General features: G+C 42.4%; 51 protein-coding genes and 1 pseudogene (1 of these 52 running past the window's edge). 43 read left to right on the top strand and 9 right to left on the bottom strand.

The window, feature by feature from the left end; genetic code table 11:
* The 6 genes and pseudogenes from ECA1_RS13905 to ECA1_RS13880 form a co-directional block, all read left to right on the top strand.
* Positions 1–655, top strand: partial view of an SLC13 family permease gene (locus ECA1_RS13905; protein ID WP_060792799.1) — the end only. It extends 698 nt beyond the left edge of the window; only the last 655 of its 1,353 coding nucleotides appear in the window; its start codon lies beyond the left edge, outside the window; the stop codon is at positions 653–655.
* A gap of 62 nt (positions 656–717) precedes the next feature.
* Positions 718–2,847: pseudogene (locus tag ECA1_RS13900) on the top strand (hydantoinase/oxoprolinase family protein).
* Positions 2,844–3,578: a hypothetical protein gene (locus ECA1_RS13895; protein ID WP_060792798.1), complete on the top strand. Its 735-nt coding sequence runs from the start codon at positions 2,844–2,846 to the stop codon at positions 3,576–3,578. Before ECA1_RS13900 ends, ECA1_RS13895 begins: the two are co-directional and overlap by 4 nt.
* 148 nt (positions 3,579–3,726) lie before the next feature.
* A complete protein-coding gene (locus ECA1_RS13890; protein WP_060792797.1) occupies positions 3,727–4,836 on the top strand; it encodes a LacI family DNA-binding transcriptional regulator in 1,110 nt (369 codons plus the stop codon).
* 413 nt (positions 4,837–5,249) lie between these two features.
* Positions 5,250–6,092 carry a BglG family transcription antiterminator LicT gene (licT, locus tag ECA1_RS13885; RefSeq protein ID WP_005225819.1) on the top strand — a complete coding sequence of 281 codons (843 nt, stop codon included), beginning with the start codon at positions 5,250–5,252 and terminating at the stop codon, positions 6,090–6,092.
* A gap of 201 nt (positions 6,093–6,293) precedes the next feature.
* Positions 6,294–8,213, top strand: coding sequence for a beta-glucoside-specific PTS transporter subunit IIABC (locus ECA1_RS13880; RefSeq protein WP_060792796.1), 1,920 nt, complete (start codon positions 6,294–6,296; stop codon positions 8,211–8,213).
* 78 nt (positions 8,214–8,291) lie between these two features.
* On the opposite strand, the gene ECA1_RS13875 is transcribed toward ECA1_RS13880, so the two are convergent.
* Positions 8,292–9,212, bottom strand: a complete 921-nt coding sequence (locus ECA1_RS13875) for a MurR/RpiR family transcriptional regulator (protein ID WP_060792795.1) — start codon at positions 9,210–9,212, stop codon at positions 8,292–8,294.
* 260 nt (positions 9,213–9,472) lie between these two features.
* On the opposite strand from ECA1_RS13875, the gene ECA1_RS13870 reads away from it, so the two are divergent.
* Positions 9,473–10,864: a 6-phospho-beta-glucosidase gene (locus tag ECA1_RS13870; RefSeq protein WP_005225822.1), complete on the top strand. Its 1,392-nt coding sequence runs from the start codon at positions 9,473–9,475 to the stop codon at positions 10,862–10,864.
* A 20-nt stretch (positions 10,865–10,884) separates the two neighbouring features.
* Complete coding sequence (locus ECA1_RS13865; RefSeq protein WP_008378424.1) at positions 10,885–12,318, top strand: 6-phospho-beta-glucosidase; 1,434 nt, start codon at positions 10,885–10,887, stop codon at positions 12,316–12,318.
* 235 nt (positions 12,319–12,553) lie between these two features.
* Here the strand turns inward: ECA1_RS13865 and ECA1_RS13860 are convergent, their stop codons facing one another.
* Together ECA1_RS13860 and ECA1_RS13855 are read right to left on the bottom strand one after the other, a co-directional pair.
* A complete protein-coding gene (locus ECA1_RS13860) occupies positions 12,554–13,024 on the bottom strand; it encodes a glutathione peroxidase (protein ID WP_005225824.1) in 471 nt (156 codons plus the stop codon).
* Between the two features lie 152 nt (positions 13,025–13,176).
* Positions 13,177–14,562, bottom strand: a complete 1,386-nt coding sequence (locus tag ECA1_RS13855; RefSeq protein ID WP_060792794.1) for an MATE family efflux transporter — start codon at positions 14,560–14,562, stop codon at positions 13,177–13,179.
* 185 nt (positions 14,563–14,747) lie between these two features.
* Here ECA1_RS13855 and trxB point away from each other — a divergent pair, with 185 nt between their 5' ends.
* The 6 genes from trxB to thrB all read left to right on the top strand — a co-directional run bounded on the left by trxB (position 14,748) and on the right by thrB (position 21,390).
* On the top strand, positions 14,748–15,680 hold the full coding sequence (gene trxB, locus ECA1_RS13850; RefSeq protein WP_060792793.1) for a thioredoxin-disulfide reductase: 933 nt from the start codon (positions 14,748–14,750) through the stop codon (positions 15,678–15,680).
* 147 nt (positions 15,681–15,827) lie between these two features.
* On the top strand, positions 15,828–17,555 hold the full coding sequence (locus ECA1_RS13845) for a phospho-sugar mutase (protein ID WP_060792792.1): 1,728 nt from the start codon (positions 15,828–15,830) through the stop codon (positions 17,553–17,555).
* Positions 17,556–17,802: 247 nt separating this feature from the next.
* Positions 17,803–18,096: an ArsR/SmtB family transcription factor gene (locus tag ECA1_RS13840; RefSeq protein ID WP_005225828.1), complete on the top strand. Its 294-nt coding sequence runs from the start codon at positions 17,803–17,805 to the stop codon at positions 18,094–18,096.
* 116 nt (positions 18,097–18,212) lie between these two features.
* A complete protein-coding gene (locus tag ECA1_RS13835; protein WP_060792791.1) occupies positions 18,213–19,463 on the top strand; it encodes a homoserine dehydrogenase in 1,251 nt (416 codons plus the stop codon).
* Positions 19,464–19,465: 2 nt separating this feature from the next.
* Positions 19,466–20,524 (top strand): threonine synthase, encoded by a 1,059-nt coding sequence (gene thrC / locus ECA1_RS13830; RefSeq protein WP_060792790.1) that lies wholly within the window; start codon positions 19,466–19,468, stop codon positions 20,522–20,524.
* Complete coding sequence (thrB, locus tag ECA1_RS13825) at positions 20,521–21,390, top strand: homoserine kinase (protein ID WP_005225831.1); 870 nt, start codon at positions 20,521–20,523, stop codon at positions 21,388–21,390. The genes thrC and thrB overlap by 4 nt, the downstream gene beginning before the upstream one ends.
* An 81-nt stretch (positions 21,391–21,471) precedes the next feature.
* Here thrB and ECA1_RS13820 read toward each other — a convergent pair whose 3' ends face one another.
* Positions 21,472–22,359, bottom strand: a complete 888-nt coding sequence (locus ECA1_RS13820) for a pyruvate, water dikinase regulatory protein (protein WP_010748043.1) — start codon at positions 22,357–22,359, stop codon at positions 21,472–21,474.
* A gap of 95 nt (positions 22,360–22,454) precedes the next feature.
* Between ECA1_RS13820 and ECA1_RS13815 the strand changes: the two genes are divergently transcribed.
* The 9 genes from ECA1_RS13815 to recO all read left to right on the top strand — a co-directional run bounded on the left by ECA1_RS13815 (position 22,455) and on the right by recO (position 29,725).
* Positions 22,455–22,886 carry a Fur family transcriptional regulator gene (locus ECA1_RS13815; protein ID WP_060792789.1) on the top strand — a complete coding sequence of 144 codons (432 nt, stop codon included), beginning with the start codon at positions 22,455–22,457 and terminating at the stop codon, positions 22,884–22,886.
* 160 nt (positions 22,887–23,046) lie between these two features.
* Complete coding sequence (gene rpsU, locus ECA1_RS13810; RefSeq protein ID WP_002356740.1) at positions 23,047–23,223, top strand: 30S ribosomal protein S21; 177 nt, start codon at positions 23,047–23,049, stop codon at positions 23,221–23,223.
* A gap of 33 nt (positions 23,224–23,256) precedes the next feature.
* Entirely contained in the window at positions 23,257–23,706 is a 450-nt protein-coding gene (locus ECA1_RS13805; RefSeq protein WP_005225841.1) for a GatB/YqeY domain-containing protein, read from the top strand.
* 171 nt (positions 23,707–23,877) lie between these two features.
* Positions 23,878–24,852 (top strand): PhoH family protein, encoded by a 975-nt coding sequence (locus tag ECA1_RS13800; RefSeq protein WP_005225842.1) that lies wholly within the window; start codon positions 23,878–23,880, stop codon positions 24,850–24,852.
* A gap of 21 nt (positions 24,853–24,873) precedes the next feature.
* On the top strand, positions 24,874–27,075 hold the full coding sequence (locus ECA1_RS13795; RefSeq protein WP_005225843.1) for an HD family phosphohydrolase: 2,202 nt from the start codon (positions 24,874–24,876) through the stop codon (positions 27,073–27,075).
* Entirely contained in the window at positions 27,075–27,551 is a 477-nt protein-coding gene (ybeY, locus tag ECA1_RS13790; RefSeq protein ID WP_005225844.1) for an rRNA maturation RNase YbeY, read from the top strand. Before ECA1_RS13795 ends, ybeY begins: the two co-directional genes overlap by 1 nt.
* Complete coding sequence (locus ECA1_RS13785) at positions 27,535–27,924, top strand: diacylglycerol kinase family protein (RefSeq protein ID WP_016610244.1); 390 nt, start codon at positions 27,535–27,537, stop codon at positions 27,922–27,924. Before ybeY ends, ECA1_RS13785 begins: the two co-directional genes overlap by 17 nt.
* 34 nt (positions 27,925–27,958) lie before the next feature.
* Entirely contained in the window at positions 27,959–28,858 is a 900-nt protein-coding gene (gene era, locus ECA1_RS13780) for a GTPase Era (protein ID WP_005225846.1), read from the top strand.
* Positions 28,859–28,951: 93 nt separating this feature from the next.
* Positions 28,952–29,725 (top strand): DNA repair protein RecO, encoded by a 774-nt coding sequence (recO, locus tag ECA1_RS13775; RefSeq protein WP_005225847.1) that lies wholly within the window; start codon positions 28,952–28,954, stop codon positions 29,723–29,725.
* Here recO and ECA1_RS13770 read toward each other — a convergent pair.
* Entirely contained in the window at positions 29,719–30,525 is an 807-nt protein-coding gene (locus ECA1_RS13770) for an AraC family transcriptional regulator (RefSeq protein WP_005225848.1), read from the bottom strand. The two genes, recO and ECA1_RS13770, sit on opposite strands and share 7 nt — an antisense overlap.
* Before the next feature lie 121 nt (positions 30,526–30,646).
* Between ECA1_RS13770 and ECA1_RS13765 the strand changes: the two genes are divergently transcribed.
* The 5 genes from ECA1_RS13765 (at position 30,647) to glyS (ending at position 37,955) form a co-directional block, all read left to right on the top strand.
* Positions 30,647–32,659: a beta-galactosidase gene (locus tag ECA1_RS13765; protein WP_060792788.1), complete on the top strand. Its 2,013-nt coding sequence runs from the start codon at positions 30,647–30,649 to the stop codon at positions 32,657–32,659.
* The gene (locus ECA1_RS13760) at positions 32,659–34,416 is read left to right on the top strand and encodes a glycoside hydrolase family 35 protein (protein WP_060792787.1); all 1,758 of its coding nucleotides are present in this window, start codon (positions 32,659–32,661) and stop codon (positions 34,414–34,416) included. Before ECA1_RS13765 ends, ECA1_RS13760 begins: the two co-directional genes overlap by 1 nt.
* A gap of 298 nt (positions 34,417–34,714) precedes the next feature.
* Positions 34,715–34,954: a hypothetical protein gene (locus tag ECA1_RS13755; RefSeq protein ID WP_015509542.1), complete on the top strand. Its 240-nt coding sequence runs from the start codon at positions 34,715–34,717 to the stop codon at positions 34,952–34,954.
* 15 nt (positions 34,955–34,969) lie between these two features.
* Complete coding sequence (glyQ, locus tag ECA1_RS13750; RefSeq protein ID WP_005225852.1) at positions 34,970–35,881, top strand: glycine--tRNA ligase subunit alpha; 912 nt, start codon at positions 34,970–34,972, stop codon at positions 35,879–35,881.
* A gap of 1 nt (position 35,882) precedes the next feature.
* Positions 35,883–37,955 (top strand): glycine--tRNA ligase subunit beta, encoded by a 2,073-nt coding sequence (glyS, locus tag ECA1_RS13745; RefSeq protein ID WP_034868511.1) that lies wholly within the window; start codon positions 35,883–35,885, stop codon positions 37,953–37,955.
* 145 nt (positions 37,956–38,100) lie between these two features.
* On the opposite strand, the gene ECA1_RS13740 is transcribed toward glyS, so the two are convergent.
* Together ECA1_RS13740 and ECA1_RS13735 are read right to left on the bottom strand one after the other, a co-directional pair.
* Complete coding sequence (locus ECA1_RS13740) at positions 38,101–38,778, bottom strand: response regulator transcription factor (RefSeq protein ID WP_060792786.1); 678 nt, start codon at positions 38,776–38,778, stop codon at positions 38,101–38,103.
* Positions 38,779–38,796: 18 nt separating this feature from the next.
* On the bottom strand, positions 38,797–39,942 hold the full coding sequence (locus tag ECA1_RS13735) for a sensor histidine kinase (RefSeq protein WP_060792785.1): 1,146 nt from the start codon (positions 39,940–39,942) through the stop codon (positions 38,797–38,799).
* Positions 39,943–40,186: 244 nt separating this feature from the next.
* On the opposite strand from ECA1_RS13735, the gene ECA1_RS13730 reads away from it, so the two are divergent.
* Genes ECA1_RS13730 through ECA1_RS13715 form a run of 4 tightly spaced genes read left to right on the top strand, consistent with a single transcriptional unit; the run spans position 40,187 to position 43,850 of the window.
* Complete coding sequence (locus ECA1_RS13730; RefSeq protein ID WP_060792784.1) at positions 40,187–41,416, top strand: efflux RND transporter periplasmic adaptor subunit; 1,230 nt, start codon at positions 40,187–40,189, stop codon at positions 41,414–41,416.
* Positions 41,400–42,074 carry an ABC transporter ATP-binding protein gene (locus tag ECA1_RS13725; protein ID WP_060792783.1) on the top strand — a complete coding sequence of 225 codons (675 nt, stop codon included), beginning with the start codon at positions 41,400–41,402 and terminating at the stop codon, positions 42,072–42,074. Before ECA1_RS13730 ends, ECA1_RS13725 begins: the two co-directional genes overlap by 17 nt.
* Complete coding sequence (locus tag ECA1_RS13720; protein WP_060792782.1) at positions 42,071–43,276, top strand: ABC transporter permease; 1,206 nt, start codon at positions 42,071–42,073, stop codon at positions 43,274–43,276. Before ECA1_RS13725 ends, ECA1_RS13720 begins: the two co-directional genes overlap by 4 nt.
* Before the next feature lie 16 nt (positions 43,277–43,292).
* Positions 43,293–43,850 carry a hypothetical protein gene (locus ECA1_RS13715; RefSeq protein WP_236596055.1) on the top strand — a complete coding sequence of 186 codons (558 nt, stop codon included), beginning with the start codon at positions 43,293–43,295 and terminating at the stop codon, positions 43,848–43,850.
* 58 nt (positions 43,851–43,908) lie between these two features.
* Here the strand turns inward: ECA1_RS13715 and rlmD are convergent, their stop codons facing one another.
* Entirely contained in the window at positions 43,909–45,285 is a 1,377-nt protein-coding gene (rlmD, locus tag ECA1_RS13710; RefSeq protein ID WP_060792780.1) for a 23S rRNA (uracil(1939)-C(5))-methyltransferase RlmD, read from the bottom strand.
* 114 nt (positions 45,286–45,399) lie between these two features.
* Here rlmD and recX point away from each other — a divergent pair, with 114 nt between their 5' ends.
* From recX to ECA1_RS13690, 4 genes are all read left to right on the top strand, one after another.
* Entirely contained in the window at positions 45,400–46,194 is a 795-nt protein-coding gene (gene recX, locus ECA1_RS13705; RefSeq protein ID WP_060792779.1) for a recombination regulator RecX, read from the top strand.
* Positions 46,187–47,338, top strand: a complete 1,152-nt coding sequence (mutY, locus tag ECA1_RS13700; protein WP_016610228.1) for an A/G-specific adenine glycosylase — start codon at positions 46,187–46,189, stop codon at positions 47,336–47,338. Before recX ends, mutY begins: the two co-directional genes overlap by 8 nt.
* 93 nt (positions 47,339–47,431) lie before the next feature.
* The gene (gene ntdP / locus ECA1_RS13695; protein WP_005225863.1) at positions 47,432–47,965 is read left to right on the top strand and encodes a nucleoside tri-diphosphate phosphatase; all 534 of its coding nucleotides are present in this window, start codon (positions 47,432–47,434) and stop codon (positions 47,963–47,965) included.
* 160 nt (positions 47,966–48,125) lie between these two features.
* Positions 48,126–49,088, top strand: a complete 963-nt coding sequence (locus tag ECA1_RS13690) for an N-acetylmuramoyl-L-alanine amidase (protein WP_060792778.1) — start codon at positions 48,126–48,128, stop codon at positions 49,086–49,088.
* A gap of 67 nt (positions 49,089–49,155) precedes the next feature.
* Here ECA1_RS13690 and ECA1_RS13685 read toward each other — a convergent pair whose 3' ends face one another.
* Positions 49,156–49,590 (bottom strand): GNAT family N-acetyltransferase, encoded by a 435-nt coding sequence (locus tag ECA1_RS13685; protein WP_016610225.1) that lies wholly within the window; start codon positions 49,588–49,590, stop codon positions 49,156–49,158.
* 143 nt (positions 49,591–49,733) lie between these two features.
* On the opposite strand from ECA1_RS13685, the gene ECA1_RS13680 reads away from it, so the two are divergent.
* The 7 genes from ECA1_RS13680 (at position 49,734) to ECA1_RS13650 (ending at position 57,579) form a co-directional block, all read left to right on the top strand.
* Complete coding sequence (locus ECA1_RS13680; RefSeq protein WP_005225866.1) at positions 49,734–50,849, top strand: AI-2E family transporter; 1,116 nt, start codon at positions 49,734–49,736, stop codon at positions 50,847–50,849.
* A gap of 112 nt (positions 50,850–50,961) precedes the next feature.
* Positions 50,962–52,338, top strand: a complete 1,377-nt coding sequence (locus tag ECA1_RS13675) for a hemolysin family protein (protein ID WP_005225867.1) — start codon at positions 50,962–50,964, stop codon at positions 52,336–52,338.
* A 239-nt stretch (positions 52,339–52,577) separates the two neighbouring features.
* Positions 52,578–53,594, top strand: coding sequence for a lipoate--protein ligase (lplA, locus tag ECA1_RS13670; RefSeq protein WP_060792777.1), 1,017 nt, complete (start codon positions 52,578–52,580; stop codon positions 53,592–53,594).
* A gap of 11 nt (positions 53,595–53,605) precedes the next feature.
* The gene (locus ECA1_RS13665; protein WP_005225869.1) at positions 53,606–54,331 is read left to right on the top strand and encodes a methionine ABC transporter ATP-binding protein; all 726 of its coding nucleotides are present in this window, start codon (positions 53,606–53,608) and stop codon (positions 54,329–54,331) included.
* Positions 54,318–54,986: a metal ABC transporter permease EmtB gene (gene emtB, locus ECA1_RS13660; RefSeq protein WP_010748069.1), complete on the top strand. Its 669-nt coding sequence runs from the start codon at positions 54,318–54,320 to the stop codon at positions 54,984–54,986. Before ECA1_RS13665 ends, emtB begins: the two co-directional genes overlap by 14 nt.
* 5 nt (positions 54,987–54,991) lie before the next feature.
* A complete protein-coding gene (locus tag ECA1_RS13655; RefSeq protein ID WP_060792776.1) occupies positions 54,992–55,807 on the top strand; it encodes a MetQ/NlpA family ABC transporter substrate-binding protein in 816 nt (271 codons plus the stop codon).
* Between the two features lie 191 nt (positions 55,808–55,998).
* Complete coding sequence (locus ECA1_RS13650) at positions 55,999–57,579, top strand: peptide chain release factor 3 (RefSeq protein ID WP_060792775.1); 1,581 nt, start codon at positions 55,999–56,001, stop codon at positions 57,577–57,579.
* Positions 57,580–57,671: the final 92 nt, after the last annotated feature.

Raw genomic sequence — 57,671 nt, 5'->3', positions numbered from 1 at the left:
AGCGTGGGCTTCCACACCTGGTGCAACTTCAGGCGATGCTCCTTGGTATTCTTGGGTGGCTGTGATCGCACCAGTCTTACTCGTTGTGTTTGCTGAGTTTCCTATTATTCCTGCATTTATTCTGGCAGCTTTGTACGCCTTACTGACTTGCGGAAAATTAAAAGGTGGTTTCGTAAATATTTGCCGCATGTTAGCTAAACAATTTGCAGATGGTGCTGTCGATGTTGCGCCCCTGGTAGGTTTCTTATTAGTACTGGCTATGTTTAATTCAGCTGCAAGTCTCGCGGTTCCTTTCTTTGAACCAATCGTTGGCGGTCTAGTTCCTCATAGTACCGTGGCTCTTGCGATCTTATTTGCCATCTTAGCACCCCTTGGTTTCTTCCGTGGTCCTTTGAACTTAGTGGGATCAGGAGGCGCAGTAGCGGCAGTGATCTTAGCTGCCACAAATTGGGATCTGGCATTCATTTTTCCACTTTTCGCTGTGGTCACGATCGCTCCTCAGCATTTGGATATTACTCAGTCATGGGTAGCATGGGGGCTAGGACATTATAAAGTTGGTTCTAAAGATTTCATGAAGTTTTCGATACCAGCTGGGTGGCTTTCTAGTGCGATCCTGTGTATCATTGCGCTCATTTTGTTCGGATTGAATAACTAGTCGATGAAAAAACGTAGCTAATCAATAAATCATGCAACTATGGATGTAGGAGGAAAGTGGAAATGAGTGAATTAAGAAAAGTTAGAATGGGGATCGATGTAGGCGGTACCCATACAAAAGCTGTCGCTATCGATAATCTGACTCACGAGATCATAGGAAAATCCAGCGTGAAGACCACCCATGATCATGAACGAGGGGTAGCTGCTGGCGTTGTTGAGAGTTTTCAAAATTGTATGAAAGAAAATGATATTGACCCAAAAAGTGTGATTTTTGTTGCTCATTCAACCACCCAAGCCACGAACGCGTTGATTGAAGGGGATGTGGCTGACATTGGTGTTTTCGGTATGGCTCGTGGTGGTTTCGAAGGGTTTCTGGCAAAGCGTCAATTAAAAATTGCCGATATCGTGTTAGGGAATCAGCGATCCATTAAGATCATCAATGCCTTCTCAAAACTCAAAGGAATGAATAAAGTGAGTGTGGAAGAGATGATCGATGATTTAGTGAGGCAAGGATCAGAAGTGATCGTCGCTAGTATGGCTTTTGGAGTAGATAATAATGATGCTGAGAATCTAGTGATGGAAGTTTGTACAGAAAAAGGAATTCCCTGTACCGTTGCTTCGGATATCACGAAACTTTACTGATTGACCAGAAGAACACGAACGGCCACTATCAATGCAAGCATTTTACCTAAAATGTTATCTGTCGCAAATTCAACGGAAGTCTCTGTGAAGGAGTCGGGAGTAGATGTACCCTTAATGATCATGCGCGGCGATGGTGGGGTTATGGAAATTGCTGAGATGAAAAAGCGACCAGTTCTGACTATGCTCTCGGGTCCAGCAGCTTCAGTAATGGGTTCACTGATGTATTTACGAGCATCAAATGGTGTGTATTTTGAAGTAGGCGGCACAACCACCAATATCGGTGTCATAAAAAACGGACGGCCAGCGATCGACTATTCTGTCGTTGGCGGACATGAAACATACATTTCCAGTTTGGATGTTCGGATCACGGGTTGTGCAGGGGGTTCCATGATTCGAGCAACTGCTAATGGAGTGGTAGATGTAGGACCTCGATCTGCTCATATTGCCGGTCTGGACTACGCAGTCTACTCTGATCCAACCAATTGGACAGGAGGAGAGGTGGAATTCTTTAGTCCGAAAGAAGGAGATCCTGCGGATTATGTTGCGATCAAATTTGATAATGGTGAGCGGGTAACTATCACCAATTCGTGTGCAGCGAATGTGTTGGGCTTGATCAAACCGGAACATTTTTCTTATGGGAATATCGAAGCGGCTCGAAAAGCGATGGGCGTATTAGCGGATTATTGTGGCACGACGATCGAAGATATCGCGACACAAATCATGGAGCGTTCTTATGCAAAATTAGAGCCAGTCATTTTGGCTTTAGCAGAAAAATACAAATTAGAAAAAAGCCAAATTTCATTAGTAGGAGTGGGTGGCGGCGCTTCGTCATTAATTATCTACTTGTCAGAAAAAATGGGCGTAAAATATTCGATTCCGGAGAATGCTGAGGTGATTTCCTCAATTGGCGTCGCCCTAGCGATGGTGCGAGATGTTGTTGAACGGATCATTCCTTCCCCTTCGAAAGAAGACTTGCGATCAATCAAAACAGAGGCTATCAATAAAGCCATTGAGAGTGGGGCTACCCCAGAAAGTGTGGAAGTCTTTATCGAAATCGATCCTCAAACATCTAAAGTCACAGCCATTGCGACTGGTTCCACCGAAGTCAAGACGACGGATCTTTTAGCAGAGGCGACCGTCGAGGAAGCCCAAGAATTAGCAGCAAGCGATTTGGGGCTACCTACCAACGAAATTGATCTTTTAGAGAAAAGCTCGCATTTTTATGTGTTTGGAACCCGTGTTTCTTCAGGAGACAATCCGGCAATTCGAATTCTTGATAAAAAAGGCTTTATTAAAGTACAACGAGCTTCAGGGAAGGTCATCAAAACAACCGCGGAGAATTATGTGCAAGCAGTCGAGCAACTGTGGGATGACTTGGCGATCTATCAGACAGAAGTGATTTTGCGTCCAGATTTCTATATTTGTGCCGGACCACGGGTGATGGATTTTTCAGTAAACGATTTGGAGGCATTGATGTTGTTGATCGATATCGAAATGTCGACTTTAGATCCAAATGAAGAAGTGATGGTTCTGGCGGCAAATTCCCTATGATCAAGCAGAGGTTTTTCTTAAAACAGCAACATACGGTTGATCTGGTATTGTTAGAAACGTGGTATGAACAGCTCATGCCCATCAACGAATTCAGTTGGGGAGTATTTGAGTTTACCCGCGAGATGCTGCGTAATAAAGTGAGTGAAGAGGAAAAAAACGAAATCATTGAAGAAGCCATTTTATGTGGTAGAACATGGGCGCAAAAAATGCTCGACCAGTTTGATTTAAAAAAACAGGAAAAGGCAGATCGTGCCTGGTACTTGGCGAATAAGCTTGGTTTAACGATTACGGAAAGATCTGGAAAACCGACGAAGTTTCGTATGGTCTTTGCGCAGTTTATCATGGAGCGCTCCATTGAATTGATCACTGAACCCATTGCTGCTTACACCGAGCTGACTCGATCTTCGCAAATATTGCCTAAACCAGAAGTTATCCGAGGAGTCTTGATCGCTCATGAAATTTTTCACTATTTAGAAGAGCAACATGGGCCAACGATGTACCATATCACCAAAACGATTCCACTGTGGCGCTTTTTTTCCTACGAGCATCGTTCAACGGTTGGTTGTGCTTCGGAAATTGCGGCGATGGCCTTTGCAAAAGAACTGTGTGAGACAGACTTTGTGCCTCAAATGTTAGATATTTTGCTTTCTTATCCGTTGGAAGTCGACTTTTCAAAAAGTATATATGAAGTCGTGCAGCAAGAAATGCGCCACATTGAAGCAATGGGCTAGTTCTTTGAAAATCGCTCACTTACCGGCTTCTTTACGATCCGTCACTATTGAGATAGGACAGTCCATGTGGAACGAAATCGGTCCTTGTTCATTTTTCAAGGGTTCCATGATATAATTGACCAACAGCAAAAAGCAAGGCGTGGATTGAATGGCAAATGAGAAAATCACCATTAAGATGGTGTCAGAAAAAGCAAATGTTTCAAAAACCACCGTTTCTAGATATTTGAATGGCAAATATGAATTTATGTCAGCAGAGACAAAAAAGCGCATCGAAGAAGTGATCGAAGAGCTTGAATACCGTCCAAATGCGCTAGCACAGGGGTTGAAAAACAATAAAACGGGATTGATCGGCATCGTTGTCAGCAATATCATGATCCCGGAAGTAGCAGCTTTAGTTCGAGGCGTCAATGATTATTGTATACGAAAATCTTTTCAGGTGATTCTTGTTGAAACCGATCACAAAAATATTTCTCAGCAGGATCAAATTCAAGCGTTGATCGACCGTCAAGTGGAAGGGCTGATTCTGTCGTCGAATCAGGACGAAGCATTCGTGAAAAGCTTGACTGAGCAAAAGGTCAAGATCGTGCTGGCTGATTGCACGATCGAAGAAGTGATGATTGATACAGTCATCGTTGATAATGAAAAAGCGACGGCCGAGATGATTCAACGTATTTATTCAGAAGGCTTTGATCGAGTCGCTTACTTTACACCACCGCTCACAACGCCTAGTCGGAAGAAAAAGCTCGCTCTTTTTTTGGAAAGTTCTAAAATCGCAGTAAGAAATCCTGAACAATTAGCATTTGAGATCGAAGAAACACAAGCGGCATTTGACGCGTGTAAGGAATCACTAAACGAATTGTTGAAAAAAAATCAAGGCTATCGTTTAGCAATACTAGCTGAAAACAGTGAGTTGATGTTTGCGTTGATCCATGTGATCTATAGCTTGGGTTTACGGATTCCAGAAGATGTTGCGATCGGGGGCTATGATGATTTAGGCTGGAACAAACTTTATCATCATGAAATGTCTGTGATTGAAAAACCGTCGTATGAGATTGGTTCGCAAGCTGCTGAACTCTTAGTCAAGCGGATCTCAAAAGGGAAAATGCAGTATAAACCAAAGGTGATCGAAGTACAGCCAAAAATCAAAATGAATGGTTCGACACAAGTGAGTGACAATAGTTTTGATAAGATCGTTATCCGTATGAACCAAGAAAACCAGCCCTACATCAAAAAAAATTATCGTAAACAAGATGATTAGGTTTTTTTGAAAAACAAGAAACAAATGACACCATAGCCGGCTCCCCAAAGATTAGACTGATCAGTCAAGTCTTTGGGGAGCGTTTTTTTCGTTCGCTAAGGGTTTTGTCTTTATCTAAGATAAGAATGAATAAAAATTGATCGCTCGTGTATTTAAGAAACGATCAATAGATTCGTATTAGGTGTCAGTAAAAATAACGAACAACGATTGACAGCGCTTTCTACCTTTGCTATGATAAAGATAATAAAACTGGTTCTAATGGATAGTGATTGTTGATTTTTAACAAGCTAAACCTGATGAAGCTGCGGTATTTGCGCTGCTTTCATGAGGTTTTTTCTGTGTTGACTGTTGGCTCAGCAATAAAGACAAGCAATGAACCATATCCGCAATGATAAAGTAAGTGGGGGTAGGACATGAAAATCAGTAAAGTGTTAAACAATAATGTTGTGATCACTACCGATCAAAGTCAAAACGAGATTATTGTTATGGGGCGGGGGATTGCATTTAAGAAAAAAGTGGGAGATGAAATTTCTTCAGAAACGGTCGATAAAGTGTATCGCTTAGAAAATCAGACGATCTTATCTCAATTTCAAGAGCTGCTTGCTGACTTACCATTGGAATATCTTGAATTATCCAATGAGATCATTGAGTATGCTCGGCGAGAATTGTCATCCCCAATCAATGATTCCATTTACATCTCGTTGACGGATCACATGCACTGTGCCATTGAACGATCGAAAAAAGGAATGACAGTCAAAAATGTCTTATTGTGGGATATCAAGCGTTTTTTCCCCGATGAGTACCAAATAGGCTGCAAAACAGTAGAGAAAATCAAAGAACATTACGGGATTCAGCTGCCAGATGACGAAGCTGGCTTTATTGCTCTGCATCTCGTCAATGCGCAAACTGAGAATGGTGACCAAGGCAATATTGCTGAACTAACCCAAACGATGCAAGACATTATTAACATTGTTAAATATTTTTTCAAAACAACCTTTGATGAAGAGTCCGTTTATTTTTATCGCTTCACTACGCATTTGAAATTTTTTGTCTCAAGAATGCAAAACCATACTACTCATGTGGATGAAACCGATGAAGATCTTTTGGCTATGGTCAAAGTGAAGTATCGAAATGCGTATCAATGCGTACAAAAAATCGCTGAGCTATTAGAAAATCAGTATCAGTATCAAATGTCCAGTGACGAAAGTTTGTATTTAACGATTCATATTGCCAGACTTGTGCAAAAAAATCGTTGATTGAAAAAAAACAAGAAAGGAGAAGGATTTTTTGATTCATGAGAAGGTGTCGAAAAAGAAAAATTTCTTCGCAATGATTCTTATCAAACATCAGCTTCAAGGCATCTGACCATGTAGCAAGAAATCAAAAAAAGAAAACATTTTGGATAGTGACATTCAGTTGGCTAAACCTTCAATACAAAAAAATTGGAGGAATCAAAAATGGGAAAATATCGTGAATTAGCAGAAAAAATCGTAGCAAATGTTGGTGGGAAAGAGAACATCAATAGCTTGACGCATTGTATCACACGCCTGCGTTTTCAATTAAAGGATGAAGGCGTCGCAAATGATGAAGTCTTAAAGAACATGGATGGGGTCGTGACGGTCATGAAGAGTGGCGGTCAATACCAGGTGGTTATCGGAAACCATGTACCTGATGTCTATGCAGAAGTGATCGATGTAGCAGGAATCAGTGGTGATGCTGAAGAAACAGCTTCAGGTGGCAACTTGTTTGATCGTTTGATCGATATTTTGAGCGGCTGCTTCCAACCTTTCTTAGGGGCTTTGTGTGCGGCGGGGATGATCAAAGGACTAAACGCACTGTTGCTTTTTATTGGTACAACAGGCTTGATCGATTATACAACGACGACAGGTACCTACGTGATGTTCAATGCGATCGGCGATTCGATCTTCATGTTTATGCCAGTGATTTTAGGGTATACGTCAGCGAAAAAGTTTCGCTTAAATCCAATGGTGGGAATCGTGATCGGGTCAGCGCTTTGTTACCCAACGATTCAAGGATCTGCTTTGCAAGCCACATTTCTTGCAGGGGCTGGCGAGGGAGCTGCTGCACCGTATAGCTTGTTAGGCTTGCCTGCGTACGAAACGTTTTTAGGAATTCCGTGGGTTGGCGCAACGTATACTAGCAGTGTGGTGCCGGTCATCTTTATCATTGCCTTTGCTGCACAAGTTCAAAAACTTGCGAAAAAAATCATTCCTTCTGTTGTCCAAACGTTCTTAGTGCCGTTCTTGGTTCTCTTGATTGCATTGCCAATTGGGTTTTTGGTGATTGGACCTGTAATCAGTATGTTGACGGATCTTTTGAGCTCAGGATTTGAAGCGTTGATGGACTTCTCACCAGTTGCCTATGGCTTGTTGCTAGGTTTCTTCTGGCAAGTATTGGTTATTTTCGGTCTTCACTGGTCAGTTGTTCCGCTTCACATTATGCAAATCACGCAACTTGGTTATAGTCAGATTTTGGTAGCTACGTTTGGTGCCAGCTTTGCTCAAACAGCCGTAGTGATGGCGATGTACTTTAAACTGAAAGATAAAAAACTGAAAGCACTATGTCCACCAGCTATTATCTCAGGGCTTTTCGGTGTAACGGAGCCAGCGATTTATGGGATCACGTTACCGAAAAAAATGCCATTCTTCTACTCAATGATCGGTGGTGCGGTCGCAGGTGCCTTCTTGATGATCAATGGAACAACGAGTTACACCTCTGGTGGGTTAGGGGTCTTTGGCATTTTCAACTATATCACTCCAGAAGGCGACGCTAGTGGCATGTGGTTCTCTGTCTTCGGAATCTTGATCGCTGCAGCGATTGGCTTTGGTTTGACCATGGCTTTCTGGAAAGATGATGCAGTGGAAGAAGAAATCGCAGAAGGACAACCAGCGATGACTGTTCGAAAAGAAGTGATCACTTCTCCAGTAGAAGGAACGATCGCGCCACTAAGCAGTGCCAAAGATGAAGCCTTTGCTCAAGGAGTGCTAGGAAAAGGCATCCTGATCCATCCTTCAAAAGGCGAAGTTGTGGCTCCTTTTGATGGTACTGTGATGACATTGTTCCCAACCAAACATGCCATCGGGTTGATTTCTGAGAATGGTTTAGAACTTTTGATCCATATTGGTTTGGATACTGTTCAATTGAATGGTGAGTTCTTTGAAGCGCATGTGAAGCAAGGCGATAAAGTCACTCGTGGACAAAAATTGATCAGCTTTGATAAAGATGCATTGATCAAAGCAGGATTCAATATTGAGACCCCAGTGCTAGTGACCAACTCAGCGGATTATTTGGATATCATCGAGTCTGACAAACGAGAAGTTGGTTGTTCCGATGATTTGATCACGGCTTTAGTTTAGGAAATGTTTACCTGCAAAACTGCTATATAAGGATAAAAGCGATCGGTCGTGAAGGCGCGATCGCTTTTTGACAGTCATTTAATTGGGAAACAGTGAGTCCTTATAATGAAGGTTTTTATCATAGGTTGGTTCAGCGATTATCGTTGATGAAGTGGGGCGCTTATCATACGCCATCCCAATATCGATCAAATGCTGCAGATTTTTCTCATAATGTTCCGAAAAGGCGACTGCATACAACAAATCTAGCAAGTAGCAAACCGAGGTATTGATCGTAAAATTCGCAATCTTTGAATAAAGCCTTTCTCTTGTTGTGATATTTAAGACACAATCGCTTAATTTCGCTAACGCATTCTCGCCAATACTGGTCATCCCAATGATGGAGACCTGCCGTTCGGCGAGGATCTTACCGATTTCTTTAACCATTTTGTTTTCACCTGTGTAAGAAATCAAAATCGCGGTCGTATCGGAGGTACAGTTGGATGCCTCATAGGCACTTTCGCCGAAGGTATCGCAGACGTGGATACTTTTTCCTAAACGCCGCATCTTCAAAACAAAGTCTTGAGAAATCAAGGTGTTGGCATTGCTGGCGAAAATCCTGATATGGTTGGCATTGAGCAACGATTGTTTCGCTTTTTGTAATTCATCATGATGGATCAAGGAAAGCGTATCTTCAATCGTTGTTTGTTCAAGCTTTGCCAACTTTTTGGCGATGGTCATAATCCCGTCATGGGAAGAGAAGGGAAAGTTCGCATCCACATCGGTAAAATGGCTGCTCATATAAGTTTGCTCTTCCACAAAGGCCGTTTTTAAGTCGAGCCAACCATTGAAGCCTAATTTTTTGGCGATCCGAATAAAAGTAGAAGGATGAACATAGGTTTTTTCAGATAATTCCTTGATGGTTTGATCCGCCATTGCGGTCGGATTGGCTAATAAATAATCAATCAACGATCGTTCAGCGGGTGCTAGTTTGATTTGGCGCATTTTTTCTTGTAACAACATGGTATATATGCTCCTTTTTACATTTTTTTATGATTATTTGTAAATGGTTTTTACAGAAATTCGTTTTTATTCAGTACTTAGCGAATCGTTTACATCCTAATTATTCCTTATTTGATGCTCTTTGTAAATCTTTTTTACAAAACATCTGCAAGAAGAAGCGAGATTTGCAAACGCTTTTTCTAAATATGCTATTTACATTGAATCAAATGTTTTTATGAATGATAATAAGAATGTAAATAAAATAGCAAAGGAGCAATACAATGACAAAAGGAATTAAAATTGCAACCATTGGTGGCGGCAGCAGCTATACCCCGGAGTTAATGGAAGGCTTTATCAAACGCTATGAAGAATTGCCGATTCGTGAGATTTGGCTAGTAGATATCGAAGCAGGAAAAGAAAAATTAGCAATCGTTGGTGCGATGGCACAACGGATGTGGGATGCGTCACCCTACGATGTAAAAATCCACATGACATTGGATCGAGAAGAAGCGTTAAAAGATGCTGATTTCGTTACGACTCAATTCCGAGTAGGATTGCTGAATGCCCGTATCAAAGATGAACGAATTCCTGCCTATTACGGCATGATTGGTCAAGAAACCAACGGCCCTGGTGGTATGTTCAAAGCGTTTCGTACGGTTCCAATCATTCTTGAAATCGTTGAAGACATGAAACGCTTGTGTCCCGATGCCTGGTTGATCAACTTTGCGAATCCAAGCGGTATGGTGACTGAAGCAATCGTGCGTTACGGAAAATGGGACAAAGTCATCGGGTTGTGTAACGTGCCTGTCATGGCAACGATGGTTGAACCTGCGTTGCTTGGCAAAGAACCTGACGAATTGATTTACAAATTTGCAGGATTGAACCACTTTCACTGGCACAAAGTTACCGACTCACACGGCAATGACGTTACGATGGACATTATTGATAAAATGTATGAAGAAGACAATGGCTTACCGAAGAATATCTTTGATGTACCATTTTACAAAGAACAGCTGGAACAAATGAAGATGATTCCTTGCGGGTATCACCGTTATTACTATCGTCAAGAAGAAATGTTGAATCATGCGATCGAAGAGTACAAGACTGTCGGTACACGCGCACAGCAAGTGAAACAAACCGAAGCCGAATTGTTTGAGTTGTACAAAGATCCTGAATTGGATCATAAACCAGAACAGCTGCAAAAACGTGGTGGTGCTTACTACTCAGATGCAGCGTGTGAAACGATTGCTTCCATTTATGCTAATAAAAATACCCAAATTGTCGTTTCAACCAAAAATGAAGGCGCCGTTCCAGATCTTCCTGCCGATTGCGTAGTCGAAGTAACAGCTTACGTTGGCGGACAAGGGGCTAGAAATGTTGCCTTTGGTGAGTTACCGACAGCTGAAAAAGGTTGGTTACAGGTAATGAAAGCAATGGAATTATTAACGATCGAAGCAGCTGTGACGGGGGATTACAATATCGCATTACAAGCCTTCACCATCAACCCATTGGTTCCATCAGGTGATACGGCAAAACGTGTCATGGACGAACTGTTTATTGCCCACAAAGATCACTTGCCTAAATTTAAGGAAACGATCGCACGTCTTGAAAAAGAAGGCGTAGAAGTACAAGATGAAGTAGCCCGCGAACTTGATCGCGAACTAGTTAAATAAAGAGAAAGTAGGAAAGAAACATGGCATTTAGAAAAGACTTTTTATGGGGCGGCGCAACAGCTGCCAATCAATGTGAAGGAGGCTACCAAGAAGGCGGACGCGGCTTGGCAAACGTTGACGTGGTACCGATCGGCAAAGATCGTTTTCCAGTCATTACTGGTCAAATGAAAATGTTCGATTTTGATGACGAACATTTCTACCCAGCAAAAGAAGCGATCGATATGTATCATCGCTACAAAGAAGACATCGCGCTATTTGGCGAAATGGGCTTTAAAACCTACCGTTTGTCGATCGCTTGGAGTCGGATTTTCCCTAAAGGGGATGAAACAGAACCAAATGAAGACGGCTTGAAGTTCTATGAAGATCTTTTCAAAGAATGCCACAAATATGGGATCGAACCATTAGTAACGATCACTCACTTTGATTGCCCAATGCATTTAGTTGAAAAATACGGGGCATGGCGTTCTCGTGAATTGGTCGGATTCTATGAAAACTTGTGTAACGTGATTTTCAACCGTTACAAAGGATTAGTAAAATACTGGTTGACCTTCAACGAAATCAACATGATTCTCCATGCGCCATTTATGGGAGCAGGTCTTTACTTTGAAGAAGGCGATAACGTTGAGCAAGTGAAATACCAAGCGGCTCACCATGAGCTATTGGCCTCTGCGATCGCAACGAAAATCGCTCATGAAGTCGATCCTGAGAACAAAGTAGGCTGTATGTTAGCTGCTGGCGCATACTATCCATATACAAGCAAACCAGAAGATGTCTGGGAATCACGCAAAGCAGATCGCGAAAACTATTTCTTTATTGATGTTCAATCACGTGGGGAATATCCACAATATGCGCTGAAAGAAATGGAACGTAATGGGATCGAAATCAAAATGGAAGAAGGCGACCTTGAGCTGTTGAAAGCTCACACCGTAGACTTTATTTCCTTCTCTTACTATTCTTCCCGCGTATCAACCACGGACGCTGAATTATTAGAACAAACTGCTGGCAATATTTTTGCCTCTGTGAAAAACCCATACTTGGAAGCAAGTGAGTGGGGGTGGCAGATTGATCCACTTGGTTTGCGCATCACAATGAATGACATTTATGATCGCTACCAAAAACCATTGTTTATCGTTGAAAACGGCTTAGGAGCTGTGGATACACCAGATGCAGATGGCTATGTGGAAGATGACTACCGGATCCAATACTTGGCAGAGCATATTCAAGCAATGAAAGATGCGGTTGAACAAGATGGTGTCGACTTATTGGGTTACACGACTTGGGGTTGTATCGATTTAGTTTCAGCTGGAACAGGTGAAATGAAAAAACGCTATGGTTTCATTTATGTGGACCGTGACAATGAAGGAAACGGCACCTTGAAACGAACAAAGAAAAAATCATTTGATTGGTACAAACAAGTGATTGCTTCAAACGGTGAAGATTTATCGAATAACTAATTATAAGAAGCTGCAGTGGATCCCTTAGAGAAATCTAAGTAGATCGACTGCAGTTTTTTTAAAGTCTTTTTAAAAACTATTGAAACGAATGATTTGTATAAGTAGAAATGGCTGTTCAGAGATTATTGATAAACGACAATGAGAGTGCTGTAAAAGGCTTGCGTTGCAGCAATTACAAAAAAAGGCGACCTTAAGCATGACATGTTTTGTCCTTAAGGTCGCCTTTATTCATTTTTTAAAGAACTTTTTCAATCTCTGGAATCATTTTTTGAGGATTGGTTTGTGGAGCAAAACGCTCCACGACTTTACCTTGGCGGTCCACCAAGAATTTCGTGAAATTCCATTTAATGGCTTTGCCTAATGTACCTGGTGCTTCTGCTTCCAAATAGCGAAACAAGGGATCTGCGTCTTTGCCATTGATCACAGTTAACTTGTGCATCGGAAAATCAACACCATAGGTGGTTCGGCAAGCGGCTGCGGCTTCTTCGGCTGAGCCGACTTCTTGTTTGAACTGGTCAGAAGGAAACCCTAGAACGACCAACCCTTGGTCTTTATAGGTTTCATAAAGACTTTGTAATTCTTTGAACTGCGGGCTCAACCCGCACTTTGTAGCTGTATTGACGATCACCAGCGGTTGACCTTCGTAGTTTGCTAGCGAATAAGTTTCGCCGTTTTCTAATGTTGCTTGGTAGTCATAGATTGACATAGCAAACGCTCCTTTTAATGTAAATCATAGTCGATAGTTTCTGAGATAAGTATAGAGCAAAGTCTTCAAAAAAACCAAGCAAACTTCTTGGCGCATTTTATTTCTTATAAAAAACAAAAAATCCAGCGGCCGTTGGGACCACTGGACTCTTATTATGCTTCTGGTAAGACTTCAGGTTCTGCTTCTTGTGGATGAACGACAGATTTAGTTTTCCATACCCCAGAATGCCAGCGATAGATCATTAAGACACTGCGCAATGCTTCGTCAATGGCATAAGCGATCCAAACGCCGATCAAGCCAAATTTAAAGACGATGGCCAGTGAGTAGGAAAACGGTAAGCTGATGACCCATAGAACAATTAGGCTGCAGATCAATGGGAACTTCACGTCACCACTTGCATTTAATGAACCAACTAGGATCATATTGACTGCACGCGCTGTTTCTAAGACGATCTCTACTAAAAAGACACCTTTAGCAATCTCGATTACTTCGGTATTGGAAGTAAAGATCCCCATGATCGGTTCAATAAATAGATAGGTCAATAAGCAGATCGTTACCGAGGCGATGATCCCGATCACCATCGTGCGCACGCCTCGCTGATGCGCGCGATCGAATTCACCCGCACCGACATTGCGTCCAATCATGATTTGATTCCCTTGACTCAATGCGGAGGCGATCAAATAAACAAATTGGGTGATAGCTGTTACGTAAGATTTTGCAATCAAGACACTTGCACCTAGTTGAGCCACGATCATCGTCACTACGACTTGCGCTCCTTGATAGGAAAGAGACTCGCCAGAAGAAGGCAATCCGTAAGTCAAAATGTTTTTCATCACGCCCCAAGAGACATTCGAGAAACGGGCAGATAAAACAGAAAAATTCACATGTTTCTTCAGCAACATGGCGGCAATTAGTAAACCGATCGAATTACCAAAGACGCTAGAAAATGCCAATCCAGTCACACCGAAATTCGGTAAACCAAAGGGGCTGTATAAGACAACGTAATTGCCAATGACGGCTAGGATACTAGCAAACATCGGTACCAATAACGCAGGTTTTGTGAAACTGTGGCTACGCATGACAGCAATTATGACCGCCGTGATCGATGAAAGGAACAGACTTCCGCCATATACTTGTAAGTATCCATGACCTAAAGCAACTAATTCAGCATCTAAGCCCATGAATCGCAAAAGGTAGGTTGAGCCGAAAAGGAACATCAAGCTGATCAAAATCCCGATGAACAATGACCCAAAAAGAGCGGTATTGATGACTTTCGGTATCTGGTCGCGTTTTTTCGCACCAATCAATTGTGCGATAATGATCTGAGTACCCACGGTGATGAAACCGTAAATAAAGACCGTTAAATTCAATAGTTGATTGGCAGCACTGACGGCCGCTACTGCTGGCTCGGAATAATGAGAAATCATCCAAACGTTGACATTCCCAATAACGACCCGCAAAAATAGCTCAACAAAAATCGGCCAGCTGAGAAAAATCAGTTCACGGTCTGATTTTCCTAAAAGTTTTTTCTTATTCAATTGTAAGGACTCCTTATTTTCTATATAATAGACGTATCGTGAAAATTTTACAAAAATTGAAAAGAAAGTCAATGTAATTTTCAAAAGTAAAAGCAGGAATATCTTATTATTTTTTGTAAGCAGATGAGTTGAAAGAATTTGCTTTTGAAAGTAAAGTATGGGTAGTCCAAATTGGAGGGAAATATATGTATGATGTAATTATCATCGGCGCAGGCCCTGCGGGGATGACAGCAGCGCTTTATGCGTCAAGATCGAATTTATCAGTACTAATGATTGAACGAGGAGCACCTGGCGGACAAATGAACAATACGGCTGAGGTTGAAAACTATCCTGGCTTCGAATCAATCTTAGGCCCTGAATTAGCATTTAAAATGTATGAAGGTGCCATTAAATTTGGTGTTGAAAATGCCTATGGGATCGTTCAAAGCATCACGGATCAAGGTGAGTTCAAAGAAGTTGCCACCGAAGACAAAACCTATCAAGGGAAAACAGTCATCATTGCCACAGGATGTGTACATAGAAAGTTAGGCGTCAAAGGCGAAGAAGAATTCGCAGGACGCGGAGTTTCATACTGTGCGGTTTGTGACGGTGCCTTTTTCCGTAACAAACGCTTGATCGTTGTTGGTGGAGGCGACTCAGCAGTCGAAGAAGCGATCTACTTAACGCAATTTGCTTCTGAAGTAACGATCGTTCACCGTCGTGATGAATTACGAGCACAAAAAATCATCCAAGACCGCGCATTTGCCAACGAGAAAATCTCTTTTGTTTGGGATTCTGTTGTGGAAGAAATCAAAGGCAATGAGATGGTCGTAACTGGCGTGCAAATCAGAAACGTAAAAACGGATGAAGTGACAGAAGAAGCTGCTGGCGGTGTCTTTATCTATGTTGGTTTAGATCCGTTGACAGAACCATTCAAAGCTAGCGGTATCACGAATGATGCTGGCTGGATCTTAACAAATGATCAGATGGAAACTTCAATTCCTGGTGTTTACGCGATTGGCGATGTTCGTGAAAAAGGCTTGCGTCAAATCACAACGGCAGTCGGCGATGGCAGTATTGCTGGTCAACAAGTGTTTGATTTTATTGAAACACAAAAGGATGCTCAATTAACAAAATAATCTAATGGAATTAGCTGTTATTTTTAAAGTGTCAATCACTTTTGATAGCAGCTTTTTTTATTTTTCGTTTGGTTATTCTTTGAGAAATCTGTAAGTAGTGTTATACTAATTTTAGAGCATTTTAACGGAAAAAGGAGAGGTTATTTTATGGCATGGGAACAAACATTTAATCAATGGAAAAACAGTGAACACTTAGATCCACAATTAAAAGAACAACTGACCGCATTAGAAGCAGATCCTGCGATGTTAGAAGACGCTTTTTATATGCCTTTGGAATTTGGGACTGCTGGCATGCGAGGGATTTTAGGACCTGGTATCAATCGGATGAACATTTATACGATTCGTCAAGCAACGGAAGGCTTGGCTCGCTTTATGGATACACAAGATCCCGAAACAAGACGTCGTGGCGTAGCGATTGCCTATGATTCCCGTCATTTTTCACCTGAGTTCGCGATGGAAGCAGCAAAAACATTGGCAAAACATGATATTCCAGCCTTTGTCTTTGAAAGCTTACGTCCGACGCCAGAATTATCTTTTGCTGTGCGTTACTTAAAAACCTTTACTGGAATCATGATCACTGCTTCTCACAATCCAGCCGAATACAATGGCTACAAAGTATATGGGGAAGATGGTGGGCAAATGCCACCAGCAGATGCGGATGCATTGACAAAATTTGTTCGGGAAATTGAAAATCCGTTGGAGATCCCTGTATTAAGTGAAGAAGAAGCCAAAAACAGCGGCTTGATCTCTATTATTGGCGAAGAAATCGATACTGCCTATCTGAAAGAAATCAAAGAAGTCACGATCGATCAAGAATTGATCGATACGGTGGGCAAAGATTTGAAACTTGTCTATACACCACTTCACGGAACAGGGCGGATGCTTGGCGAGAAAGCGTTGAAACAAGCTGGTTTCCAACAATTCATTATTGAACCTTCACAAGCGGTTGCTGATCCAAACTTCAGTACAGTAAAATCACCGAATCCAGAAGAGCACTCTGCCTTTGAATATGCGATTGCTTTAGGAGAAAAAGAAGGTGCTGATCTATTGATCGCAACAGATCCAGATGCCGATCGCTTAGGGGCTGCAGTAAGAATGCCAGATGGCAACTACCAAGTCTTGACAGGTAACCAGTTAGGTGCATTGATGATCCGTTACATTCTAGAAGCCCATAAAACAGCTGGAACATTGCCAGAAAATGCAGCAGTCTTAAAATCGATCGTTTCTAGTGAATTGCCAACAGCGATCGCTAAATCCTACGATGTTGATATGATCAATGTTTTAACTGGCTTTAAATTTATTGCCGAAAAAATCCAACAATTTGAAACAGACCATTCTCAAACTTTCATGTTTGGCTTTGAAGAAAGCTATGGCTACTTAGTTAAACCATTCGTACGGGACAAGGACGCGATCCAAGCGCTCGTTTTATTAGCAGAAGTGGCTGCTTTTTACAAACAATCAGACAAAACATTGTATGATGGTCTGCAAGATATTTTTGAAGAGTACGGCTACTATGCAGAAAAAACGATTTCTGTAACGATGAGCGGCATGGAAGGGGCAACTAAGATTGCTGCCTTGATGAAGACTTTCCGTGAAAAAGCACCTTCCGTCTTCTCAGGAACCCCTGTCGTGCAAACAGAAGACTTTAAATTGTTGACTCGTGTGGGCTTAGATGGTCACCAACAAAAAATGACCACACCGCCTTCTGATGTTTTGAAATACACCTTGGAAGATGAAAGCTGGATTGCTGTTCGTCCTTCTGGGACCGAACCTAAAATCAAGTTTTATATTGGTGTAAAAGGCGATACGGCAGAAGCAGCAGAACAAAAAATTGCTGATCTGCAAGCAGCGATCGAAGAAATCACAGGTGAATAAAGTCATCTGATGTCTTCATAATCAAAAAAATTGCAATTGACTGAATGATCCGAGTGGTAGAAAAAGAAGCGTTCGCTTCCCTCAGCAAACAGGTGTTGAGGGACCGAAGCTTCTAAAGGGAATTTTCTGACGCTTGGATCTATTCTTGTCTTTTAGCTCGTTTCTTCTCCTTGATCGTCGAGCATTGATTGACAAGCTGTCTATCAAGGGCTAAAATGCAAAAGGAAATAAGAGAGGATGTGGCGCGATGACTACGCCGAAACTAGAAGAAATTCAGCAAGTAACACAGATTTTTAAAATGCTTAGTGATCCCACTAGACTAAAAATTTTGTTGTCTCTTCAAGAAGGAGAGCGCAATGTCACTTCGATTGCAGAACAAGTACATATGGAACAATCAGCAGTTTCTCATCAGCTGAAACTTTTGAAAGATAATCGGATCGTAAAGTCGGAAAGACAAGGAAAAACCATCCTTTATAGTCTTGATGACAAACATGTTGTGGATATTTTGCAAAAAACATTCGAACATATCCATCACCGTTAAAACTAGGGCGAGAATTTCTCAAAAGTCCTAGTTTTTTCTTATTGTTTTTGGTATGCTAGTGGAAATATTAAAATTAGATGAACGGTTTTTAATAACGTTTTCAGTTAGGGGGCATTATGGGTAAGCAATTGAACATTGGATTATTAGGAATGGGTGTTGTCGGCAGCGGGGTATGCCAAGTGTTGGCAGAGCAAAAAGAAGCCATTCTGGCACGCACAGGAGTCAGTGTGCAAATCACGAAAGCATTAGCTTCGCCTTACGAGGATAAGTCTGCGTTAGCGGCTAAGTACGGGTTTGCGTTGACGAATGAGGCAAATGAGTTGTTTGAAGATGAGACCATCGACGTAATTGTGGAATTGATCGGGAAGATCGATCCGGCAAAAGCGTTTATTTCAGCTGCTTTAGAAAATAAGAAGCACGTTGTGACGGCAAATAAAGACTTGATTGCCACCCATGGACCTGAACTGCTGGCAATCGCTGAAAAAGCCGGGGTGTCTCTTTATTATGAAGCCAGCGTGGGTGGTGGCATTCCGATCTTACGTACATTGAGCACCCACTATCTGCCTGATACCATCACAGGGATTTTTGGCATCGTCAATGGGACGACCAATTATATGCTGACAAAAATGACGGAAGATGGCATGACCTATGAAGATGCTTTGTCACAAGCCCAAGCAAAAGGTTTTGCCGAATCAGATCCTACTAATGATGTTGACGGTATCGATGCGGCCTATAAAATGGTGATCCTGACCAAATTTGCTTTTGGAAAAACGATCCATGTTGCTGATGTGGCAACAAAAGGCATCCGCGGCTTAGCTGTGGCAGATATTAAGCAGGCACAAGTCTTTGGTTATGAAGTGAAGTTGATCGGTGCAGCACAAAAGACAGTTGACGGTTCCCTTACTGTGTCAGTTGGACCTGTATTAGTGCCGAAAAACCATGCGTTAGCGACGATCCAAAACGAGTTTAATGGCATTTTTATCGAGAGTGAAGGCATCGATCAATCGATGGTTTATGGACCAGGAGCAGGATCACGACCGACGGCCACCAGCGTGGTAGCGGATTTGACCGTTTTAGCAAAAAATAAAAGCTTTGGGATCGTTGAACCTTTTCTAACTTTTGAAAAAGAAACAGCATTAGCATCTGTAGAAGAAGTTACTAGCCGGCATTATGTGTCTTTTTCAAGTCAAGAGATCAAAGGGAACGCTCTTCCAGAATGGTTTGCGTTTGAGCAAACGGTGTTCAACGAAGCAGACCAACGAATAGCTGGAATCACCAATCCAATGAGCGAAAAAGAGCTAACAGAAAAACTCGCAACTTATACCGATGCACAAGACATACAAATAATGAAAGTGATGGAGGAATAAACATGTATCAAGGATTATTGCATCAATACAAGGAATATCTACCAGTCAACGAAAATACACCAGCATTGTCGCTGGCTGAAGGCAACACGCCGTTGATTCCCTTACCAAGCCTTTCCAAGGAATTAGGGATTCAATTGTATGGAAAATACGAAGGGCTGAATCCGACAGGCTCTTTTAAAGACCGAGGGATGGTCATGGCGGTGGCAAAAGCGGTGGAAGAAGGTGCCAAAGCAATCGTCTGTGCATCGACAGGAAATACCAGTGCGGCAGCAGCAGCTTATGCGACCAGAGCGGGGATCAAAGCCTATGTTGTTATTCCAGATGGCAAGATCGCTATGGGGAAATTGGCGCAAGCGATCGTTTATGGAGCCGACATCATTTCGATCCCAGGAAACTTTGATGAAGCGTTAAAAGCAGTACGAGATATTGCAGAAACCGAAGCCGTGGCGCTAGTAAACTCAGTCAATCCTTATCGTTTAGAAGGACAAAAAACAGCTGCCTTTGAAGTATGCGAACAATTAGGACAAGCACCGGATGTTCTTGCGATTCCTGTCGGTAATGCAGGAAATATCTCGGCATATTGGAAAGGGTTCAAAGAATGGCATGAGAAAAAAGGCACCGCGTTGCCAAGAATGCATGGGTTTGAAGCTGAAGGTGCTGCTGCGATCGTCCGTGGGGAAGTCATCGAACAACCAGAAACGATTGCTACAGCGATTCGGATCGGCAATCCAGCCAGCTGGCAGTTGGCAGAAGCCGCTCGTGATGAATCAAATGGACACATCGATGCAGTAACCGATGAGGAAATTTTGCATGCTTACCGTAAAATTGCTGCGCAAGATGGTGTGTTTATTGAACCAGGCTCAGCTGCCTCGCTGGCTGGTGTCATCCAGCACGTGAAAGCAGGGAAAATCAAACCAGGTGAGACTGTCGTTGCCGTCTTTACTGGAAATGGTCTGAAAGATCCTGATACAGCTATCAAAGCGACAGAAGTAACCATCAATAAGATGAGTGATTTAGAAGAAATGCGTCAGCATCTTCGTGAAGGAGTTGCCAATCTATGAAGATCCGCGTTCCTGCAACCAGTGCGAACTTAGGGCCTGGTTTTGATTCCTGCGGGATTGCCCTGTCAAAGTATTTGTTCATTGAAGTTTTAAAAGAAAACGATACGTGGGAAATCATCCATGAGCTAGGTTCAGAGATCCCAACGGATGAAACCAACTTGCTTTTGCGTGTGGCATTGAAATTAGCACCAAACATGAAGCCTTTGAAAATCCGAATGAGTTCGGACATTCCTTTGGCACGAGGCTTAGGCAGCAGTTCCTCGGTGATCGTCGCCGGGATTGAACTAGCCAACCGCATGGCCCACATGAATCTGAGTGCAGCACAAAAGCTTGAGATCGCAACTGCCATCGAAGGGCATCCTGACAACGTTGGACCAGCGATTTATGGAGATTTTGCGGTTGCTGCATACGACCATCAGCACAAGCATACGTATTTAGTCAAGCATCATTTTCCAGAGTGCGAGATCATTGCCTATATTCCTCATGAAGAACTGTTGACTGAAGCAAGTCGTCAAGTCTTGCCGCAGACTCTTTCTCACGAGCAAGCTGTCGAAGCCAGTGCGATCGCCAACGTGATGATCGCAGCGGTCATCAATGGCAATCTGCCTCTTGCAGGAAAATTGATGCAGCAGGATCGTTTTCATGAAGCCTATCGGGAAAAGCTTGTGCCGCACTTGTCGACCATTCGCCAAATCTGCGAAGAAGAAGGCGGCTATGGCTGTTTCTTAAGCGGCGCAGGTCCTACGGTCTTAGCGATCGTCCCAGAGGAACGGGCAGAACGAATCTCAAAACTTTTGCATGCCTTGGAGAGCAATGCGTATATCGAACAATTACAAATCGATCGTGAAGGGCTGCAAGTGTTCTAAAAGAGAATAATAAATGAGCCACAGACCAAAAACGGTGAGCAGAAGATTTTCTGTTCACCATTTTTCATTGCTTCATCGATGTTAGTCTTTCGTTTCTGACGTGTAATAGCTATGATCTTCTAAGTTTAATGCATTTAAAATCATAGAGGCGGTTTCTTCGATGGAAAGAGAAGCGACATTGATCACGACACAGCCTAGTTTTTCATACAGATCATTGGCAAACGTCAGCTCCGCTTTGATTTTTTCTATATCGGAATACGCAGAATCTGGGTTCAAGCCGTAGGAGCGCATCCGTTCTTTGCGAATACTGTTTAACACATTCGGATCGTTTGTTAGCCCGACGATTTTTTTCGGATCGATTTCCCAGAGCTGTTTTGGGATGTGGGCTTGCGGTACTAAAGGCAGGTTAGCAACTTTTAAATTTTTGTTTGCTAGAAATAGACTCAAAGGCGTTTTTGACGTCCGAGAAACCCCTAGTAACACGACATCTGCTTCCAAGAAGCCACGAGGGTCTTTCCCATCATCGTACATAACCGCAAATTCCATGGCTTTGATGCGTTTGAAATAATTTTCGTTTAAGTGGTGCAAAGCCCCTGGCTCTCGTGAAGGTGCTACGCCAGTTCGGCGTTCTACTTCACTTACTGGAGGGGTCAATACGTCGAAATGGTAAAGGTCAGCTTCTTCACAAAAATGATTCGTCAAATCCACAAGTTCTTCTTTGATCAAGGTATGAAGAATAATGGCGTTGTGTTTTTTTGCATCAGACAAAGCTTTGATCAAATGCTCTTTTGTGTGGATAAACGTGCGTCTAAAAAGGTTAAATTCGACGCTGGGGTATTGGGCCATTGTCGCTTGTGCAAGCTTCGATGCCGTTTCGCCGGCAGAGTCCGACAACACGAACATCGTCACTGCGGCACTGGTTTGCAATTTTTCTTGCAAGTCTGGTTGTTCAGGTTCAGTTGGCTTCATAAGAAAAATCCTCTCTTGCTTTTTTATTGATTTCATTATACCATACTTAAGATCGATAGAATCGGAATGATTTTGATTTATCAGGAGGGCCTACGATGAAAAATCAAACACTTATTAAGCATGCCATGACTACATTGAAAGAAAATGGCTTTAAATACACCAAAAAAAGAGAAGCGATCATCACCTATTTAGTGAAACGAAATCGCTATTTGCCAGCCAAGGAAATTCATGAATACATGTCAGAAAAGTATCCTGGCTTGAGCTATGATACGATCTACCGTAATCTGCATGATTTTTCTGAGATCGGTATTTTAGAAGAAACAGAGCTGAACGGGGAGATGAAGTTTCGCTATAACTGCTGTGCAGAATTAGAGGACTATCATCACCATCACTTTATTTGCACGGTTTGTGGCAAAACAAAAGAACTGCATATTTGCCCGATGGACTTCTTCCAAGAACAGCTTCCTGGCTGCTTGATCGAGGGACATCGCTTCGAGATTTTGGGCCGTTGTGAAGAATGTCAATGAAAACCCAAACAAACTTGATGGGATCGAAGACTTTTTTAACAGAATGCCTTGACACTTTTTCAGGGGTTAGCTATAATTTTTAAAGGACAGTCGTGTTTTTTGGGATTTTATTTCAATAACAACTACGGTTACTTTTTAAGCTCGGAGGGAGGGAATTTACATGTCAAAAACAGTCGTTCGCAAAAACGAATCACTTGACGATGCTCTTCGTCGCTTCAAACGTTCCGTGTCAAAAGCGGGTACTTTACAGGAATCTCGTAAACGTGAATTTTACGAAAAACCTAGCGTAAAGCGTAAGAAAAAATCTGAAGCAGCTAGAAAACGCAAAAAATTCTAATTTTCTACTGTTTTGAGAATTGGAGCTGGTAGTGTGACACTACTAAGTACACTGAATGATGACATGAAGACAGCGATGAAAGCCAAAGACAAGGAAACCTTGCAGGTGATCCGCATGTTGAAAGCATCAATTCAAAATGAGCAGATCAAAAAAGGTTCTGACTTGAATGAAGAAGAAGAGTTGACCGTTTTGTCTCGTGAGATGAAACAGCGTCGTGATTCTTTAAATGAGTTTGAGAAAGCTGACCGAAATGATCTAGCAGAGAAAGTCAAAGTTGAAATTGCAGTTGTTGAAAAATATTTGCCAGCACAACTCGATGAAGCGGAAATCCGCCAAATCGTCGCTGGAGCGATTGAAAAGACTGGTGCTTCTTCTTCCAAAGAATTTGGAAAAGTGATGGGTGCTGTAATGCCACAAGTTAAAGGCAAAGCAGACGGCAATCAAGTCAATGCGATCGTTAAAGAATTATTGGATCAAATGTAAGCTCACGCCGCAAGTATGGATGACATGCTTGCGGCTTTTTTTTCTGATTTCGAAAACTTAAAAAAAGCATAAGGACAAGCGGAAACGACTGTTGTGCTTGATAAGTAATTTTTCTTTTTTCCATCTTATGTTATTATTAATAAGAACGCCAAAAAAGGAGCTGTAACATATTTGACAGACAAAACAATAACGATCGAGATAACACTTAGTGAAAACGATGACGTTCGTTTATTATTAGGTGCCCACGATAAGAACATCAAAATTATTGAAGACTCCACAGGAACGGTCATTCACACTCGTGGTGAGCTGATCCAAATCGTAGGAGAAACTGAAGCCGCTGAAAAGGCACAATCCGTGATTCGGGCTTTGCAAGAGTTGATCAAACGAGGCATCAATATCAGTACCCCTGATGTGATCACTGCGTTGAATATGGTGAATAAGGGCAGTCTTGATTATTTCAAAGATATGTATGAAGAAGAGATCATCAAAGACCGTAACGGCAAACCGATCCGAGCGAAAAATGCTGGGCAAAAAAAATATATCGAAGCCGTCCGTAAACATGATGTAGTGTTTGGTGTCGGCCCCGCTGGAACCGGAAAGACCTTCTTAGCAGTCGTAATGGCAATTGCAGCTCTAAAGAAAGGCCAAGTGCAAAAAATCATTTTGACACGTCCCGCCGTTGAAGCAGGAGAAAATCTTGGATTCCTACCAGGAGACTTGAAAGAAAAAGTTGATCCTTACTTACGCCCCGTTTATGATGCGTTGTATCAAATTTTTGGGATGGATCATACGAACCGTCTCATGGAACGAGGCGTCATTGAGATCGCACCATTGGCATATATGCGTGGACGTACGCTAGAAGATGCCTTTGTCATTTTAGATGAAGCGCAAAATACGACGATCGCTCAAATGAAAATGTTTTTGACCCGTTTAGGATTCAACTCTAAAATGATCGTCAATGGCGATACCAGCCAGATCGATTTGCCAAAAGGGACTTTAAGCGGCTTGATCCACGCCGAACGGACGTTACAAGAGATCCCTAAAATTGCTTTTGCTAATTTTGAAGCAGGAGATGTCGTGCGGCATCCAGTTGTTGCCGAGATCATTCGCGCATATGAAGAAGCAGATCTTAAAGACAAGCGCTGATCGTCTTTTAGGAGGAGAACTATGATCATTCAACCACTACGGAAATTTAGAGAAAGACTTGGGAAATTCTATCTACCAGTTTTGATGTTCCTTTTCTTTCTTTTTTCGATTGGTATCATGTACACCAGCGTCAAACAAAACAATGTCGATTATAGCGAAGGTCAAGTGGCGGAAGAAAATATCCGTGCCAATAAAACGATCGAAAATACCGCTGCGACGGAACAAAAACGTAAACTGGCTGCCGAAGCTGTACCACCAGAGTACACGTATCAGGATACACTGGCGCAAACGCAGCATGATCGTATCGATCATTTATTTGACTTAGTTGCTTCAGTCAAAAAATCAGTGGATGAAGCCCATGAAAAAAAAGTGGCTGAAGCCGATGAGGATGAAAATATCCCTAAACCTAGTACAGATGAATATATCGCAGCCTTAAAACAAGAATTTGAAAAAATGAGTGATGATGAACTAGATTTTTATCAGTCATTTACCAATAATTTTTTGACGACGATGTTCTCATTAAGTGATGATGAATTAAATACAGTGCGTACCTATGCGCTACAATTAATAGATGAACAAATGGCGAAACAGATTCGCCAAACGGAATTAAGTACGTTCCGTTCTGAGGCGGAAGATAAGATCCAGTTCTTAGATGTTAGCTCAGACATGGCTTCTGTCTTACGTTTCTTAGTCAATCAAGGAATCGTCGTGAACGATATCCCAAATGAAAAACGGACAGAAGAAGCACGGCAAACCGCCATGGATGCTGTTCCTCCAGTGATGATTTATCAAGGAGAGATCATTGTCCGTGAGGGCTCGCAGATCGATGCCAATGCCCTAGAGAAGCTGCAGCTTTTAGGAATGACTAATCAGACCTTTTCTGTTTTTCCATTGATCGCTTTAGTGTTAGCAACAGTCTTACAGATGCTGATGGTGTTTTATTACACGAAACAGACGAAAGACGTGGAAAAACGGATGAATGCGGTCACGTTTTATATTTTGGCAATGGCATTCAGTATTTTGATCATGAAGTTTTTCCAACTTTTCCAATCTGAATTAGTGACCTTTATCCCGCTGTTTTTCCCAGCTGCGTTTACACCATTGATCCTGAGTATTTTCTCCAGCCGTCGTTTGGGGATTTTGTCTGCGATTTTCCAAGTAATCAGTGCACTCTTTATTTACTTTGATTCTAGCGGAACCAATTTGTTGACGACCGTCTTAGTCACCTATTTGTTCTCTGGCTTGATGGGAACGATGATCAAGCGTGCCCGCATCGCTAGTCAAGGGAAAACGGCAGTAGCGTGGGTGATCGTCTTTCCGCTCTTACTGAGTTTTGTGCTGGTGATTTTCCAAGGAATGGATTTTGCTCGCGGGAACACTTGGACCACGATCATTTGTGGTTTAGCAGGCTCTCTCTTAAGCTATTTGCTAACGATGGGACTACATCCTTACATCGAATTGTTGGTGACGGATGAGAGTATGATCGTGTTAAATGAATTGAGTAACCCGAATCATCCATTGTTAAAACAGTTGCTGGAAGAAGCGCCAGGAACGTATCATCACAGTATGATGGTTGCCAATCTTAGTGCCAATGCCGTTGCCGAAATCGGCGGGCAAAGCTTACTGACTCGTGTGGCTTGTTATTACCATGATATCGGCAAGGTCAAACATGCCAATTTCTTCGTAGAAAATTTACCTGCTGGTGCCGAAAACCCGCATAATTTCTTGTTGCCTGAAGACAGCAAACAAATTATCTTCGGTCACGTGATCGATGGGGCGGAAATTCTCGAAGAAGCCAAAATGCCGCGCATGGTGATCGACATTTGTCGTCAACACCATGGCACGACCTTGATGCGTTATTTCTACGTGAAAGCCAAAGAGCGTAATCCCGAGGTGACGGAAGAAGATTTCCGTTATCCTGGTCCAAAACCGCAAACACGAGAAGCTGGCGTTGTGAGTATCGCGGATAGTTGTGAAGCAGCTGTTCGAGCGATGGAAAATCCAACAAATCAAAAGATTCAAGAATTTGTTGCAAATCTCATCAATGATCGGATCTTAGACGGTCAACTGGATGAAACAGGCCTGACTTTGAAAGAAATCCGAATGATTGAAAAATCACTGGTCAACGGACTTTGCAGTACCTTCCATTCACGGATCAAATATCCAAAAATGAAGTCGGAAGCAGAGAAAATGAAAGAAGAACAAGAAAGAAGAGAGCGCTAATGGAGATTACCTTTTTAGATGAGACAAATTCAGTGGGGGAAACCAAGATCAAAGAGATCGAAGGACTGTTGCAATTTGCTGCAGGACATTTAGAACTTCCAGAGGATACAGAAATGTCCGTCACATTTATGGACAATGCGGCGATCCAAGAAATCAATCGGGAGTACCGCGGCAAAGATATGCCAACAGATGTCATTAGTTTTGCCTTTGAAGAAGAAACAGACGAAGAGCTGTCGATCATTTTTGACGAAGCCCTTGAAGAGCTGCCGCGTGATCTTGGAGATATTATGATCTCCATTGAACGAGCGAAAGAACAAGCTGCTGAATACGGGCACACCTATGATCGGGAGCTGGGTTTCTTGGCGTTACATGGTTTCTTGCATATCAATGGCTATGATCATATGACACCTGAAGATGAAAAGGAAATGTTTGGACTGCAAAAGGAAATACTGGATGCCTATGGACTCAAAAGATAAGAATATTGGGAAAAACAAACAATTTATTTCGTCGATCGAATTTGCTTTCACTGGTATAAAAACCGTCTTTAAAGAGGAACGCAATATGCGTAAACATGTTGCACTAGGAATCGTTGCGATCATTGCGGGCTTTATTTTCCGTTTGAGTCAAATGGAATGGCTCTGGTTGCTGCTAGCTGTTTTCTTAGTCTGGATCGTTGAGATCATCAACACCGTCTTTGAAAACGTAGTAGATATGTTTACAGATTTCCATTTCCATCCTATCGGAAAAAAAATCAAAGATATGGCAGCTGGTGCCGTGCTGATGACCGCAGTTTTTGCGTTAGTCGTCGCAGCGATCATCTTCTTGCCAAAATTGCTGCAGCTCTTCTGATGCGCACCAAAACACAAGATAAAGGGGAACAACAATGACAACACACAAATCAGGCTTCGTTGCGATCGTCGGGCGGCCAAATGTTGGGAAATCAACACTACTAAATCGAGTCGTAGGACAAAAAATCGCGATCATGAGTGACAAAGCGCAAACGACCCGTAACAAAATCCAAGGGGTCTACACGACGGATGACGCACAGCTGATCTTTATCGATACACCAGGGATCCACAAACCCAAACACCGTTTAGGCGATTTTATGGTTGAAACCGCCTATAGTGCACTGCGAGAAGTTGACGTGACGCTATTTATGATCAGTGCGGACCAAAAGCGTGGCAAGGGCGATGATTTTATTATCGAACGATTGCGCCAAAGTCAGACACCGGTTTTCCTCGTGATCAATAAAATTGATAAAGTCCATCCAGATGCCTTATTGGCAATTATTGAAGACTACTCCTCACAAATGGACTTTGCTGAGATCGTACCGATTTCCGCAACAGAAGGCAATAATTTCGAAACGTTAATGAAGCTACTGATCGATGAAATGCCAGAAGGGCCTCAGTACTTCCCAGAGGATCAAATCACGGATCATCCAGAATACTTTATCGTTTCTGAATTGGTGCGGGAAAAAGTCTTGCTACTGACCAGAGATGAAGTACCTCACTCAGTAGCGGTCGTGGTTGACTCCATGAAACGAGACCACAATGACAAGGTGCATATTCAAGCGACGATCATTGTCGAACGTGACAGTCAAAAAGGCATTATCATCGGCAAAGGCGGAAAAATGCTGAAACAGATCGGTACGAAAGCTCGTTTAGACATTGAACACTTGTTAGATGACAAAGTCTTCTTGGAATTATGGGTAAAAGTGCAAAAAGATTGGCGCGACAAGCAAACATTCTTAACGGATTATGGCTATCGCAAAGATGAGTATTGATGACTTGCAGATCAAACATAATCTGTTTTAATGAAGAAAAACTGATGCAGTTAGCGAACTGGATCAGTTTTTTTAAAGAAATGGGGTGCGACGATGAATCTTGTTGAAACAAAAGGAATCTTACTTTTTTCAAAAGACCATAAAGAAAAAGACAAGCTAGTCAAAATCTTTACGGAATCTGCTGGGAAGCAAATGTTTTATGTCAAGGGTGCCCATCGGAAAAACAACCCCTTGGCACCAGCGCTGCTCTCCTATACTGAAGCCACCTACATGGGAACCATCAAAACGGAAGGCTTGTCCTTTTTAAACAATGCCAAAGACATCCATCCTTTTCGTACGATCCAAAGTGATATTTTTATTGCTGGTTATGCAACCTACTTATTGAATTTGGCTGATTCTGCTATTGATGATCGGGTCTATGACCCACATCTATACCAATTTTTACATGAGGCCTTGCAATTAATGGATCAAGAAAACGACGCAGAGATCATCACCAATATCTTTGAGATCCAGATTTTGCACCGTTTCGGGATCACCCCGAATTGGACCCATTGTGCGATCTGCGGAAAAACCGACGGTCGGTTTGACTATTCCTCAAAATATAGCGGTATTTTATGTGAACAGCACTGGGGGATGGACGAACGTCGTTATCATGCTGATTCTCGGGCGATCCATTTTATTCGCTTATTTTCGCAAATATCCTACGAGCAGATTGCTTCAATCAAATTAAAGCCAGAAACGAAAGCCGCGATCCGACGAGTGATTGATTTATTATATGATGAATATGTGGGCATTCATTTAAAAAGTAAGAAGTTTATCGATCAGATGGGGCAATGGCAAGACGTCTTAAAACCGAAAAATCAATGATAGAGTTGGCGAAACTTCAATGGAGTTAAGCCGACTCTTTTTTTGAATAATGCAGTAAAGTGACTTGCATCTTGAAACCCCACTGCGAAGGCAGCTTGTTGAATAGGCAGATCTGGCTGTGCCACCAAAAGCTCTTTGGCTCGGGTCATGCGGTAGTTCAATAAATATTGTGCAGTAGATTGCCCCAAAAAACGTTGGAACAAACGTGAGAGATACTGTGGTGACACATAGACGAGCCCTGCTAGTTCTTTGATCGTGATCGCCTGATCGTAATTCGTTTCGATTTCTTGTATAACGGGAACCAGATATTGTTGGAACAGCGGGTGTTTTTCTGTTGGATTCCCTGAGCGTTCTTGCATGATCGCCAATAAAAAGCGGTAACATTCGCTAGAAGCCCGTAGCGGGTCCCAACTGATTTGTTGGTCTTCTTTGATCCGTTGATTGATCCAGGTGACATAAGAAAAGGTTTCTGACTCTTCAGCTAATATATAGGGCTGATTCGTGTACTGCTTTAACACCTCAGCTGCCAAAGGGCCTTGGAATGTGGCGAAGGATGTTTTCCAGTTAGTCAATGGATAATAGCGATGGGGCGTAAAAGGAAAAATCAAAATGCCTTCATTCGGACGTAAGATAAACGATTCCTGACCAAATGTGATTCGGCCTTCCCCTTGCTCGGTTTGCAGCCAATGGAAGTAGGGATAGCCATCAGGACGAGCGACGTCATCTTGCGCCCAATCGTTGCCGATGCTTTCCAGAGATAAAGGCAGCTGCTGATTGGTTTGATAAAAGTAGATAGGCATAGTGTACCTCCGTGTTTCGAAAAGTTATAAAATAGTGTTTCATGTATTATACTACAACAGAATGAAAAGCCTTACAATAAGAGAGTAGAAATCATTTTATTTTAAAGGAGCGTTCACTTACATGACAAAATTTTTTGATAGAATTCTATTTGGCGGCGATTATAATCCAAATCAGTGGCCGAAAGAGATTTGGGAAGAAGACATTCGGATCTTTAAAAAAGCAAGTATCAATAGCGCGACCGTCAATGTTTTTTCATGGGCAAAGATCCAACCCTCTGAAAATTGTTATGATTTTGAGGAATTGGATCAAATCATCGAAAAATTAAGTACGGAAGGTTTCGACATCGTCTTAGCCACTTCCACAGCTGCTTTGCCAGCTTGGATGTTTAAGAAGTATCCAGAAGTCGCTCGCACCGATTATGATGGACGCCATCATAAGTTTGGGCAACGGCACAATGCCTGTCCCAACAGTTTGGTTTATCAAAAATACGCAGAACGCTTGGCAACGAAATTAGCCGAACGTTACGGCGAAAATCCACAAGTGACTTGTTGGCACATCAATAATGAATACGGCGGCGAATGTTATTGCGACAACTGTGAAAAAGCGTTTCGTGTCTGGTTAAAGGATAAATATCATACGATCGAAGCACTGAATAAAGCCTGGAATATGGAATTTTGGGGGCATACCGTGTATGAATGGGATGAAATCGTGCTGCCAAATGCGCTGTCAGAAGGAATAGGCTATGACAAGACGGCATTTGCAGGAATTTCTATTGACTACCGGCGGTTCAACTCGGATAGTCTTTTAAAAAACTACATGATGGAGCGGGACGCTATTCGGAAAATCGATCCCACAACACCGATTACAACGAATTTGATGGGAACCTTTAAAGGACTGGATTATTTCAAGTGGGCAAAGGAAATGGACCTTGTTTCGTGGGATAATTATCCATCGTACAATACGCCATGGAGCTTAGTAGCCATGACCCATGATTTGATGCGCGGGTTAAAACAGCAACCCTTTATGCTGATGGAACAAACACCTTCCCAACAAAACTGGCAGCCTTATAATTCATTAAAAAAACCAGGACAGATGCGGGCGCAAAGCTATCAAACGATTGCTCATGGGGCAGATACGATCCAATACTTCCAATTGCGACGTTCCATTGGTGCTTGTGAGAAATTTCATGGTGCGGTCATCGAACATGTCGGTCATGAAGACACGCGGGTTTTCCGAGAAACAGCAGCTCTTGGGGCTGAATTAGCGCAGCTTTCAGACATCATTGGCACGCAAACCCAAGCACAGGTTGCTGTGATTTTCGATTGGGACAATTATTGGGCATTAGAATATACGAGTGGTCCAACCGTTGACCTGAAATATGTGGAACAGATCCATCGCTACTATCGCTATTTTTACGAACAAAATATTGCGGTCGATTTGGTTCCCGTGGATGCTGACTTATCAAAATACAAGCTAGTCGCAGCTCCGGTTCTGTACATGATCAAAGAAGGGATGCAAGAGCGGCTAACTGATTTCGTTAAGCAAGGTGGTGCTTTACTTACAACGTATATGAGTGGCATCGTTGATCAATCAGACAATGTTCACTTAGGCGGTTACCCTGGCCCCTTGCGGGAGTTAGCTGGCATCTGGGTGGAAGAAATCGATGCATTAGCCCCAGAACAATCAAACGGGGTTTCGTTAGTTAATGAAGAACTTACAGGAACAAGTAATTTAGTCAGCGATTTGATCCATTTAGAAAACGCCGAAGCGCTAGCGCATTACACGAGCAATTTCTATGCAGGAATGCCGGCAGTGACCAAAAATACATTTGGCGATGGAACCGTCTATTACTTTGGTGGACAGTTGGAAGATCAGCTGCAAGATCAGCTTTTCAAAACGATCGTCAAAGAGACCGATATTTCCCCAGTGATCGAGGAGGCAACAAAACTAGAAATTGCCTGTCGTGAAAATGAAGAGGCGAAATTTTTCGTCATCATCAATTTCCACGAAGAAGCACAACCGCTGCCAGAAATGTTTGTTGGAAAAACGGATCTTCTGACGGGTAAGGTTCTTTCTTCAGAAATGATGCTGACGCAATACACCACCTATATCGTCAAAGAGGGGCGTAACTGATGCGAACTTTTGCTATTGAAGATGACTTTTATTTAGACAACAAGCCTTTTAAAGTGATCTCTGGAGCGATCCATTATTTTCGTGTCGTTCCTGAATATTGGCAAGATCGCTTAGAGAAACTACGTTTGATGGGCTGTAATACCGTCGAAACCTATGTTCCTTGGAATCTTCATGAAGCACAGGAAGGTGTCTATCAATTTGATGGGATCCTTGATTTGCGGCGATTTATCCAAACGGCACAAGAAGTAGGGCTTTATGTCATTTTGCGACCAGCACCTTATATTTGTGCGGAGTGGGAATTTGGGGGACTGCCTTATTGGCTATTGCAAGATCCTATGATGAAGCTTCGGTTTGATTATCCCCCATTTATGGAAAAAATCACTCGTTATTTCGCCCATTTGTTTCCACAAGTGCGGGATCTGCAGATCACCCAAGGCGGTCCGATTATAATGATGCAAGTAGAAAATGAATACGGCAGCTATGCCAATGATAAAGAGTATTTGCGGAAAATGGTGGCTGCGATGCGGCAGCATGGTGTAGAAACGCCGTTAGTGACCTCCGACGGACCTTGGCACGATATGCTAGAAAACGGCAGTATCAAAGACTTGGCATTGCCTACGATCAACTGCGGCTCCAACATCAAGGAAAACTTTGAAAAACTTCGAAGATTTCACGGAGAAAAACGGCCACTGATGGTCATGGAATTTTGGATCGGCTGGTTTGATGCCTGGGGTGACGACCAGCACCATACGACCTCAACACAAGATGCAGTAAAGGAATTGCAGGATTGTTTAGCATTAGGTTCTGTCAATATCTATATGTTTCATGGCGGGACCAACTTTGGCTTTATGAACGGGTCAAACTATTATGAACGCTTAGCGCCGGATGTCACTAGCTATGATTACGATGCCTTGTTGACAGAATGGGGAGAACCTACTGCCAAATACCAAGACTTCAAAAAGGTGATCGCTGACTATGCGGAAATTCCTGAGTTTCCCTTGAGTATGAAAATTGAGCGAAAAGCTTATGGAACATTCTCAGTGAAAGAACGAGTCTCCTTGTTTTCGACGATCGACACGATCAGTCAACCGATTATAAGTAATTACCCGTTATCGATGGAAGCCTGCAATCAAGCGACAGGTTATATCTATTATCGCTCACTGATTGGGCCTGCTCGGAAGATTGCCGACTACCGTCTGATCAATACGATGGATCGTGCCCATACGTTTATCAACCAGGAACTTTTGCGCGTCGATTACGATCAAGAAATCGGTCAAACCTACAGTTTCGATTTATCAGAATCAGAAAACGAGTTGGGGATCTTAGTGGAGAATATGGGGCGGGTCAATTATTCCGTAAAAATGAACCATCAGCACAAAGGCATCAAAGACGGTGTGATCATCAATGGTGCCTTCCAAAGCAACTGGGAAATCTATCCCTTACCGATGGATAATTTGCATGCCATTGATTTCCAAGGAAAATGGCAAAAAGGACAACCAAGTTTCTCACGCTTTGAATGTGCTTTTGATGAATGTGCAGATACTTTTATCGAATTGCCAGGCTGGGGTAAAGGGTTTGTCCAAGTCAATGGTCATACGATCGGCCGTTTTTGGGAAAAAGGACCGCAGCAGCGCTTGTACGTCCCAGCACCGTTTTTAAAAATCGGAATGAATGAGATCATCGTTTTTGAAAGTGATGGGAAAATCGCTGATGAGATCGTCTTTCATGATCAGGCGGATTTAGGTCCAGAAGCATAAAAGTTCAAATTAATCATTGACAAACCCTAGCTTCAACTACTATCATAAGGGTAATCGAATCCGTGCTATGATCGGAAGAAAGAAAGAAGACCATTCCATGAAGCGAACTTGGGAGAGTGAAAGCCAAGTTGGAACCTTATTTCGCAGGCGTCCGTGAGCATGATCAATGAAGCTGCCGACTTGTCGGAAGTAGGGTGGAACCGCGAATTTATCGTCCCTATATCTATACAAAGTGTATAGATATAGGGACTTTTTTATGTTTCACACCAAGAATAGTCAAAAACAAAGGAGGGTTTTTATGTTATTTGATATGACGATTCCAGCAAGTGCGTTTACCGAAAAAAAGCTCAAAGTATTAGCAAGTATTCCACTGCAAGTTCGCCTTTTAAAGGATGAACAGCTTTTACATGAATTTACAACGAGTCCAGACCAAATGCTTTACGACTTATCGGATGTTTTAGAAGCAGATGTCGTGGTCGAAGTGAAATTGATCCCTGGATCAGTTGTCGAATTTTATCCTGTCGTCAATGCGTTATAAGAAAGGAAGAAAAAGATGAGTAAACTAACTGTGCAAGAGATGATTTTGACCCTGCAAAAATTCTGGTCCGAAAACGGCTGTATGCTGATGCAGGCCTATGATACAGAAAAAGGGGCTGGGACCATGAGCCCATACACATTTTTACGTGCAATCGGTCCAGAACCATGGAACGCCGCTTACGTAGAACCTTCTCGCCGTCCAGCTGATGGCCGCTACGGGGAAAACCCAAATCGTTTGTATCAGCACCACCAGTTCCAAGTCGTGATGAAGCCTTCTCCTGAAAATATCCAAGAGCTTTATTTAGAAAGCCTGCGTCTTTTAGGGATCGATCCATTAGAACATGATATTCGTTTTGTCGAAGATAACTGGGAAAATCCTTCAATGGGTTGTGCAGGTCTTGGTTGGGAAGTTTGGTTAGATGGGATGGAGATCACTCAGTTTACTTACTTCCAACAAGTCGGCGGCTTAGCATGTAAGCCAGTGACATCAGAAATCACTTACGGCTTAGAACGTCTAGCATCTTATATTCAAGAAGTTGAAAGTGTCTACGATCTTGAATGGTCTGCAGGTGTCAAATATGGTGAGATTTTCCGCCAACCTGAGTATGAACATTCAAAATATTCCTTTGAAGTCAGTGACCAAGACTTGCTTTTAGGGAACTTCGATCGTTTTGAAAAAGAAGCAAAACGCTGTATCGATGAACGCTTAGTTCATCCAGCTTACGACTATATCTTAAAATGCAGTCATACCTTCAACTTGTTGGATGCTCGTGGTGCAGTCTCCGTCACTGAACGTGCTGGGTACCTCGCACGTATCCGTAACATGGCACGTCAAGTAGCAAAACTATTTGTAGCAGAACGGGAAAACCTCGGTTATCCATTGCTTGATCCAGAAGTTGCGCAAAAACTGATTGAGGAGGGAAAATAAGATGGCACAAAACCTATTATTAGAAATCGGCTTAGAGGAATTACCTGCGCATGTCGTAACCCCAAGTATGAAACAATTACAAGAAAAAACGGCAGCTTTCTTAGATGCTCATGCGTTGCCTTATACAACGATCGAAGCCTATTCCACACCTCGCCGCTTGGCTGTCTATGTCACCGGTATTCCTGAAAAACAAGCGGATACGCAAGAAGAGGTCAAAGGACCAGCGAAAAAAATCGCGTTAGATGATGCAGGCAATTGGTCGAAAGCAGCTCAAGGGTTCGTTCGTGGACAAGGATTGACAACCGATGACATCACCTTCCGTGAATTAAAAGGTGTTGAGTATGTCTATGTAACGAAACATACCCAAGGTCAACCAACCGTTGAGGTATTGAAAGGATTGCAGGAAGTAATCACGAGTTTGACGTTCCCAGTAACGATGCACTGGGCAGACTACGATTTTGAATATATCCGACCAATTCATTGGATCGTAGCACTCTTTGGTGAGCAAGTCATTCCTTTCCAAATCCTTGATATTGTTACCGGTCGCGAGTCAAAAGGTCATCGTTTCTTAGGTGAGGCGGTCACGTTTGATCATGCGGACGACTATTTGGAAAAAATGAAGCATCAATTTGTCATCGCTGATCCAAGCGAACGTCAACAAATGATCACCGCACAAATCAATGCGATCGCTCAAGAAAACAACTGGCGGATCGATTTAGATGAAGACTTACTAGAAGAAGTGACAAATCTAGTTGAATACCCAACAGCCTTTGTAGGGGACTTTGAAGAAAAATATCTTTCTGTCCCTGAAGAAGTATTAGTTACTTCTATGAAAGAACATCAACGTTACTTCGATGTCCGCACCCTTGACGGAGAATTGCTGCCGCACTTCATCTCTGCCCGCAACGGGGATGCTGTGAAAATCGATAATGTTATCAAAGGAAACCAAAAAGTCCTGACCGCTCGTCTAGAAGATGCTGAGTTTTTCTACAATGAAGACAAAAAGCTGACCATTGACCATTGCGTAGAAAAACTTAAGCAAGTCACCTTCCACGAAAAAATCGGCAGCTTATATGAAAAAATGCAACGTGTCGGACTAGCAGCGCAAATCATCGGGAAGACCGTTGGTTTAACACAAGAAGAACTGACCGACCTTCAACGGGCAGCTCAAATCTATAAATTTGATTTAGTGACCAATATGGTAGGGGAATTCCCTGAGTTGCAAGGGATCATGGGGGAAAAATATGCCCTGATCCAAGGAGAGAAACCAGCAGTTGCCCAAGCGATTCGTGAACACTACATGCCGATCTCAGCAGAAGGCGAGCTGCCACAATCAAAAATCGGGGCTGTTTTAGCGATTGCGGATAAATTAGACAGCTTACTTGCTTTCTTCGCTGTTGATATGGTTCCAAGCGGTTCAAACGATCCTTATGCTTTACGCCGTCAAACCTACGGGATTATCCGCATCTTAGCTGAAAAGCGCTGGTACTTCCCATTTGCTCAGTTGCAAGAAGAAATTCGGGAAGCCATTAATGCTCAACCAGAAGTTTTTGGGATTCAACTTGCCGCTGGTCAAGAACAAGTGACCGATTTTGTGAAAGGTCGTCTGCGTCAATTCTTACTCAGCAAAAATACGCGTCATGATGTCATCGAAGCTGTCTTAGGCGCACGTCAAGCAGACATCAGTACGTTGTTTGAAACGGCTCAAATGTTAAGAGAACATCTGCAAGACACCGACTTCAAACCATCGATGGAAGCTTTGACACGGGTGATCAATTTAGCGAAAAAAGCCGAATTGGATCAAGCAGCAATTGATCCTGCCTTGTTTGAAAACGACTCTGAAACTGCCTTGTATGAAGCGGTCTTAACAGTAGAGGACAAGTTCCCACATCAAACGATGGAAGAAAACTACCAAAGCTTAGTGGCACTGCGCCCATTGATCGAAGCTTATTTTGATCAAACAATGGTCATGGTGGAAGATGAACAGATTCGCCGCAACCGTTTTGCCTTGTTGGATAAAATCGCGAAGATGAGTCTGGCAGTGGCTAGTTTAGATGCTTTGATTACGAAATAAAAAAAGCTTGCAGTTGCACGTTTCTAAATAAAAAAAGCTGGAACTGAAAGAATCAGTTCTGGCTTTTTTCTATGTTTCTCGATTTACTTGTGTTCAGTCCCAAGAAAACCGTCCTTTTCGTACAATGAAAGGACGGTTTTTGGTGTTAAATTTTATAGCCGATCCCCCAAACGGTTTTGATATAAGAGGACTTCTTGTGGGTATCGTGCATTTTTTCCCGAAGGTTTCGAACGTGGACCATGATGGTATTATTGGAAGACGTGTAATATTTTTCGCCCCAAACCTCTTGAAACATTTCCTCAGAGCTTACCACTCGTCCTTTTCGCTCCATCAATAATTTTAAAATGGAAAATTCGATCGGCGTCAGGGAAAGTTCTTCTTCTTGCAAGAAACATTTTCGCTTATTGACATCTAATTCCAACTCCCTCACGATCAATTTGTTTTGATCTGAGCCGTTGTATTGAGTCGAGCGGCGTATCTGAGCTTTCACCCGAGCGATCACTTCCAACGGACGAAAGGGCTTGGTGATGTAATCATCGGCACCAATTGTCAAACCAGTGATCTTATCGATCTCCTCAGATTTAGCTGTCAACATAATAATTGGGTAATGATGCTTTTTGCGGATGATTTTACACAGGTCAAAGCCTGTGATATCTGGCAGCATGACATCAAGAATCGCCAAAGAAAAGCTGTTTTGCTCGATCTGTACCTGAGCCTCATTCCCATCTGCACAAGTGATGACAGAAAAATTTTCGTTTCGTAAATAAAAGGCAATCAAATCTGAGATTTCTTTTTCATCTTCAACTAAAAGTATCTTTTCCACTCGTATTGACCTTCCTTTTCAGTTAACTGACTTTCTAGTTTTTTCATGTTGATTTATCGCTAAAGGCAATGTGACGATCATTTGAATCTCATTGTTCTTGCTAGCAGCTCGGATCGTTCCCTGATGCGCCAAAATAATTTCTTTGGCGATCGCCAATCCGAGACCTGCTCCACCTGTCTTGGTTGAACGAGCTTGATCCAGACGATAAAATTTTTCAAATAATGCCTCCAATTGTTCTTGTTCGATCGGCTCACTTTGATTCGCTAGGATAAAAGTTGCTGCTTGTTCGTCCACGGTTAGCTGCATTGTGATCGTGGTTTGATCAGGCGCATAGGCAATGGCATTTTTTAACAGATTGTTTAACACTCGCGCCAACTGTTCACTATCGGCTTTTAATTTCAAGCTCTCTGGTCCAGAGTAGCAGATGGTTTGTTCTTTTTCTTTCAGCAGCGGATAGAATTCTTCTTGGATTTGCTTCAGTAAGAAGACGAAATCAAGTTCCCGTTGATACAATTGGATGTCTTGCAGATTAAAACGGGTGATGTCGAAAAATTCATTCATCAGCGTTTCCAAACGCTCAGACTTTTCTAAAGCAATCGTCAAGGATTGCGTCATTTGTTCATTGGTCAAGTTTTTCGTATCCAACAATAGGTTGAGATAGCCGATCACTGAAGCTAAGGGAGTCTTTAAGTCATGCGCCAAATAGGTGATCAAGTCCTTGGTGCGCTGTGTTTCTTCCTTTAAAAGAGCCTCATTGCGGTTCATCGAATCTTTTATTTTTAATAATTCATGATCGATCGCTAGGCTGCCCGTCGAACTTGCTTCCGATTGAGAAAAAAAGAGCTGAATTCCTTCGGCGATCCTTGCAATTTTTTTCCTTGAAACATAACGATAGATAAAATAGCAAATCAAGGTAACGGCAAAAACGAGAAAGAGGGAGAAAGCCAAGAACAATTGTTTAACAGGGCGCCAGTCGACAAATGTACCAAGGATCATCCCGCCTTCGCCATCACTTGATTCCACAACTTCCTGTAAAACGAGGTTTGAAAAAAAATTATCCAGCACCATTTGAATGAGTCTCGTTTCCTTTAATAGCCATAAGGCTCCTACCAATAAGAAGAAGCCAACCAGAAAAAAGACAAATGAAGAATATTTACTACGCATGAAACAGTCCTTTCTAACTCGTTCTTGATTCTTTCTTGATTATAGCAAAGAGGAGTAGGAGCGAATAGCTAATTCTTCTTAATAATTCTTCATATTAATAAAAAAAGAATGGAAAAATTCTATTTTCTTAAGAAATCTTCAGTAGATATTAAGAGAAACGTTCAAAACGGAAATTGATTCAATGGTTAAATAAAGGTGGTCATTCGATTAACCAATCAGGAAGGTGAGATGTTTGAGAAAGCATATGAACAAATCAAAAAAGAGTTTCATGATCATCAGTAGTTTACTGATTATCGGCAGTTTAGGCTGGACGAGTACCTGGGGGATTGCTCGTCGTGAAGAACCTTCCATCACTCAAATAACTTTGCAAGATCTGCAACCGAGAGCAGATTTTTACTTAGTAGGAGTCGTTGAACCAGCAAGAACGGTTGAAGTCAAGGTGGATAGCTCAAGAGGATCAGTTGTTGAGAAAAAAGTAGAGGCAGGGGATCAAGTCAAAGCAGGGCAAGCTCTTTTTGTTTACTCTAACCCTGAGGGGGCTTTGGCCATTAAAGAAGCAGAACAGGCGACGGCAAATCGCTCGAGAGCTGTGGAACAAGCAAGACGGCAAACGAATCAAAAATGGGAACAATACAATAAGGTCACGAATCAGCTGGAGGAGACGAAACAAAAAATTGCCAGTGCGGAAGAAGAGGACAAAGAAGGGCTGGAAGATCGTAAAACCGATTTGGAAATGCAGCAAAGTCAATTACTGCTAGAAGCGCAAAACTTGGAAAGCAGCATTGGCGATGCCGAATTAGAGCTGGAACGGGCAGAATTAGAACTACGTTCAGTCAAAGATCAACATGGCTCAGACGTCGTGGAAGCCGAAATTGATGGAATCGTTAAAGACGTGGACGAACGACAAATGAATCGAAGCGCAAGTGAAGCAACTCCAGAGAATCCTTTTATGACGATCGTTGATACCAGTCGGCTCTTTTTAAAAGGGACTGTGGATGAATTTCGCCGCAATCAACTTGAGCCTGGTCAAAAAGTTGAACTTAGAGACCGTAATGGCGGCAGTCAGCGATGGACTGGAAAGATCACCCGAGTTGGGGATATGAAAGAGCCTTCGGTAGTGGTTGAAGAACAAGGCGCAAATCCCAATTTGTCGCAATTTAGTTTTGAAGTCGTTTTAGACGAAAGTGAAGAGCCACCTAGTATTGGTATCCATTGTTTTGTAGAACGCATTGAGGAAGAGCAAACCGCGATCAAGCTGCCCAAATCGTTCGTGTTTTATGAAGAAGATAGGCCCTTCATCTACGTCGTTGAGGACCATAAAATCAGTAAACTATCCGTGGAAATCATGGAAGATGAAACGGATGAAGCCATGTATCTGTTAGAAAGTGAACTGGATATGCAAGTGGCGCTCGTCTTCCCAACAGTTCGGATCCAAGAAGGAATGGATGTGAGACCAAATGATCCAACTGATTGATGTCTGCAAAACGTTCCCACAGGGCACTAGTGAGATTCACGTTTTGAAAAAAATCAACTTAACAATCAATGCTGGCGAGTTTGTTTCCATCATGGGCCGATCGGGATCAGGCAAGTCGACCTTGATGAATATTATTGGCTGTTTAGACACGCCAACAACGGGCAGCTATCTACTTGATGGTAAAAATACCAGTCAAATGAGTGAAGATGAACTGTCCGAGATCCGCAATCAAAAAATCGGCTTCGTGTTTCAAAATTTTGAACTGTTGCCCAAACTATCCGTTTTACAAAATGCTGCCTTACCGCTCTTGTATGCTGGTGTCAATCAGGAAGAACGAACGACTCGAGCAATTCACGCTTTAGAAAGTGTCGGATTGAGGGATCGGATCGATTTTAGGATCAATCAGTTGTCAGGGGGGCAAAAACAACGAGTAGCGATTGCTCGGGCATTAGCAGGAGAAGCAAATGTGATCTTAGCGGATGAGCAAACGGGTTCTTTAGATACCGCTAATAGTCATGAGATTATGGCGCTATTTACTAAGCTGAATCATCTAGGAAAAACAGTGGTTTTGATTACCCACGAACAAGAAGTCGCGGACTATGCAAAGCGGCAAATCGTCATTAAAGATGGTGAAGTTGTTGAGGAGGGCACAAGATGACCGAAAATATTCGCTTAGCCATTCAAGCAATCTACCAGCATCGTTTGCGTTCCTTGTTGACGATGCTAGGAATCATTGTCGGGATTGCCTCCATCATTTCCATTGTGAGTATCATCAACGGAAATACTGAGAACATGAAAAAGCAGCTGATTGGTGGTGATACTAACTCGATGCGGATCGAATATGACGCCAGAAGTGCTTTTTTAGCGGGCGAAAGCGGCAGAAATGATCGTTTGCCTGATTACGCCCCGCAACTATCAGAAGGAGAGCTGCAAAAGTTGCTGACCATTGATCACGCCAAGAACGTTAGCTTGTTCTATGAAGCCAATCTGACAGTTTTCCAAAGAGACCAGCAAACCGATACGACAGTGCTAGGCATGGATGGCGGGTTCTTTGAAATTTTGCCCCATACGATCCTTGCTGGCAGAGCAATGACTGAAACCGAATTGCAGACACAAAAACAAGTTGCGGTGATTACGAAAGATTTGGCGGAAATTTTTTTCTCCTATCGTGATCCTATCAATCAACTGATCGAAATCAATGGGACGCCCTTTCGCATCGTTGGCGTAGCTGTTTCTGACACGGAGCAACTGTCAGGAAAATATGTCTTCATCCCTCGAGGCAGCCAAAGTTTCGTCGAAGGAAAGCTCAACCAAAGGCCAACAGTGCTGTTTCAGGCAACGAATGCGGACGTCTTAGAATCAGCAGTCGTCCAAGCCAGCCATGAATTGACCAAGAGTATTCCGCCTTCGGATTTTGTTTTTTCCATCCGCAACTATGATGAAGTGCAGAAAATGACCGATGATATCAATCGATCGAATATGATTTTACTGGGGGGAATTGCTAGCATTTCCTTACTCGTCGGTGGGATCGGTGTAATGAATACGATGCTGGTCAGTGTGACAGAGCGTACCAGAGAGATCGGTTTGAAGAAAGCATTGGGTGCCAAACGTAAAGTGATTTTGCAGCAATTTTTGACAGAAGCAATCGTTTTATCGGTGATCGGCGGGCTGATTGGCATCTTCGTCGGTCTGTTGATCAGTCTTATCGCTTTGCGTCTGTTAGAGTATCCGATGACGATCTCATTGTTATCCATTTTGATCAGTGTGTCATTTTCAATGCTGATCGGTACTATTTTTGGTTACTTGCCCGCTTATAAAGCGTCGAAATTAAAACCGATCGAAGCATTACGCTATGAATAAAAGGAAGGTGTTTTTTATGATAAAAAAACAAACAGCAATTATTTTGTTTGTGGCATTACTTAGTGGTTGCGGTGTTGCTGCGAATGACCCACAGACAAACAACGACAACGTACCCATCAACAACCAAATCAATACGCCGCAAGCGCAAACACAATCGAGTCAAAGTGGAGACGAGACGCAAAATAATGACGATCCAACCGATCAGACAAAAGCGCAACAAGTGACTCAGACAGATGCAGAGCGAGCGAATGAGGAATTGGCACAAGCAGATGAAACAGGCATTCTTGTATCTATGGATGGGGATCATTTTGAACTAGAGATAACCAATTTTTCTACAAGAACTGAAGGGGATGAGGAAATCGATATCGCAATATCTTCAGAAGAAAAACTCAAATTTACGATTACTAGCGAGACTGAGATAAAAGTAATTCTATATGATGCACAATCGCATAATTCTCGAATCGTGGAGGGGTCACGTGCGGATCTGCAGCTTGAACGATCGGTAAGTCTTTATGGGCAGCGAGTAGGGGATACCTTTATTGCCACGAAAGTCCTCGTCTTACAAATCAATTAAAAGGCAACGAAAACAATATTCGCCTGACAGATCACAAGATGATTTGTCAGGCGAGTGTTTATTTTCTGGTCAATTTTACCACTACTTCGCAGCGGGCGGTTTGTGGAAACATATCTACTGATTGCAGATATTTTACGTGAAACACTTTGGCTAATTGGACCAAGTCTCTTGCTAAAGTAGAAACATTACAAGATATATAGACCATCTTCTTCGGTGGTTGTTTCAGCAAAGCTTGCAATAATCGTTCATCCAAGCCTGTCCTTGGCGGATCAACAATAATGCTATCAGGTTTGAAGCCTTCATTAAACCATTTTGGTAAGAGCTCCTCAGCAGTTCCCGTTTCATAATGGGTATTTTGGGCACCAATGCGGCGTGCATTTTCTTGGGCATTTTCAATTGCTTGAGGAATAATGTCCATGCCGCGGACTTCTTTGGCATAAGGAGCCACGCTCAACCCAATCGTTCCCACACCGCAATAGGCATCAACGACTGTTTCATTTTTGCTCAAGTCAAGGGCTTTTAACCCTTCTTGATACAAGATGCTGGTTTGCTGTGGATTCAGCTGGAAGAATGCGCGGGCGGACAAGTCGAAGGTCAGTTCATTCAACCGTTCTTCGATCGCTTCTTTGCCCCAAAGATGAATCGTTTCCTCTCCCATGACGACGGACGTTTTTTTGTTTTGCACATTTTGCATGATGGAAACGACTTGCGGCAAGCGCTGATTGATCTCGCGAATCAGCGCATTTTTTTGCGGCAGTTTGACAGAGTTGGTAATAAACACGACTTGAACTTCGCCAGTCGCGATCCCGATACGAACCATCAATGTCCTTAGAATCCCGCTGTTTTTGCGTTCATCGTAAATCGGGATCTGGTATTTATTCAACAATTGGACGATGCCGTTGATCACTTTTTGCGTATCTTGTTCTTGTACGAGGCAATCATCAATGGCGACTAAGCGATGAGACTCCATTTCGTATAAACCCGCTTCGATTCGTTTGGTTTGACTGTTGTAACGCAATTGAAATTGTGCTTTGTTGCGGTAATGCCAAGGAACATCCATGCCTAAAGTATCCCTTAGTTCAAACTGTTGGTAGCCTTTTGGCTTAAATTTTTCAAGTGCCTGTTTCAATAGGTCTTTTTTGAAGTCTAATTGTTTGTCGTAGACTAAGTGCTGCAATTGGCAGCCGCCGCACCGGTCGTAAAACTTGCAGGGTGGTTGGATGCGATCGCTGCTTGGCTTGATGATTTTGGTCATCTTAGCTTCAGCAAAGCGGGGAGATGCTTTGGTGACTTCGGCAATGACCTGTTCCCCCGGTAGAACACGGGGAACAAAGATGATCAACTTTTTGTAATACCCAATGCCTTCTCCGTTGATCCCCAAGCGTTTGATCGTTAGTTGTAGTTTTTGTCCAAGCTGGACTTGTGTATTTGCCATGTGAACTCCTTAAATAAAATAGTCAGTTCATTTTACCACATTTTTTCAGCTTGATTAGAAGGAATTTCATCGTAGTTGTGGTAAAATAGAATGTACGTTCGCGAGGTGAAGAAGATGAATACAATTATTCGTATCAATAAAGGAAAAGGACCATTTTATGAAGTGGCGACATCAGAAGGTGAGACGCTGCGGGTCTCAGAAGATCTTTTGGTCCGTTTTCGGCTATTAAAAGGCAAGGAACTGAGTGAAGAAGAATTAAAAGAAATCAAAAAAAGTGCGGGGTTTGATCTAGGATTGCAGCAAGCCATGAACTATATCAGCTATCAGCTGCGTTCTGAAATGGAAGTCCGTACCTATTTGAAAGACAAAGAAATCGAAAAACAAGACCGAGACTTAGTCGTTGAACGTCTGAAAGAGCTGAATTTGATCGATGACAAAAACTACGGAGAGAGCTACATTCGCACCCAAGTCCGCATGAGTGATAAAGGACCCGTGGTCATCAGTCAGCAATTGAGAAAAAAAGGATTAAAAGATCCCGTGATTCAGGAAGTATTGCCTTTGTATACCGAGGAAATGCAGTTTGAAGTCGGTTATCATACGGCTGAAAAAGCGATGCGTCGTTTTCACAACAAAAGCCATAAAGAAATGATCCAAAAGATAAAAATGCATTTGATGCAAAAAGGTTTTCATCAAGGAGTCATTCAGATGATTTTGGATGAATTACCGATGGAAAAAGATGAGGACCAAGAAAATGAAGCGCTCCAAAGAGAAGGGGCCCGACTTATGCGGCGGCATCAGCGGTTACCGTTGATGAAACGAAAAATGAAAATCAAGCAAGGCCTTTATCAAAAAGGGTTTGCCATCGATGATATACAACGATTCTTAGATGAGGAAGTAGTGGATGAGTAAGCAATGGGAAACTTGGGATGAAGAAAAAATCAAGACGTTCCAAGAAACATTTTTAACTTGGTATCATAAAGAAAAACGCAATCTGCCTTGGCGGGCGACCAACGATCCGTATGCAATCTGGATCTCAGAGATCATGCTTCAACAAACACGAGTGGAGACAGTGATTGGCTATTTCTATCGTTTTATGGAACAATTCCCGACGATCCAAGACTTGGCGGCAGCCGAAGAACAAAAGCTTTTAAAGGTTTGGGAAGGTTTAGGTTATTACTCTCGTGCCCGTAACCTTAAGGCTGCCGCCCAGCAAATCGTTGCCGAATTCGACGGAGAAATGCCCCAATCAATTGAAGAGATTCGCTCATTAAAAGGAATTGGTCCCTACACAGCTGGAGCCATTGGCAGTATTGCTTTTGGCTTGCCAGAACCGGCAATCGATGGAAATGTGATGCGGGTCGTCAGTCGGTTATTTTGTATCGAAGCAGATATTGCGAAAGCCAGCAGCCGAAGACCATTCGACGAGGCGATGAGAACAATCATTTCCCCCGATGAACCTGGTGAGTTTAATCAAGCCTTGATGGATCTTGGCTCACGAATCTGTACACCCACCACACCGAAATGTGAAGAGTGTCCCATCAGTCAGTATTGTCTTGCTTATGCGGAGAATCGACAAACAGACTTTCCAGTGAAATCGAAAAAAGCAAAGCCAAAAGATGTCTATTACATCGCAGGCGCCATCGAAGATCAAGGCTCGTTTTTACTCGTGCAACGACCTGAAACAGGCTTATTGGCTTCTATGTGGCATTTTCCTTTGGTAGAAGTGACGAAAGAACAGTACGAGGCTCTGCAGCGAACATGGGCAAAAGAGGAGCAACTGCAGTTGGACTTGATTGCCGAAGATGATGCGCTCGAGATTTTTCCTGATCTGCCTGTCGTTTGGCAAAAACGACATTTTGGCGAGATCACTCATATCTTTAGTCATTTGAAATGGCACGTCCTTTTATTTTACGGCAGAAAACGGGGAGAGCTCACGTTACAAGACAGCGAATGGGCAGCAAAAGAATCCTTTCAAAACTATGTTTTCCCAAAACCCCAGCAGAAATTGGTGGATCAATTAAAGAAATATCAGAAACTCGATAAAGATTTCTAGGCAAAGCTTTCTTTTATTGCTATAATATTAACGATGTCGGTGTAATGAACACCCAAACAAAACGCAAGTTTTCTTGCTGAGGGAAGGGTTGCTATGCGAGTTCCAAAAGAAGGAGAGTTTGTCAGCATTCAAAGCTACAAACATGACGGCAATTTGCATCGAACGTGGCGGGATACGATGGTCTTAAAGACCAGTGAATTCTCAGTGATAGGGGTCAACGATCATACATTAGTGACCGAATCAGATGGAAGACGCTGGGTTACCCGTGAACCAGCAATTGTATATTTTCATAAAAAATACTGGTTTAATGTTATTGCAATGATTCGAGAAAAGGGGGTTTCCTATTATTGTAATCTTGCTTCACCGTATTTACTTGATGAAGAGGCATTGAAATATATCGATTATGACCTTGATATCAAAGTATTTCCTGATGGCGAGAAACGTTTACTAGATGTGGATGAGTATGAATTGCACAGTAAGATTATGCAATATCCGCAAGACATTGATTTTATCTTGAAAGAAAATGTCAAAATTTTAGTAGATTGGATCAATAATGGCAAAGGACCCTTTTCGCAAGGGTATGTGGACATTTGGTATGATCGCTACAAGCAGTTGTCTCAAAAATAAGTGAAGTGGGTCGGATCGCTCATTTTTCCCGAGAAACTTCAACCATTTCGGTTGAAGTTTTTTTGTGCTGTGAGAAGGTTGCTTCTAGCAGTTGCTTTTAAGTTCTGTTTAAGCTGCTAGTCCCATGATAGAAAGACCAAGAAAAAAGTGGGGGAAGCAAATGAAGAAAAAAGGGAAGCTTGTTATCGGTACTACCATGATTCTACTTTTTGCGGCAGGTTTTGCTGTGTTGAGAAATGATCATTTTGTTCAAGAAGAGACCCAAGAAAGCACGGCTCAAACCGAGTCGGACGCTCAAGCAGAAGAGGTCGCACAAACGGCAAGCATGGTCCAAATTTACGTGGATCCCTCAGAATACGATGCAGCGATTGAAAGTGAGAACGATTATGTATCGATTTATCAGACAACAAGTCAAGAAACCGTCATCGGGAAGATCCACCGTGGAAGTTGGGCAACCGTACTTAGTCAAACAGAAGAGATGGTTGAAATCCAAACAGACGATGGAATAACGGGTTACATTGAAAAGCATTCTGCATCCATCCAAGAAGTTCCACTTTCGGAGACTCCAAAAAAATTGTCAGACTTTAAAGTCGTTCTTGATGCGGGGCACGGCGGCGAAGATTCTGGGGCACTGTCAACGGATCAAACGATCATGGAAAAAGATTTGACGTTAGCCACCGTCCAAACCATCGGCGAAGTACTGACCCAAGCGGGAATTCAAGTCAGTTATACACGCACCGAAGATCGCTATTTAGCGCTGTCTGAAATTACTGCAGCTTCACTCTCGCAGGAACCAGATCTATTTATCAGCATTCATTTCGACAATTCAGAGCTACCAAACAGCAATCAAGGACTGACAACTTACTATTACTATACTGGGGCAAAAGAGATGGCAGAAACGATCACTTCCAGTTTGAGTAGTTCAGTGGCATTGAGTTCCAACGGCACTCGTTTTGGTAACTATTATGTTTTACGAGAGCAATATATTCCAGCAGTTTTGTTGGAGTTAGGCTATTTGAACAGTGACACTGATCTGGCAATGATTACAAGTGAAGGCTATGATCAAAGGGTGGCGCAAGCGTTGCTGACAGCGATTGAAGAGATCTTTGAAGCAGAGGAATAAAAAGCAGCGACCCCAAAACAGAGGAAGAATCTGTTTTGGGGTCGCTGCTTTAAGTAATCACTGCTCGTTAAAAGGTTTTGCTCATTTTGATATGGGGCATATCCGCGTCTAAAAAGACATCGCCTTCAGGCTGATAGCCTAACTTCAAGTAAAATTCTTTGGCAGTTAACTGTGCCCCTAACGTGACTTTTTTGATTCCTTGTTTTTGAATGAAAGCTTCCGCTCCCTCGATCAACTGCCTGCCGTAGCCTGAACCTCGATGAGCAGCTGGCACCGCCATTCGCTGTAATTTCACCTCATGATCAGAGATCGGTAAAAAACGTAAGGTTGCGACTGCTTCATTGTCATCGTCATATAAGACGAAATGAACAGCCAATGCCTCATTTTCATCTACTTCTAATGCTAATGGAACCCCTTGCTCTTTCACGAACACTTGATTTCGTATTTTCAATGACGCCAAATAGATCTCACTTAGCGTATCTTTTGTTTGTGCGATATGCATAAAAAAACTCACCTCAGCTATGATTTCTCCGTTATTTTTATTAGTATACCACTTTTTTTACAAATTTCTTTTTTTTGCGGCTAAAGTCGCAAGCTTTTTTTTACAAAATCAACTATAATGTTATAAAAAAGGGAGGGAATCTTTTGTTCGACAAATTCAAACAATCAAAACTGTTCTTTTGGTCATTGGAAGCATTGGTTTTAGTGACACTCGTGTTTGTGTTAAGTAAAGTCAATTTTCTATTTGCACCGATCGGCACGTTTTTTTCTACTTTATTTGCACCAGTATTGATTGCTGGCTTTCTGTACTATCTGCTAAATCCAATCGTCCTATTTTTGATGAAAACGACAAAAATAAAACGACTGTTTGCTGTCATATTGGTTCTATTGTTATTAGTAGCAGCAATCATCTTGATTTTCGTCAGCGTTATTCCTAATCTGGTGAGTCAGATTACTTCATTGGCGGAAAATATTCCAACATTTGCCAAAAATATGGAAAGCTGGATCTCAAGGATCGCAGATGATCCATTTTTCAAACAAATCGATATCGCGCAGCAGTTAGAAAACCTAAATCTTTCTTATGGTTCTTTGCTGCAGCAGTTTCTTAGTGGGTTATCCACTAGCTTAGGATCGATCGTCAGTACGATTGCTTCCGCGACGATGATCATCGTTACAGTCCCATTCATCCTTTTCTACATGTTGAAGGATGGAGAAAAGCTAGTTCCTAATCTGAAAACTGTTTTTCCAGAAAGAAGACGCGAGCAGATTGTTGGGTTGCTAGGTGACTTAAACAAGACATTATCCAATTACATCAGTGGGCAAGCGATCGAATGTATTTTTGTCGCTACCTTCACGTTTATTGGGTACTGGATGATCGGCGTGAACTATGCCTTTCTTTTTGGGGTGATCGCAGGGGTCACAAACTTGATTCCTTATTTAGGTCCGTATCTTGGCTTGATTCCAGCAGTCTTAGTGACGGTGTTTGATGAACCGTTCCGCGCATTGCTGTGCTGTGTCGTGGTACTAGTCGTCCAACAATTAGATGGAAATGTTATCTACCCGAATGTGATCGGAAAATCATTAGCGATCCATCCATTAACGATCATCTTGGTTTTATTGGTCGCTGGAAATCTGGCAGGTTTGCTGGGAATTTTCTTAGGAGTACCGTTTTACGCAATTTGTCGGACGATCGTGGTCTTTATTGTTCGTCTGATCAAAGATGACAAAATCAAGAAAAATCAAGAACGGTTGATCGAGTAATCAATGACTGGTGTTTTTTATTGCAAAGAAAAAAACTTTGTGATAGGATTTTATCGTGGGCTAAGCCCACGATTTTTTTTAGAATATGAAAAAATAAGGAGAGAATGCTATTATGAATGCTGACCCCGAGAGTCAGTCGCTTCTAGCGCAAATTTTATTATTGATCGTTTTGACATTGATCAACGCTTTTCTAGCGGCCTCTGAGATCGCAGTCGTCTCAGTCAACAAAAACCGTGTGGAGCAAAAAGCGGAAGAAGGAAATGTCAAATCACAAAAATTATTGAAAATCATTGATAATCCAACAAATTTCTTGTCAACGATCCAAGTTGGGATTACCTTGGTGAATATCTTATCTGGGGCATCTCTGGCAGATACCTTGTCGACCCGTCTGGCACCTTTATTAGGTGGAGGAACGGCGGCTAAAAGTTTAGCGAACATTATCGTTTTAGCGATCTTGACCTATGTGTCGATCGTTTTCGGTGAGTTGTATCCAAAACGTATCGCCATGAACAAATCAGAAGAAGTTGCTCAGTTCACTTCTGGTGTGATTCGAACGATCGGGATTATTGCAAAACCCTTCGTCTGGTTCTTATCTGCTTCAACAAGCTTATTGGCGCGGATCACTCCAATGGAATTTGACGATGAAGACACAAAGATGACCCGTGATGAAATGCGGTATATGTTGGAAACAGAAGGAGTCTTCGAAGAAGATGAATTAGAGATGCTGCAAGGGATCTTTTCATTAGATACGAAAGTCGCCCGTGAAGTCATGGTTCCCCGAACCTCTGCCTTTATGGTGGATATCAATGACTCAGTAGAAGAAATTTTGACTGAAATTTTAGCAGAAAATTATTCTCGTATTCCTGTATATAATGAAGATAAAGACAAAGTCGTTGGGATTTTGCATACCAAAAACCTTTTGAAATGTGCCTACAAATACGGCTTTGAAACAATGGACATCAAGCAGATCTTGCAAGAACCATTGTTTGTGCCAGAAACAGTCTTTATCGATGATTTGCTTTATGAATTAAAGAAAACCCAAAACCAAATGGCGATCTTGCTTGATGAATACGGCGGAGTCGTTGGGTTAGTTACGTTAGAAGACTTGCTTGAAGAAATCGTCGGTGAGATCGATGATGAATCCGATGAGGTCGAAGAGCTTTATGAAAAAATCTCTGATAAAGAATACGTGATCCAAGGTCGGATGCTGATCGATGATTTCAATGAAGCTTTCAATATGAGCTTGCATATGAGCGACGTCGATACGATGGCAGGCTACTTGATCACTGCTTTAGGAATGATTCCAGATGAAGGAGAGAAACTTTCCTTTGAAGTGGATAACGTGAAATTGATTTCTGAAGAAATGGAAGGATCACGTGTCTTGAAGATCCGTGTAATCTTCCATGATCCAGAAGAAGGCGAAGTGGAACCAGAAGAAGAACGCCGCTATTTCCGCAAAGATTTTGAGGAAGATGAGCCTCGCCGTTAAAGTTCCGCATGAATGAAATGAGAAAGACCAAGGCAACTGCTTTGGTCTTTTTTGTTCCTTTTTTTTACTTATTCCCCTTGATTTGTTTGTAAGAAACGGTTACGATAAATCTAATCAATAATACAGTTTAAAAACAGATAAAAAAACACGTGTATCTTATCGTTAAGCAGTTTGATTGCAATTTTCCGTAAGAAAAGCGAGAATATCCATAGAAATCTAATAAGAACGAGGGGCTTGAAATGAAATTTTACCGTATGCTTAGTGAGGATATCCGTTACAATTTGGCAACTGAAGAGTATTTAATGAATAACGTAGATGTTTCAGAACCTTGTCTTCTGTTATACATACAAAAACCATGTGTTATAATCGGCAGAAATCAAAATGCGTATCAAGAGATTGATTTTGACTATTTAAGGAGTCGCAATATCGTGTTGACTCGCAGGACATCTGGCGGTGGAGCAGTTTATGACGATCTAGGCAACATGAGCTTTAGTTTTGTCACCAAAAAAGATGCCACGAGTTTTGGTGACTACCAAAGTGCAACACAACCGATCATGAAAGGCTTAGCGGCAATGGGAGCCAAGGAGGTAGAAGTACATGGCCGCAATGATCTGTTCATTGATGGGAAAAAGTTTTCTGGCAACGCGATGTATACAAAAAAAGGTCGAACGTATTCTCATGGCACATTGATGTATGATGTGGATTTAGAAGAATTAACAAAAGTTCTGCACGTTGCCCAAGAAAAAATTGCCTCTAAAGCAACGAAATCCGTACGGAAAAGTGTGACGAATATTAAACCGTATTTGGCAGAACAATACCAATCAATGGATACCAAGGCATTTCGAGACACACTCCTTTGCCGAATCTATGAAGTAGAATCGATTGATGAAATCAGTGAGCAAGAGATCGTCTTCACGGATGCGGATCGCCAAGCGATTCAAACGTTGTTTGAAGAACGTTACGCGAACAATGAGTGGATTTTTAATGAAGCGCCTGCTTTTGAATGGCAAAAAAGAAAGCGGTTTGCGCAGGTTGGGATCGTTGAAGTCGATTTTACTGTCAACAAAGGCAAGATTGCAGCGATTCAAATTACCGGTGATTTTTTTGGACAAAAAGAGATCAGTGAACTTGAAGCGATGCTACGAGGTATTGATTTTGAACAAAACACCATTAGCCGCTTGCTAAAGGATATTGCCATCGAGCAATTTATCCATCAGATGACTAACGCTGAATTTCTTGCGTTGCTGTTTGATTAGGAGGAAAAAAGATGTTAGAAGCCATCAACATCACAAAGCGTTACGATCGAAACGTCCTAGATGGTCTTTCTTTTGCTGTTCAGCCGGGGGAAATTGTTGGGGTCGTCGGCAAAAGCGGCTCGGGGAAATCAACGTTGCTTCGGCTTTTGAACTTAATTGAGACACCTGACAGTGGGGAGCTGCTCTTTGACGGGAAACGAATCGATCCCTTAAACAAAAAGCAACTGCTACATGCGCAGCAGGAAATCGGCATGATTTTTCAAAATTACAATCTGCTACACAATCGAACCGTTTTTGAAAATGTCTATTTGCCCTTGAAGTTAATGGGGAAATCATCAAAGAAGGTGTTGGAGATGCTTTCATTTGTTGGGATGGAAGACAAAGCCGACAGTTATCCAGCCAAGTTGAGCGGTGGGGAGAAACAACGAGTGGCTATTGCGCGAGCATTGATCCGTGAGCCGAAAATCTTGCTGTGTGACGAACCCACTAGTGCGCTGGATGAAGATACGAAAGCCGATGTACTTGCTTTACTGCAAAAAGTTCAACAGACGTTTCAGCCAGCAGTCATTTTCGTTAGTCATGAGCTAACCGCAGTCAGACAAATTTGTCAACGTGTGTTTGTATTGGAAGATGCCGTCTTTGCGGCGGAATTTGTCAATCAGCCGCAGCCAATTGTCCGCAAAGAAAGCTCTTATGTGGACAAAGTGGAGAGGAGTTTGCTGCATGACGATCAGTGAGAGTATTTTGTATTATCTGCCTGAATTACTTCAGTCTTTGAAAGAAACAGCGATCATGATGGGGATTTCGATGCTCGCAGCCATTGTCTTAGGACTACCGCTAGGTGTCTGGCTCTTTCTTAGCCGCAGTCGTGGAAAAAAAATCTCATTTCTTTATGAGGGTTTGAATCTCGTTGTGACGATCATCCGCTCGTTTCCGTTTCTATTATTTGTCGTAGCGTTGATCCCACTGACGCGGATGCTTTTAGGCAGCTCATTTGGACCGATTCCCGCCAGTTTCCCTTTGAGCATCGTTGCTATGAGTATTTTTGCTCGCTTGACGGAGCAAGTGCTGCTGGATGTCCCCGAAGAAGTTTCTTATTTGGCGAAATCCCTTGGCGTCAGTCAATGGCAATACGTTTGGTCGTTTTTACTGGTGGAAGCTAGAAGCGGCTTGATTTTATCTTTAACGACGACAGCAGTCAGCATGGTTTCTTATTCAACAGTGATGGGGATCGTCGGCGGTGGTGGTATCGGCGATTTTGCGATCCGCTATGGCTATCAACGCTATGAATATGGCGTCATGTATTTTGCAATTATCATCATGATTCTTTTGGTCTTTATCCTGCAAGGGATTGGCAATCAAGCAGCAAGAAAACTTGATAAACGAAAATAGGAGGAATGAAAGTGAAAAAAGGATTTGTTTTAGGATTGAGTGTATTGGCATTAGGTGTATTGGGGGCTTGCGGTACGAGTTCGGATGAGGCGAGCGAAGAGAAAATCATCAAGGTCGCTTCGCAAACGACACCAATGACCGATGTCGTAAAAGTTGCAGCGGAAGCAGTGGAAGATGGCTGGGAAATCCAGTTGGTCCAAGTCAATGACAATATCCAGTACAATGAGCTGCTGAATAATGACGAGGTCGATGCCAACTTTGCGCAACATGAACCATATATGCGAATGTATAATGAAGAAAAAGATGCAAACCTAGTGGCATTAGATAAAATCTACAATGCAAAAGTCGGTTTTTATTCCAAAGAATATACGGATATCAATGATATTCCAGAAGGAACGAAAGTTGCATTGCCGAATGATGTGTCTAACGAAGGTCGAGCGTTAGCGATTTTAGCAGAAGAAGGATTGATCACCCTTAAAGAAGGCGTTGGTGTCAATGGGACCTTAAAAGACATTACCAAAAATCCGAAAAATTTTGAATGGTTATCTGTTGATTTACTGAATCTTGCGGAAGCCTATGATGAACCGAATGTATCCTTGGTATACAACTACCCAACCTATATTGCGAAAATCGGTTTGAAACCAGCCGATGCCCTTTTCTTAGAAAAAACGATCGATGATCGCTTTGCTATCTCATTGGTTGCTCGAGAAGACAATCAAGATTCTGAAAAAATCGCCGTTTTGCGCCGTGCCATGACTAGCGATAAAGTTCGCGAATTTTTAGAAAACGACCATAGCGATACCTTATTGCCAGCATTTTAATTTATTTCCATCAAATGGAAAGAACGCCCTTTGCCTAACTCTGTAAAAGAGAGTAGTCAAAGGGGGTTCTTGTCTTTTTTTGCTTTTTTATCACCCTTATCCATGATATACTGATTTGGTCAGAAAACTAGCGACAGTCTAAAATGGTCACTGTTCGCATTGTAAATACAAGAAATGGAGCAATAAAATCAATGGATAATCCAAAATTAAAACAACAAGTAGATAGTCGCCGTACCTTTGCGATTATTTCCCACCCGGATGCGGGGAAAACAACCATTACAGAACAATTGTTATTATTCGGTGGCGCGATTCGCCAAGCCGGTACGGTCAAAGGAAAAAAGACTGGGAATTTTGCAAAGTCCGACTGGATGGAAATTGAAAAACAACGGGGGATCTCCGTGACCAGTTCCGTTATGCAGTTTGATTACCAAGGCAAACGGGTCAATATTTTAGATACCCCTGGGCATGAGGACTTTTCTGAAGATACCTACCGTACCTTGATGGCGGTGGATAGTGCGGTCATGGTGATCGATAGCGCAAAAGGGATCGAAGCGCAAACGAAAAAACTCTTCCAGGTCGTTAAAAAACGCGGTATTCCGATTTTTACCTTTATCAATAAACTCGACCGTGATGGCCGCGAACCATTAGAATTATTAGAAGAACTAGAAGATCTTTTAGAGATCGAATCATTTCCAATGAATTGGCCGATCGGCATGGGGAAAGGCTTGGAAGGACTGTATGATATCCATAACCAACGGGTCGAATTTTACCGTCCAGACAATCATGGTGGGGAACGCTTAGTTGCCCTAGATGAAAATGGTCAATTTCCTTCAGACCATCCATTTGCCGAAGATGGGCTGTTCCAACAAGTTTTAGAAGAAGTAGAATTACTGCAAGAAGCTGGCGATGCCTTTGATACAGAAAAAATCGCACGAGGCGATCAAACACCCGTGTTTTTTGGTTCCGCCCTTACGAATTTCGGCGTGCAGACCTTTTTGGAAACCTTCTTGTCCTTTGCACCAGCGCCTTACGGTCACAAAACTTTGGCTGGTGATGAAGTCAGTCCTTATGAACCAGAAATGTCTGGGTTTGTGTTCAAGATCCAAGCAAATATGAACCCTGCCCATCGTGACCGGATCGCCTTTGTCCGTATTTGTTCAGGAACCTTTGAACGAGGCATGGACGTGACACTTGAGCGTACTGGCAAAAAAATGAAACTCAGCAATGTGACACAATTTATGGCAGACACCAGAGAAAATATTGAAGAAGCAGTCGCTGGGGATATTATCGGGGTTTATGATACGGGAAATTATCAAATCGGCGATACGATCTATGAAGGAAAACTAAAAGTTGCTTACGAAGAGCTGCCATCATTTACTCCGGAACTCTTTATGAAAGTCACTGCAAAAAATGTGATGAAGCAAAAATCTTTCCACAAAGGAATCTATCAGTTGGTCCAAGAAGGGGCTATCCAGTTGTACAAGACGTATCTTAGTGATGAGTATATCATCGGTGCTGTCGGGCAACTGCAATTTGAAGTTTTCCAATACCGCATGATGAATGAGTACAATGCCGAAGTCATTATGACCCCAATGGGCCACAAGATTGCCCGTTGGATCGATCCGAAAGACTTGGATGAGCGTATGAGCTCCAGTCGTAACATTTTAGCGAAAGACCGTTTCGACCAGCCATTGTTCTTGTTTGAGAACCAATTTGCGATGCGCTGGTTCGCTGACAAGTACCCAGATGTCGAGTTGAAGAGTTTGATGTAAGAGTCGTTTCCCGCGAGACTGTCTAGGTATGCGCAACTTTGTACGTAAGGCTGATCTTTTTTAATTGAACGATCGTAGAAAGCCCCTTCTTA

Source organism: Enterococcus casseliflavus NBRC 100478 (genome assembly GCF_001544095.1).
Classification (GTDB): domain Bacteria; phylum Bacillota; class Bacilli; order Lactobacillales; family Enterococcaceae; genus Enterococcus_D; species Enterococcus_D casseliflavus.
Note: the sequence above shows the minus strand (reverse complement) of the source record. Positions and strands in the feature narration are given on the sequence as shown.

What these genes read in the sequence shown, in the direction of transcription:
- ECA1_RS13895 (WP_060792798.1), top strand. Translation starts at nt 2,844, where the DNA reads ATGATCAAGCAGAGGTTTTTCTTAAAACAGCAACATACGGTTGATCTG.
- ECA1_RS13890 (WP_060792797.1), top strand. Translation starts at nt 3,727, where the DNA reads ATGGCAAATGAGAAAATCACCATTAAGATGGTGTCAGAAAAAGCAAAT.
- licT (WP_005225819.1), top strand. Translation starts at nt 5,250, where the DNA reads ATGAAAATCAGTAAAGTGTTAAACAATAATGTTGTGATCACTACCGAT.
- ECA1_RS13880 (WP_060792796.1), top strand. Translation starts at nt 6,294, where the DNA reads ATGGGAAAATATCGTGAATTAGCAGAAAAAATCGTAGCAAATGTTGGT.
- ECA1_RS13875 (WP_060792795.1), bottom strand. Translation starts at nt 9,212, where the DNA reads ATGTTGTTACAAGAAAAAATGCGCCAAATCAAACTAGCACCCGCTGAA.
- ECA1_RS13870 (WP_005225822.1), top strand. Translation starts at nt 9,473, where the DNA reads ATGACAAAAGGAATTAAAATTGCAACCATTGGTGGCGGCAGCAGCTAT.
- ECA1_RS13865 (WP_008378424.1), top strand. Translation starts at nt 10,885, where the DNA reads ATGGCATTTAGAAAAGACTTTTTATGGGGCGGCGCAACAGCTGCCAAT.
- ECA1_RS13860 (WP_005225824.1), bottom strand. Translation starts at nt 13,024, where the DNA reads ATGTCAATCTATGACTACCAAGCAACATTAGAAAACGGCGAAACTTAT.
- trxB (WP_060792793.1), top strand. Translation starts at nt 14,748, where the DNA reads ATGTATGATGTAATTATCATCGGCGCAGGCCCTGCGGGGATGACAGCA.
- ECA1_RS13845 (WP_060792792.1), top strand. Translation starts at nt 15,828, where the DNA reads ATGGCATGGGAACAAACATTTAATCAATGGAAAAACAGTGAACACTTA.
- ECA1_RS13840 (WP_005225828.1), top strand. Translation starts at nt 17,803, where the DNA reads ATGACTACGCCGAAACTAGAAGAAATTCAGCAAGTAACACAGATTTTT.
- ECA1_RS13835 (WP_060792791.1), top strand. Translation starts at nt 18,213, where the DNA reads ATGGGTAAGCAATTGAACATTGGATTATTAGGAATGGGTGTTGTCGGC.
- thrC (WP_060792790.1), top strand. Translation starts at nt 19,466, where the DNA reads ATGTATCAAGGATTATTGCATCAATACAAGGAATATCTACCAGTCAAC.
- thrB (WP_005225831.1), top strand. Translation starts at nt 20,521, where the DNA reads ATGAAGATCCGCGTTCCTGCAACCAGTGCGAACTTAGGGCCTGGTTTT.
- ECA1_RS13820 (WP_010748043.1), bottom strand. Translation starts at nt 22,359, where the DNA reads ATGAAGCCAACTGAACCTGAACAACCAGACTTGCAAGAAAAATTGCAA.
- ECA1_RS13815 (WP_060792789.1), top strand. Translation starts at nt 22,455, where the DNA reads ATGAAAAATCAAACACTTATTAAGCATGCCATGACTACATTGAAAGAA.
- rpsU (WP_002356740.1), top strand. Translation starts at nt 23,047, where the DNA reads ATGTCAAAAACAGTCGTTCGCAAAAACGAATCACTTGACGATGCTCTT.
- ECA1_RS13795 (WP_005225843.1), top strand. Translation starts at nt 24,874, where the DNA reads ATGATCATTCAACCACTACGGAAATTTAGAGAAAGACTTGGGAAATTC.
- ybeY (WP_005225844.1), top strand. Translation starts at nt 27,075, where the DNA reads ATGGAGATTACCTTTTTAGATGAGACAAATTCAGTGGGGGAAACCAAG.
- ECA1_RS13785 (WP_016610244.1), top strand. Translation starts at nt 27,535, where the DNA reads ATGGACTCAAAAGATAAGAATATTGGGAAAAACAAACAATTTATTTCG.
- era (WP_005225846.1), top strand. Translation starts at nt 27,959, where the DNA reads ATGACAACACACAAATCAGGCTTCGTTGCGATCGTCGGGCGGCCAAAT.
- recO (WP_005225847.1), top strand. Translation starts at nt 28,952, where the DNA reads ATGAATCTTGTTGAAACAAAAGGAATCTTACTTTTTTCAAAAGACCAT.
- ECA1_RS13770 (WP_005225848.1), bottom strand. Translation starts at nt 30,525, where the DNA reads ATGCCTATCTACTTTTATCAAACCAATCAGCAGCTGCCTTTATCTCTG.
- ECA1_RS13765 (WP_060792788.1), top strand. Translation starts at nt 30,647, where the DNA reads ATGACAAAATTTTTTGATAGAATTCTATTTGGCGGCGATTATAATCCA.
- ECA1_RS13760 (WP_060792787.1), top strand. Translation starts at nt 32,659, where the DNA reads ATGCGAACTTTTGCTATTGAAGATGACTTTTATTTAGACAACAAGCCT.
- ECA1_RS13755 (WP_015509542.1), top strand. Translation starts at nt 34,715, where the DNA reads ATGTTATTTGATATGACGATTCCAGCAAGTGCGTTTACCGAAAAAAAG.
- glyQ (WP_005225852.1), top strand. Translation starts at nt 34,970, where the DNA reads ATGAGTAAACTAACTGTGCAAGAGATGATTTTGACCCTGCAAAAATTC.
- glyS (WP_034868511.1), top strand. Translation starts at nt 35,883, where the DNA reads ATGGCACAAAACCTATTATTAGAAATCGGCTTAGAGGAATTACCTGCG.
- ECA1_RS13735 (WP_060792785.1), bottom strand. Translation starts at nt 39,942, where the DNA reads ATGCGTAGTAAATATTCTTCATTTGTCTTTTTTCTGGTTGGCTTCTTC.
- ECA1_RS13730 (WP_060792784.1), top strand. Translation starts at nt 40,187, where the DNA reads ATGAACAAATCAAAAAAGAGTTTCATGATCATCAGTAGTTTACTGATT.
- ECA1_RS13725 (WP_060792783.1), top strand. Translation starts at nt 41,400, where the DNA reads ATGATCCAACTGATTGATGTCTGCAAAACGTTCCCACAGGGCACTAGT.
- ECA1_RS13720 (WP_060792782.1), top strand. Translation starts at nt 42,071, where the DNA reads ATGACCGAAAATATTCGCTTAGCCATTCAAGCAATCTACCAGCATCGT.
- ECA1_RS13715 (WP_236596055.1), top strand. Translation starts at nt 43,293, where the DNA reads ATGATAAAAAAACAAACAGCAATTATTTTGTTTGTGGCATTACTTAGT.
- rlmD (WP_060792780.1), bottom strand. Translation starts at nt 45,285, where the DNA reads ATGGCAAATACACAAGTCCAGCTTGGACAAAAACTACAACTAACGATC.
- recX (WP_060792779.1), top strand. Translation starts at nt 45,400, where the DNA reads ATGAATACAATTATTCGTATCAATAAAGGAAAAGGACCATTTTATGAA.
- mutY (WP_016610228.1), top strand. Translation starts at nt 46,187, where the DNA reads ATGAGTAAGCAATGGGAAACTTGGGATGAAGAAAAAATCAAGACGTTC.
- ntdP (WP_005225863.1), top strand. Translation starts at nt 47,432, where the DNA reads ATGCGAGTTCCAAAAGAAGGAGAGTTTGTCAGCATTCAAAGCTACAAA.
- ECA1_RS13690 (WP_060792778.1), top strand. Translation starts at nt 48,126, where the DNA reads ATGAAGAAAAAAGGGAAGCTTGTTATCGGTACTACCATGATTCTACTT.
- ECA1_RS13685 (WP_016610225.1), bottom strand. Translation starts at nt 49,590, where the DNA reads ATGCATATCGCACAAACAAAAGATACGCTAAGTGAGATCTATTTGGCG.
- ECA1_RS13675 (WP_005225867.1), top strand. Translation starts at nt 50,962, where the DNA reads ATGAATGCTGACCCCGAGAGTCAGTCGCTTCTAGCGCAAATTTTATTA.
- lplA (WP_060792777.1), top strand. Translation starts at nt 52,578, where the DNA reads ATGAAATTTTACCGTATGCTTAGTGAGGATATCCGTTACAATTTGGCA.
- ECA1_RS13665 (WP_005225869.1), top strand. Translation starts at nt 53,606, where the DNA reads ATGTTAGAAGCCATCAACATCACAAAGCGTTACGATCGAAACGTCCTA.
- emtB (WP_010748069.1), top strand. Translation starts at nt 54,318, where the DNA reads ATGACGATCAGTGAGAGTATTTTGTATTATCTGCCTGAATTACTTCAG.
- ECA1_RS13655 (WP_060792776.1), top strand. Translation starts at nt 54,992, where the DNA reads ATGAAAGTGAAAAAAGGATTTGTTTTAGGATTGAGTGTATTGGCATTA.
- ECA1_RS13650 (WP_060792775.1), top strand. Translation starts at nt 55,999, where the DNA reads ATGGATAATCCAAAATTAAAACAACAAGTAGATAGTCGCCGTACCTTT.